Source organism: Methylobacterium sp. Leaf85 (assembly GCF_001422125.1).
Taxonomy (GTDB): Bacteria; Pseudomonadota; Alphaproteobacteria; order Rhizobiales; family Beijerinckiaceae; genus Methylobacterium; species Methylobacterium bullatum.
In genome coordinates this window covers 114,701-170,304 of record NZ_LMME01000001.1, presented here as the reverse complement: position 1 = coordinate 170,304, position 55,604 = coordinate 114,701, and the positions used below count along the sequence as shown (strand labels likewise).

At 67.9% G+C, this 55,604-nt stretch carries 53 protein-coding genes and 1 tRNA gene (2 of these 54 running past the window's edge); 28 read left to right on the top strand and 26 right to left on the bottom strand.

Annotated elements, in window-relative coordinates:
- Positions 1-665: the 3' portion of a formyltransferase family protein gene (locus ASF08_RS00760; protein WP_056140061.1), read on the top strand. It extends 202 nt beyond the left edge of the window; the window shows 665 of its 867 coding nt (coding positions 203-867); its start codon lies beyond the left edge, outside the window; its stop codon occupies positions 663-665.
- A gap of 12 nt (positions 666-677) precedes the next feature.
- Positions 678-839, top strand: a complete 162-nt coding sequence (locus tag ASF08_RS23595) for a DUF2256 domain-containing protein (RefSeq protein WP_187273466.1) — start codon at positions 678-680, stop codon at positions 837-839.
- A gap of 16 nt (positions 840-855) precedes the next feature.
- Here ASF08_RS23595 and ASF08_RS00755 read toward each other — a convergent pair whose 3' ends face one another.
- The 4 genes from ASF08_RS00755 to ASF08_RS00740 are packed head-to-tail and all read right to left on the bottom strand — an operon-like array spanning position 856 to position 3,528.
- Positions 856-1,449, bottom strand: coding sequence for a nucleotidyltransferase family protein (locus ASF08_RS00755; protein WP_056140056.1), 594 nt, complete (start codon positions 1,447-1,449; stop codon positions 856-858).
- Complete coding sequence (locus tag ASF08_RS00750) at positions 1,442-2,482, bottom strand: molybdopterin-binding protein (protein WP_056140053.1); 1,041 nt, start codon at positions 2,480-2,482, stop codon at positions 1,442-1,444. Before ASF08_RS00750 ends, ASF08_RS00755 begins: the two co-directional genes overlap by 8 nt.
- Positions 2,479-3,195 carry an XdhC family protein gene (locus ASF08_RS00745; RefSeq protein ID WP_056140050.1) on the bottom strand — a complete coding sequence of 239 codons (717 nt, stop codon included), beginning with the start codon at positions 3,193-3,195 and terminating at the stop codon, positions 2,479-2,481. The genes ASF08_RS00750 and ASF08_RS00745 overlap by 4 nt, the downstream gene beginning before the upstream one ends.
- A gap of 9 nt (positions 3,196-3,204) precedes the next feature.
- The gene (locus ASF08_RS00740) at positions 3,205-3,528 is read right to left on the bottom strand and encodes an XdhC family protein (RefSeq protein WP_056140047.1); all 324 of its coding nucleotides are present in this window, start codon (positions 3,526-3,528) and stop codon (positions 3,205-3,207) included.
- 264 nt (positions 3,529-3,792) lie between these two features.
- Here ASF08_RS00740 and ASF08_RS00735 point away from each other — a divergent pair, with 264 nt between their 5' ends.
- The 4 genes from ASF08_RS00735 to ASF08_RS00720 all read left to right on the top strand — a co-directional run bounded on the left by ASF08_RS00735 (position 3,793) and on the right by ASF08_RS00720 (position 6,767).
- Positions 3,793-4,938: a branched-chain amino acid ABC transporter substrate-binding protein gene (locus ASF08_RS00735; RefSeq protein ID WP_056140044.1), complete on the top strand. Its 1,146-nt coding sequence runs from the start codon at positions 3,793-3,795 to the stop codon at positions 4,936-4,938.
- 435 nt (positions 4,939-5,373) lie between these two features.
- Entirely contained in the window at positions 5,374-5,646 is a 273-nt protein-coding gene (gene infA, locus ASF08_RS00730) for a translation initiation factor IF-1 (protein ID WP_018045296.1), read from the top strand.
- Between the two features lie 545 nt (positions 5,647-6,191).
- Positions 6,192-6,455 (top strand): type II toxin-antitoxin system RelE/ParE family toxin, encoded by a 264-nt coding sequence (locus ASF08_RS00725; protein WP_238254030.1) that lies wholly within the window; start codon positions 6,192-6,194, stop codon positions 6,453-6,455.
- A gap of 12 nt (positions 6,456-6,467) precedes the next feature.
- Positions 6,468-6,767, top strand: coding sequence for a helix-turn-helix domain-containing protein (locus ASF08_RS00720; RefSeq protein WP_056140036.1), 300 nt, complete (start codon positions 6,468-6,470; stop codon positions 6,765-6,767).
- Positions 6,768-6,812: 45 nt separating this feature from the next.
- Here the strand turns inward: ASF08_RS00720 and parC are convergent, their stop codons facing one another.
- Positions 6,813-9,065, bottom strand: a complete 2,253-nt coding sequence (gene parC / locus ASF08_RS00715) for a DNA topoisomerase IV subunit A (protein ID WP_056140034.1) — start codon at positions 9,063-9,065, stop codon at positions 6,813-6,815.
- A 53-nt stretch (positions 9,066-9,118) separates the two neighbouring features.
- Positions 9,119-9,859: a DNA repair protein RecO gene (gene recO / locus ASF08_RS00710; protein ID WP_018045299.1), complete on the bottom strand. Its 741-nt coding sequence runs from the start codon at positions 9,857-9,859 to the stop codon at positions 9,119-9,121.
- A 142-nt stretch (positions 9,860-10,001) separates the two neighbouring features.
- Between recO and ASF08_RS00705 the strand changes: the two genes are divergently transcribed.
- From ASF08_RS00705 to putA, 4 genes are all read left to right on the top strand, one after another.
- Complete coding sequence (locus tag ASF08_RS00705; RefSeq protein ID WP_056140031.1) at positions 10,002-10,433, top strand: hypothetical protein; 432 nt, start codon at positions 10,002-10,004, stop codon at positions 10,431-10,433.
- A gap of 68 nt (positions 10,434-10,501) precedes the next feature.
- Positions 10,502-11,299: a hypothetical protein gene (locus tag ASF08_RS00700; RefSeq protein WP_056140029.1), complete on the top strand. Its 798-nt coding sequence runs from the start codon at positions 10,502-10,504 to the stop codon at positions 11,297-11,299.
- Between the two features lie 59 nt (positions 11,300-11,358).
- Positions 11,359-12,075 carry a gamma-glutamylcyclotransferase gene (locus ASF08_RS00695; RefSeq protein ID WP_056140026.1) on the top strand — a complete coding sequence of 239 codons (717 nt, stop codon included), beginning with the start codon at positions 11,359-11,361 and terminating at the stop codon, positions 12,073-12,075.
- A 167-nt stretch (positions 12,076-12,242) separates the two neighbouring features.
- Positions 12,243-15,995: a bifunctional proline dehydrogenase/L-glutamate gamma-semialdehyde dehydrogenase PutA gene (gene putA / locus ASF08_RS00690; protein ID WP_244474411.1), complete on the top strand. Its 3,753-nt coding sequence runs from the start codon at positions 12,243-12,245 to the stop codon at positions 15,993-15,995.
- Between the two features lie 158 nt (positions 15,996-16,153).
- Here the strand turns inward: putA and ASF08_RS00685 are convergent, their stop codons facing one another.
- The 3 genes from ASF08_RS00685 to ASF08_RS00675 all read right to left on the bottom strand — a co-directional run bounded on the left by ASF08_RS00685 (position 16,154) and on the right by ASF08_RS00675 (position 17,912).
- A complete protein-coding gene (locus tag ASF08_RS00685) occupies positions 16,154-16,588 on the bottom strand; it encodes an MEKHLA domain-containing protein (RefSeq protein WP_018045303.1) in 435 nt (144 codons plus the stop codon).
- 14 nt (positions 16,589-16,602) lie between these two features.
- Positions 16,603-16,962, bottom strand: a complete 360-nt coding sequence (locus ASF08_RS00680; protein WP_026176196.1) for a hypothetical protein — start codon at positions 16,960-16,962, stop codon at positions 16,603-16,605.
- A gap of 179 nt (positions 16,963-17,141) precedes the next feature.
- Positions 17,142-17,912, bottom strand: coding sequence for an SDR family oxidoreductase (locus ASF08_RS00675; protein ID WP_056140021.1), 771 nt, complete (start codon positions 17,910-17,912; stop codon positions 17,142-17,144).
- A 99-nt stretch (positions 17,913-18,011) separates the two neighbouring features.
- Between ASF08_RS00675 and ASF08_RS00670 the strand changes: the two genes are divergently transcribed.
- A complete protein-coding gene (locus ASF08_RS00670) occupies positions 18,012-18,401 on the top strand; it encodes a winged helix-turn-helix transcriptional regulator (RefSeq protein WP_056140018.1) in 390 nt (129 codons plus the stop codon).
- A 5-nt stretch (positions 18,402-18,406) separates the two neighbouring features.
- Here ASF08_RS00670 and dnaE read toward each other — a convergent pair whose 3' ends face one another.
- Positions 18,407-21,916: a DNA polymerase III subunit alpha gene (gene dnaE / locus ASF08_RS00665; protein ID WP_056140016.1), complete on the bottom strand. Its 3,510-nt coding sequence runs from the start codon at positions 21,914-21,916 to the stop codon at positions 18,407-18,409.
- A 111-nt stretch (positions 21,917-22,027) separates the two neighbouring features.
- Positions 22,028-23,875, bottom strand: coding sequence for an ABC transporter transmembrane domain-containing protein (locus tag ASF08_RS00660; protein WP_056140011.1), 1,848 nt, complete (start codon positions 23,873-23,875; stop codon positions 22,028-22,030).
- 170 nt (positions 23,876-24,045) lie between these two features.
- Here ASF08_RS00660 and rpmE point away from each other — a divergent pair, with 170 nt between their 5' ends.
- Complete coding sequence (gene rpmE / locus ASF08_RS00655; protein WP_018045309.1) at positions 24,046-24,300, top strand: 50S ribosomal protein L31; 255 nt, start codon at positions 24,046-24,048, stop codon at positions 24,298-24,300.
- 149 nt (positions 24,301-24,449) lie between these two features.
- Here rpmE and rcdA read toward each other — a convergent pair whose 3' ends face one another.
- On the bottom strand, positions 24,450-24,977 hold the full coding sequence (gene rcdA, locus ASF08_RS00650; protein WP_056140008.1) for a protease adaptor protein RcdA: 528 nt from the start codon (positions 24,975-24,977) through the stop codon (positions 24,450-24,452).
- 542 nt (positions 24,978-25,519) lie between these two features.
- Between rcdA and rpmH the strand changes: the two genes are divergently transcribed.
- The 5 genes from rpmH (at position 25,520) to ASF08_RS00625 (ending at position 29,418) form a co-directional block, all read left to right on the top strand.
- Complete coding sequence (gene rpmH, locus ASF08_RS00645; protein WP_018045311.1) at positions 25,520-25,654, top strand: 50S ribosomal protein L34; 135 nt, start codon at positions 25,520-25,522, stop codon at positions 25,652-25,654.
- A gap of 52 nt (positions 25,655-25,706) precedes the next feature.
- Entirely contained in the window at positions 25,707-26,351 is a 645-nt protein-coding gene (gene rnpA / locus ASF08_RS00640; protein WP_056140005.1) for a ribonuclease P protein component, read from the top strand.
- Positions 26,344-28,188 carry a membrane protein insertase YidC gene (gene yidC, locus ASF08_RS00635; protein WP_056140002.1) on the top strand — a complete coding sequence of 615 codons (1,845 nt, stop codon included), beginning with the start codon at positions 26,344-26,346 and terminating at the stop codon, positions 28,186-28,188. Before rnpA ends, yidC begins: the two co-directional genes overlap by 8 nt.
- A 190-nt stretch (positions 28,189-28,378) precedes the next feature.
- The gene (gene yihA, locus ASF08_RS00630; protein WP_018045314.1) at positions 28,379-29,029 is read left to right on the top strand and encodes a ribosome biogenesis GTP-binding protein YihA/YsxC; all 651 of its coding nucleotides are present in this window, start codon (positions 28,379-28,381) and stop codon (positions 29,027-29,029) included.
- A complete protein-coding gene (locus tag ASF08_RS00625) occupies positions 29,026-29,418 on the top strand; it encodes a DUF423 domain-containing protein (protein WP_056139997.1) in 393 nt (130 codons plus the stop codon). The genes yihA and ASF08_RS00625 overlap by 4 nt, the downstream gene beginning before the upstream one ends.
- Before the next feature lie 99 nt (positions 29,419-29,517).
- Here the strand turns inward: ASF08_RS00625 and ASF08_RS00620 are convergent, their stop codons facing one another.
- The gene (locus ASF08_RS00620) at positions 29,518-30,525 is read right to left on the bottom strand and encodes a calcium-binding protein (RefSeq protein WP_082472994.1); all 1,008 of its coding nucleotides are present in this window, start codon (positions 30,523-30,525) and stop codon (positions 29,518-29,520) included.
- Positions 30,526-30,950: 425 nt separating this feature from the next.
- Between ASF08_RS00620 and ASF08_RS00615 the strand changes: the two genes are divergently transcribed.
- On the top strand, positions 30,951-31,538 hold the full coding sequence (locus ASF08_RS00615) for a hypothetical protein (RefSeq protein ID WP_056139991.1): 588 nt from the start codon (positions 30,951-30,953) through the stop codon (positions 31,536-31,538).
- A 102-nt stretch (positions 31,539-31,640) separates the two neighbouring features.
- On the opposite strand, the gene ASF08_RS00610 is transcribed toward ASF08_RS00615, so the two are convergent.
- A complete protein-coding gene (locus ASF08_RS00610) occupies positions 31,641-33,122 on the bottom strand; it encodes a short-chain fatty acid transporter (RefSeq protein WP_056139988.1) in 1,482 nt (493 codons plus the stop codon).
- 188 nt (positions 33,123-33,310) lie between these two features.
- On the opposite strand from ASF08_RS00610, the gene ASF08_RS00605 reads away from it, so the two are divergent.
- Positions 33,311-33,667, top strand: coding sequence for a hypothetical protein (locus tag ASF08_RS00605; protein ID WP_056139985.1), 357 nt, complete (start codon positions 33,311-33,313; stop codon positions 33,665-33,667).
- Positions 33,668-33,790: 123 nt separating this feature from the next.
- On the opposite strand, the gene clpB is transcribed toward ASF08_RS00605, so the two are convergent.
- Complete coding sequence (clpB, locus tag ASF08_RS00600; RefSeq protein WP_056139982.1) at positions 33,791-36,421, bottom strand: ATP-dependent chaperone ClpB; 2,631 nt, start codon at positions 36,419-36,421, stop codon at positions 33,791-33,793.
- Between the two features lie 202 nt (positions 36,422-36,623).
- Here clpB and ASF08_RS00595 point away from each other — a divergent pair, with 202 nt between their 5' ends.
- Positions 36,624-37,415, top strand: coding sequence for an MOSC domain-containing protein (locus tag ASF08_RS00595; RefSeq protein WP_056140759.1), 792 nt, complete (start codon positions 36,624-36,626; stop codon positions 37,413-37,415).
- Positions 37,416-37,532: 117 nt separating this feature from the next.
- Here the strand turns inward: ASF08_RS00595 and ASF08_RS00590 are convergent, their stop codons facing one another.
- Together ASF08_RS00590 and ASF08_RS00585 are read right to left on the bottom strand one after the other, a co-directional pair.
- Complete coding sequence (locus ASF08_RS00590) at positions 37,533-37,808, bottom strand: hypothetical protein (RefSeq protein WP_018045321.1); 276 nt, start codon at positions 37,806-37,808, stop codon at positions 37,533-37,535.
- A gap of 196 nt (positions 37,809-38,004) precedes the next feature.
- Positions 38,005-38,268, bottom strand: a complete 264-nt coding sequence (locus ASF08_RS00585; RefSeq protein WP_018045322.1) for a hypothetical protein — start codon at positions 38,266-38,268, stop codon at positions 38,005-38,007.
- 227 nt (positions 38,269-38,495) lie between these two features.
- On the opposite strand from ASF08_RS00585, the gene argB reads away from it, so the two are divergent.
- A complete protein-coding gene (argB, locus tag ASF08_RS00580; RefSeq protein ID WP_018045323.1) occupies positions 38,496-39,407 on the top strand; it encodes an acetylglutamate kinase in 912 nt (303 codons plus the stop codon).
- Between the two features lie 73 nt (positions 39,408-39,480).
- Here the strand turns inward: argB and ASF08_RS00575 are convergent, their stop codons facing one another.
- The 4 genes from ASF08_RS00575 to ASF08_RS00560 all read right to left on the bottom strand — a co-directional run bounded on the left by ASF08_RS00575 (position 39,481) and on the right by ASF08_RS00560 (position 41,929).
- Positions 39,481-40,083, bottom strand: a complete 603-nt coding sequence (locus tag ASF08_RS00575; protein ID WP_244474410.1) for a hypothetical protein — start codon at positions 40,081-40,083, stop codon at positions 39,481-39,483.
- 355 nt (positions 40,084-40,438) lie between these two features.
- Positions 40,439-40,513, bottom strand: a tRNA-Thr gene (locus ASF08_RS00570).
- A 59-nt stretch (positions 40,514-40,572) separates the two neighbouring features.
- Entirely contained in the window at positions 40,573-41,061 is a 489-nt protein-coding gene (locus ASF08_RS00565; protein WP_043764370.1) for an NUDIX hydrolase, read from the bottom strand.
- A 400-nt stretch (positions 41,062-41,461) separates the two neighbouring features.
- Positions 41,462-41,929 carry a MarR family winged helix-turn-helix transcriptional regulator gene (locus ASF08_RS00560; RefSeq protein WP_018045326.1) on the bottom strand — a complete coding sequence of 156 codons (468 nt, stop codon included), beginning with the start codon at positions 41,927-41,929 and terminating at the stop codon, positions 41,462-41,464.
- Between the two features lie 378 nt (positions 41,930-42,307).
- Here ASF08_RS00560 and ASF08_RS00555 point away from each other — a divergent pair, with 378 nt between their 5' ends.
- Positions 42,308-43,453, top strand: a complete 1,146-nt coding sequence (locus ASF08_RS00555) for a type II asparaginase (protein ID WP_147831858.1) — start codon at positions 42,308-42,310, stop codon at positions 43,451-43,453.
- 22 nt (positions 43,454-43,475) lie between these two features.
- Here ASF08_RS00555 and ASF08_RS00550 read toward each other — a convergent pair whose 3' ends face one another.
- The gene (locus ASF08_RS00550; RefSeq protein WP_056139976.1) at positions 43,476-44,396 is read right to left on the bottom strand and encodes a bestrophin family protein; all 921 of its coding nucleotides are present in this window, start codon (positions 44,394-44,396) and stop codon (positions 43,476-43,478) included.
- Positions 44,397-45,009: 613 nt separating this feature from the next.
- Here ASF08_RS00550 and ASF08_RS00545 point away from each other — a divergent pair.
- On the top strand, positions 45,010-46,986 hold the full coding sequence (locus tag ASF08_RS00545) for an acyl CoA:acetate/3-ketoacid CoA transferase (RefSeq protein ID WP_056139973.1): 1,977 nt from the start codon (positions 45,010-45,012) through the stop codon (positions 46,984-46,986).
- Between the two features lie 94 nt (positions 46,987-47,080).
- Here the strand turns inward: ASF08_RS00545 and ASF08_RS00540 are convergent, their stop codons facing one another.
- On the bottom strand, positions 47,081-47,980 hold the full coding sequence (locus ASF08_RS00540; protein WP_056139970.1) for a LysR family transcriptional regulator: 900 nt from the start codon (positions 47,978-47,980) through the stop codon (positions 47,081-47,083).
- 128 nt (positions 47,981-48,108) lie between these two features.
- Between ASF08_RS00540 and ASF08_RS00535 the strand changes: the two genes are divergently transcribed.
- A complete protein-coding gene (locus ASF08_RS00535; protein ID WP_056139967.1) occupies positions 48,109-49,290 on the top strand; it encodes an MFS transporter in 1,182 nt (393 codons plus the stop codon).
- A 95-nt stretch (positions 49,291-49,385) separates the two neighbouring features.
- On the opposite strand, the gene ASF08_RS00530 is transcribed toward ASF08_RS00535, so the two are convergent.
- Positions 49,386-50,702, bottom strand: a complete 1,317-nt coding sequence (locus ASF08_RS00530) for a UDP-glucose dehydrogenase family protein (protein ID WP_056139964.1) — start codon at positions 50,700-50,702, stop codon at positions 49,386-49,388.
- A 262-nt stretch (positions 50,703-50,964) separates the two neighbouring features.
- Between ASF08_RS00530 and ASF08_RS00525 the strand changes: the two genes are divergently transcribed.
- The 4 genes from ASF08_RS00525 to ASF08_RS00510 all read left to right on the top strand — a co-directional run bounded on the left by ASF08_RS00525 (position 50,965) and on the right by ASF08_RS00510 (position 54,257).
- Entirely contained in the window at positions 50,965-52,062 is a 1,098-nt protein-coding gene (locus ASF08_RS00525; protein WP_056139961.1) for an iron ABC transporter substrate-binding protein, read from the top strand.
- A complete protein-coding gene (locus tag ASF08_RS00520) occupies positions 52,059-53,099 on the top strand; it encodes a FecCD family ABC transporter permease (RefSeq protein ID WP_056139958.1) in 1,041 nt (346 codons plus the stop codon). Before ASF08_RS00525 ends, ASF08_RS00520 begins: the two co-directional genes overlap by 4 nt.
- On the top strand, positions 53,096-53,869 hold the full coding sequence (locus tag ASF08_RS00515; RefSeq protein ID WP_056139955.1) for an ABC transporter ATP-binding protein: 774 nt from the start codon (positions 53,096-53,098) through the stop codon (positions 53,867-53,869). Before ASF08_RS00520 ends, ASF08_RS00515 begins: the two co-directional genes overlap by 4 nt.
- A gap of 67 nt (positions 53,870-53,936) precedes the next feature.
- Positions 53,937-54,257, top strand: a complete 321-nt coding sequence (locus ASF08_RS00510; RefSeq protein ID WP_056139952.1) for a hypothetical protein — start codon at positions 53,937-53,939, stop codon at positions 54,255-54,257.
- A 30-nt stretch (positions 54,258-54,287) separates the two neighbouring features.
- On the opposite strand, the gene ASF08_RS00505 is transcribed toward ASF08_RS00510, so the two are convergent.
- Positions 54,288-55,463, bottom strand: a complete 1,176-nt coding sequence (locus ASF08_RS00505) for an MFS transporter (RefSeq protein WP_056139949.1) — start codon at positions 55,461-55,463, stop codon at positions 54,288-54,290.
- Between the two features lie 103 nt (positions 55,464-55,566).
- Positions 55,567-55,604, bottom strand: partial view of an ADP-ribosylglycohydrolase family protein gene (locus ASF08_RS00500; protein WP_056139946.1) — the 3' portion only. The gene runs 883 nt beyond the window's last position; 38 of the gene's 921 nt are visible here — the last part of the coding sequence; its start codon lies beyond the right edge, outside the window; its stop codon occupies positions 55,567-55,569.

The following is a 55,604-nucleotide window of genomic DNA, read 5'->3' as shown; positions in this document are numbered from 1 at the left end:
CGCAGACCCACGGGACGGACTGGGCGCTCGTGGTGGCCGGTTACCCCTGGCTCATCCGGGGCTGGCGCAACCGGGCCGGCTACGCCCTGAACTTCCATCCCTCGCCCCTGCCGGTCGGGCGCGGCCCCTACCCCCTCTTCAAGGCGATCACCGACGCACGCGACAGCTGGGGCGTGACCGCGCATGTGCTGGCCGAGGAGGGGTTCGACACGGGTGACATCCTCGCGCAGGAGACGTTCGCCATGGCGCCGCAGGAGACTCACGAGACCCTGCTCGCCAAATGCCAGATCGCAGCCCGGCGGCTGGCCTCGGGACCGATCGCGCGCGACCTGCCGACTCGCTGGCGGGCGGCCCAGCCCCAGGGCGAAGGCTCCTACTGGCCCCGCGTGACGGATGCGGACAGGACCCTCGATTTCCGCACGGACGTGGAGGCGATTCTGCGGCGCATGCGGGCCTTCGGCACCATCGAGACCATCGTACAGTTGGGCGACAACCGTGTCTTCGTCGCGGCGGCGGAAGGCTGGCGCGAGCCGCACCGCCACTCGCCGGGAACGATCGTCCACCGCTACCGCCGCCACATCGTCGTCGCCGCCCGCGACGGCTTCATCCAGATCACCCGCTGGAGCCCGGTCGCCGTCGCAGATGCCGGGCAACTCGGGCGCTAGGACAAGCCTCCCATGCCGCGCATGCGCAAGAAGGCGGATCTGCCCACCAAGGTCTGCGCCACCTGCGGCAAGCCCTTCGCTTGGCGCAAGAAATGGGAACGGGTGTGGGACGAGGTCCGCTACTGCTCCGACCGCTGCCGGAACGAGGCGAAGCGGCCGGGCAAGGCCTCCTGATCACAAGGCCTCCTGATCAGGCGCGGGCGGCAGCGATCAGGGCGGCCTGCGTATCGATATCGAGGACGACGGCCGCATCCATCTCCAGTTCCACGACATCCGTCCGCGCCGCCAGGATCCGGCCGGCGCCCTGATCCCCGGTGAGCGACGCCAGATCGGACGCGAGGAGCGCGCGATTGAGGAGAACCGGGTTTCCGCGCGATCCGCGATGGACCGGGACGATGGCGGCCGGCGCCGGGTCGGCGGCCAGGAAGGCCTCGACCAGGGACGCGAGGTGGCTGGGCCGGATACGCGGCATGTCCCCGAGCATCACGATGATGCGGGCGGTCTCCGGCAAGGCGTCGAGCCCGCATCGCAGGGAGGTGGACAGGCCCTCGGCATGGGCCGGGTTGTCGACGATCCGCAGGTCGAGGCCCGCCAGCGCCCGCCGGACCGCAGCGCCATGCGAGCCGAGAATCACCGCCACGGGACCGAGATTCGCCGCGATCGCAGTCTCGGCCGCGTGGCGGACGAGCGGCCGGCCATCGAGGAGTGCAAGCATCTTCACGGCCTCACCGAAGCGCGTTCCCCGGCCAGCGGCGAGGAGGACGATGCCGACGGCGTCAGGCATCCTTCGACATGCTTTCTTCCGACGGACCCTGCCGCCCCGATCTCGGCTGAGGCCGGGACACGATCTCCATGAGCAGGCCACCGACGCCGAGCCCGACGATGTCGGCGCGGCTCACCACGAGGCCGGCGAGGAGGCGGTGGAGAACCCAGTCGAACCCATTCTCGGCGGGCGAGCGCGCGCAGCCGGGAGCGCCGATCACCGGAACCTCGCCGCGACGGCCGACGAGGAGCAGGTTGCCGGGATCGACGGGCATGCCGAAATGCTCCACCTCCCCGCCCGCCGCCTCGATGCCGGCGGGGATGACGTCGCGCCGGTCGGCGATGGCCGAGGCGCCGAACACCACGACGAGATCGCATCCGTCGCGGTCGATGGCCTCGCGGATGGCGGTCGCCACCGCACCGGCCTCGTGCGAGACTCGAAGGTCGGAGGCGATCCCGGCCCCGGTCGGCCCGAGCCGGCGTTCCAGGTTGCGCAGGGTCTTGGCGACGGTGGCCTCCTTGAGCCCCGGCAGCAGGGTGGAGACGACACCCACCCGGAAGCGGCGATAGGGCATGACCGTGAGGGGCGCCGGCGTCGCGATCCCGCAGGCGCGGTCGAGGGCGGAGCCGGACACGGCATAGGGAATGATCTTCACCGTCGCCACCATCTCGCCCGGACTCACCGGTCGGAACGGCGGCAGGGTCGCGAGCGTGATGGCCTCGTCCACGGCGTTCACCGCGTCGACGACAGGACGGTCGATCATCAGAATGCCCGCCACCTCCGCTTGGAGGTTGCAGCGCCCGGTGAAGGCGGGGCCGGTGGAAAGACCCGAGCCCGCCACCCGAGCGGCGAGACGGGCGGCGGCCTCGTCCTCGCCGACATCGCCCGTCTCCAGGGTCACCGCCACCACGCTGTCGAGGCCGGCCTCGGCGAGACGACGCGCGTCGTCGCCCTGGATCGGCCGCCCCTTGCGGACGATCACGTCATCGGCCCGCAGGGTATGGGCGGCGATGAGCCCCGCGGCCCGCGTGATCGCGACCGAACCGAACTTCACGCGGGGCCTCCGCCTTTGACGGCACGCGGACCGCCGCCGCGCAGGGCGGACACGATCTGCGCCAGGATGGAGACCGCGATCTCGGCCGGGCTCACGGCGCCGATGTCGAGGCCGATCGGCGCCTCGATCCGCGCGATCTGCTCGGGCGAGAGCCCGGCCTGCGACAGGCGTTCGACCCGCGCGGCGTGGGTCTTCCGCGAGCCGAGGGCGCCCACATAGAAGCACTCGGCCTTCAGGGCCGCGATCAGCGCGGGATCGTCGATCTTCGGATCGTGGGTCAGGGCCGCGACGGCGCAATAGCGGTCGAGGGGCGGAACGGGGCCGGCCAGGGCCTCGTCGGGCCAGAGGGGCAGGAGGGGAACCTCCGGAAAGCGCTCGGGCGTGGCGAAGGCCGTCCGCGGGTCGATGACGCTCACGGACAGGTCGACCGCCGTCGCCATCGGGCAGAGCGCCTGGCTAATATGCACCGCCCCGATCAGGACGAGCCGCACGGCGGGCACCTGCACGGTGAGGAAGAACTGCCGCCCCTCCACCTCGACGAGGCCGCTCTTTCCGGAGGCGAGGCGTCGCGCCAGGATGTCGGCCAGGGGGTCGGCCGGGATCTCTGCCTCGCGGACCACGCGCTGGCTGCCGTCGTCGAGGTCGGTGACGAGCATCGCGGCGCGGCGCGCGGCACGCTCGACGTTGAGGGCATGGAGGGAATCGAGCTTCATGGCGCCGCTTCAGTCGATGCGTTCGACGAAGACGCGGATGCGCCCGCCGCAGGAGAGACCGACCCGCCAGGCGGTCTCGTCGGCGACGCCGAACTCGATCACCCGGGATCGTCCGTCGGCGATGGCGTCCAGCGCTTCCGTGATGACGGCCCCCTCGACGCAGCCGCCCGAGACCGAACCGAGGAAGTTGCCGCCCTCGTCGACGACGAGGTGGCTGCCCACCGGGCGAGGCGCGGAGCCCCAGGTCTCGACCACGGTGGCAAGCGCCACGCCGCGCCCGCTAAGGCGCCACGCCTCGGCCGCGTGGAGGATGTCTGTTTCGGTGGAGAGCATGGGACACTCCGCGCGCTGCGCGTCCAGGGCATGACGGCACTCACGCAACGCCGCCTCGGGGAGATAGGCTCCGGCACCCCCGGTGCAATGCGCAGGCGAGGCCCGTGCCATGCCCGGCCCCCGAAGCGTGCCGACCGGCACACAGGCATCGCCCAATGGATCGCCCCGTGGAAGGACGGCCCATTCGATCGGGCCGCGCCAATTGCGTCAGGCTGCGCTAAGGAGGCTGGATCGGCCTCGTGCCGACCATCCGGGCCTCGCACCATGAGACGCATCTTACCCGCGGCCGCCGCACCGTTCTTCGCCGCGCTGGCCTTCGTCGCATCCGGCGTCGTCGCACAGAGTCCGGCCCAGGCACCGGTCCGGATCGGCCTCTCGCTCCCTCTCACCGGGCCGGATGCCGCCTTCGGACAGGGGCTCCGGGCGGGAGCCGAACAGGCGGTGGCGGATCTCAACCGCGCGGCCGGCCCAAAGGGGCTCAAGCTCGCCCTCGTCGTGGCCGACGATGCCGGCGACGGCAAGCAGGGGCTCGCGGTCGCGCGCAAGTTCATCGCCGATCGGGTCCCCCTCGTCGTCGGGCCGTTCAACGCCACCGTGGCGGCGTCGGTCCTGCCGATCTACGAGGACGCGGGAATCGCCGCCGTGACGCCCGGCATCGCCTGGCCTGCCTTGACCACGCGCGGGGCCTGGAACGTCTTCCGTATCGGCGGCAGTGACGCCGAGCAGGGGCCGATCGCGGCCACTTATCTCCTCGCACGTTTCCGCGGGCGGCGGATCGGCTTCGTTCACGACAAGAGCACGTTCGGGCGCGGATTGGTGGACGACGTCGCCCGCATCCTCAAGGCGAACGGGCAAGCGGAGACCGCGTTCGAGAGTCTCAACCGCGGCGACAAGGACCTGTCGTCCCTCGTCGCCCGTCTCAAACGCGCGCAGGTCGAGGTCATCTACTTCGGCGGCCTGGCGCCCGAAGCCGGCCAGTTGATCCGCTCCCTGCGCGAGGCGGGCCTCGCCATCCCTCTCGTCGGCAGCGACGGGCTGCTGGACAAAGACTTCGTCACGGGGGCCGGCCCCGGCGCCGAGGGGACGGTGATGACCCTCCTGCCGGAGCCGCGGAAGCTGCCCGAATCCAAGGGCGTGGCGGCCAGGCCGAGGACGCCGGAGGCCGACATGGTGGCGGCGCAGGGCTATGCGGCGGTGGAGATCCTCAGACAGGCCGTGGAGCAGGCGAAGTCGAGCGAGGGCCGCAAGGTCGCGGATCTCCTGCACGGCGGTGTGCCGCTCAAGACCGCCATCGGCGAGATCGCGTTCGATGCCAACGGCCAGTCCAAGGCACCCGGCTACGTGCTGCAGGTCTGGAGGAAGACGCCGGACGGCCGCATCGATTACGCCGGCAACGCCGTGACGCCCTGAGGCGAGGGGCCCGCGTATCGCCGCCGGTTCGGGAAGGCCGTACTCGCCACGGATGCGGCTCGATACCAAGCGGCGCCGATCATGACCTATGGTCGTCCTCGGCGCGTTCGGCGAACACCCGCCACCGCGCAGTCGCGCGGGCGGACGGCGATGAGGTCTCCTTGTCGTCGTCCGGCACGAGCCTGCCGAATCGGGCAGTTGAGCCCCCCGCGACACTGTCGAGGGACCAGGACAGCATGTGATTTTCTGTCGACGCGATAGCGTTCCAGGCGGTAAAAGCTTGCTTACGGGACGCGCGAACATTATGTCGTGCCGACGCTCGCCGGTGTTGCGCATCCGATGGGATCGGACCCGCCGCCCGCAGCGTTTTGCCGAACGGCTATGTTTTTGGTGTCCCGGAATGCCCCGTTCTGGCGTTCCGGCTGGAGAGTGTGGATGGCGAAAGAAGAGTTGATGCAGTTCGACGGTCTCGTGATCGAGATCCTGCCGGACGCACGCTACCGCGTGCAGCTCGACCAGGGCCACGAGATCGTGGCCTACACGGCCGGCAAGATGAAGAAGAACCGCATCAAGACTCTGGCCGGCGACCGTGTCACCGTCGAGATGTCCCCCTACGATCTCGAGAAGGGCCGCCTCGTGTTCCGTCACAAGGACGAGCGCTCCTCAGGTCCGCGCCCGCCGATCCGCGGCCAGTTCCGCCGCCGCTGAGCATGGATACCGCCAGTCTCCGTCCCGGCCCGGGATGGAACGGCATGTCTGTCATGACGCTGCCTCGGAACACCTTCGTGGAATGACCCAGCCGTCATGGACCCTGCGATTTCGCTGAACGAGCATTCCTCCGTCATTCCGGCTAGCGCGGCCAGCCGGAGAGCGAGAATGAGGCTGCGACCGAGCCTTGCGGCGGCGGCAAACCTTCTCTGCAGCCTCGACCGACACCGCATGGCGTTGCTTTGGAATCCCGGCCTGACTGCTGTTGAAGCCGTCAGGATCGTCCCCAAGCCGTCAACGCCCCTGAAGCGCTAAGTCGCTTGCCCGAGTCTGTGGAACGTTCGCCATTTCCCGTTCGTCGGCGCGCCGCTCTCTGCTTCAGATCTCACCTGACTTTCGAGAAAATTGGGTCAGCCGGACGCTCCCCATCGAACTGGCATGATGCGCCTTGACCCTCCTGCGTCAATGGCGCAGTCTTGAGTATGGCTGGACCACTTCATACGGTCATTGAGACGGAGGTGTATCTACGCTCCGCCGAAAGAGTCATGACCGAGACCGAGCGGTCCGCGGTCGTGGATTATTTCGCAGCGAATCCACATGCCGGCAACGTGATCCCCGGTGCGGGGGGGCTTCGAAAAGCTCGCATTCCCCTGGCCGGACGCGGCAAACGCGGTGGTGCGAGGGTGATTTCGTATGTGGTGGCAGCGCGCGGCGTCTACCTGCTCATGGCCTATGCGAAGAACGATCAAAGCGATCTGACCCCCGACCAGGCCCGTGCACTCGCTCGGCTGATTGAAACCTTGTTCTGAGGAGACGAACCGATGGACGACGCGACATTCGCGGAATTGACGCGGAGCCTGGAGCAGGCGGCCATGCACGCGCGTGGCGAGACAGTGCCCGATTTGCACGTCCACGTGCCTCGGGAGATCGATGTCGTGGCCATACGCAAGGCGACCGATCTTAGTCAGGACGCCTTCGCGCGCCGGATCGGTGTCGCAGTCGGCACTCTGCGAAACTGGGAACAGCGCAGACGTCGACCCGAGGGGCCAGCCCGTGTGCTTCTGGCGCTCCTTCAGCGCAATCCTCGGCTCGTCGAGGAGACGTTCGGAAAGCCGGCCTGATCCATCCGGGCCGACGTCCTGACAATGCCAAACGTCGCGGATCGCCTACTTCCCGAACCGCTCGAATTTCGGGAAGCTCCGGGTCATCAGCGTGCCGGCCTCGGCCCGGTGGCCCATCCACTTCTCCAGCAGTGCCGCGTTGGCGAGCCGCTCCTGACCGGCGCTGTCGCGCCAGGGCAGGCCCTCGGCCAGGGTGAAGACGTGGGCGTCGGTGAGCGTGCTCTGGCGGCAGCGCTGCAGGCGCACGCCCTTGCCGCGCGACAGTTCCGGCATTTCCGAGAGTGGGAAGACCAGTAGCAACCGGTCTGCGCTGCAGACGGCGACATGATCGCCGCCGCCGGCAGGCACGAGCAGCATGGCCTGGGCCGGCTCGTCGAGCCCCATGATGCCCTTGCCCTTGCGGGTATTGGCCACCAGCGCGTCGGCGGGGGCAAGGAAGCCGCGCCCATCCGAGCCTGCGATCAGGAGCTTGCCGCCCGGCTGATACGGCAGCGCGGCGACGATCTCGGCGCCGTCGTCGAAATCCACCATCAACCGGATCGGATCACCGAAGCCACGCCCGCCCGGAAGCTTCGCCGCTTCGAGGGTGAACACCTTGCCGTTGGAGGCGAGCACGAGAATCTTGGCCGTGGTCTCGCTGAGGAACGAGATCTTGAGGGCGTCGTCGCCCTTGAAGGCGATGCCCGACAGATCGGCGACATGCCCTTTGAGGGCGCGGATCCAGCCCTTGGCCGAGACGATGACGGTGATCGGCTCGCGCTCCACCATGGCGGAAGTGAAGTCGATCCCGGCGGTATCGGGCGGGTTCTCCAGGGTGGTGCGGCGGGCGCCGAGCTTGGTCTCGGGCCCGAAGGCCTTCTTCACGGCGCGGATCTGCTTGGTGATGTCCGACCATTGCATCTTCTCAGAGCCGAGGAGCTCTTCGAGCCCGTCCTTCTCCTTGGTCAGCGTATCGAGTTCGCGCTTGAGCTCCATCTCCTCCAGCTTGCGCAACGAGCGCAGGCGGGTGTCGAGGATGGCGTTCGCCTGGAGTTCGGTGAGTTCGAACCGCTTCATCAGGGACGGTTTCGGTTCGTCCTCCTCGCGGATGATGCGGATCACCTCGTCGAGATCGAGATAGACGATGAGGAGGCCGCCGAGGATTTCGAGGCGGCGCTCGATCTGCGCGAGGCGGTGGCGCGAGCGGCGCTGGAGCACGACGCGGCGATGGTCGAGCCATTCGCGCAGGGCCTCGGCCAGCCCGATCACGCGCGGGACGAGACCGCCCACCAGGACGTTCATGTTGAGGGGGATGCGGGCTTCGAGCTCGGTGAGCCGGAACACCGATTCCATCAGGATCACCGGGTCGACGCTGCGCGAGCGCGGCTCCAAGACGACACGGACGTCCTCCGCCGATTCGTCGCGCACGTCGGCCAGCAGCGGCAGCTTCTTCTCCTGCAGCAGTTCGGCCAGCTTCTCGATGAGCCGGGCCTTGGGAATGCCGTAGGGGATCTCGGTGACGACGATGTTCCAGGTACCGCGCCCGGTATCCTCCTTCGCCCAGCGCGCCCGCACGCGAAAACCGCCACGCCCGGTGCGGTAGGCTTCGGCGATCGACTCGGCACTGTCGATGAGAATGCCGCCGGTGGGGAAATCCGGCCCCTTCACGAAGGTGAGGAGCTGGGCCGAGGTCGCATCGCGATGGCCGATGAGGTAGAGCGCCGCGTCGCAGAGTTCGGCGGCGTTGTGGGGCGGGATCGAGGTGGCCATGCCCACCGCGATGCCCTGGGAGCCGTTGGCGAGCAGGTTCGGGAAGGCCGCCGGCAGGACGATGGGCTCGTCCTTCTCGCCATTGTAGGAGGGCCGGAAATCGACCGTGTCCTCGTCGATCCCGTCGAGCAGGAGGCGGGCGACCTCCGTCAGCCGCGCCTCGGTGTAGCGGTATGCGGCGGGGCCATCGCCGTCGATGTTGCCGAAATTGCCCTGGCCATCCACCAGCGGATAGCGCTGCGCGAAGTCCTGGCTGAGCCGCACCAGCGCATCGTAGATCGCCTGGTCGCCGTGAGGATGGAAATCGCCCATCACGTCGCCGACGATCTTCGCGCATTTCTTGAAGGCGGTGTTCGGGTCGAGCCGGAGCAGCCGCATGCCGTAGAGGATGCGGCGATGGACGGGCTTGAGCCCGTCGCGGGCGTCCGGCAGCGCCCGGTTCATGATGGTGGAGAGCGCATAGGCGAGGTAGCGCTCTTCCAGCGCCGACTTCAGCTCGACGCTCTCGATGCCGTCGGATCCCGATGGCGGATCGAAGGGCTGGCCCATGACGAACTCCCGGGCCGAACATGGCCCAAATCAGAACATAACGCGAACGTGACTTAGGCGCTCTGCGTCCCCAACGCAACGAATCGCGCCCGCTCCGCCGGAGGCGCGATGGCGCGCGGCCCCCAGATGTGCTGGTCGAGGAAATACCCCGTCAAGGTAAACCCATTGGCTACATCCCGCTCGTCGGGCGGCATGAAGCCGGTCCGGCCGCCCTCCCGGTCGAGAAGGAAGCCCGGCAGCGCCAGCAACCTGTCCCGGAAGGGCTCTCCGGCCGAGGCGCTGACCGCCCGCCCGGTCCTCGGCGAGACGTAGATCAGCGCGTCGTTGCCTCCCGTGGCGGCGCAGGCGCTGAGATCGAGCCCGAAGCCGAGCTCGGCCAGGATCGCGAGTTCGAACCGCACCATCAGGAGCGGCGCGATCACCCGGTCGTCGAGATGGGCGACGAGGATGCGGGCCGCCTCGTAGACGGCGGGATGGGGATCGCGCTCGGGCAGGAGGCGCAGGAGCGCGGCCATGTGGGTCACGCCGTAAAGGGCGAGGCCGGAGCCCATGAGCCGCGCGGCGGCGGATTCGAGGGGCTCCACCGCGAAGGCCCCCAGGCTCTCGTCGAGGCGCGCCCGCCAGGTCAGCCGGACGTGGTTGCCGGTCTGCAGCACCGGCTGCATCCGCCGCGAGCGCCCGCCATGGACGAGGCCGAGATGGCGGCCGTGGTCCAGGGTCATCACTTCGAGGACGACGCCGGTCTCGCCTTGCCTGCGCAGCCCCAGCACCACGCCGTCGTCGGTCCATTGCATGCCCCCTCCTTAGAGCGCGGACCGTGCGTTGGAAACGGGCCGGTCCGTCCACCCGAGGGCGTGGATTGCATCGTCACCGGAATTCCCGCAGGGCGTGTTCGACGCTATGCCTCGTGCTCCCCTGGTTCGAGATTCGACGACCATGACCGTCTTACCGCGCGCCCGCACGGACCGTGCAATCTCCCGCCGTGCTGGCGGCGCATGGCTTGGCCTCGTCGCCGTCGCGCTCACCGGGTGCGGGCGGCCCGATCCGGCGCCCGCGCCCGGCGCGACCTTCACCATGCGCGAGCGGGTGGCCGCCCTGGCCCTGCGCCAGAGCGGTTTCGGCTCGATCTCGGTGATCCCGGTCCGGTTCGAGCACAGCCGCATCGCCGGACCGTTCGAGGATGACGGCCGCACCCTCTATTGCGTGTCCGCCCGGATGATGGGCCGCCGCTTCCTCAAGGGCGAGAAGGCCAAGGCCGTCATCCGCGAGGAGGCCGGCAAGCTCAGCATCCTCGAAGATGCCGAGGAGGTCTGCGAGGGCCACAAGACGGAGCCGTTCAAGGAGCTGGAGGCGCTGGGGAACAGATAAGGATGTATGTTTCCGGCAATGGCTGACGCCGTAACACGCGAGAAAATACCTGAAAGAACGATCTAGACATGAAAGCCAAGCCCGGCCTCCGGTTTCTAATCCTGCTGCTACTCTCCGTACCCCCGCTAACGGCGGGAAACGTCGTCGCCGTGGCGCATACCCCTTACATGACGCAGACGGAGCGATTGACCCTGCCCGACGGCGAGCAGGGGGAAATCCGGCTCCTTCACGGAGATGGAATCCTCTTTTCTGATTCTGTTCGTCTCCTCGTTCTCGATGGCCGGGGGCGACCGTTAGCGCGCAGCGGTAAGTACTCCCTGATCTCCCTGATTTGCGACGGCACACCAAGATCTTGCCGAGGCTACGTTCACGATACAGCACAGGTTCTGACGATTGATCCGTCTTCGTTCAGGTCGGTAGACGCGACATTGCCGAGCGCGAGCGTCGAAGGCGACGACTTCATGTGGAGCACGGAATCGGGGAACGAGAGTTGGGGATTCGCGGCACGCATGGCGTCGCCAAACGAGATCGTGGTTCGCGAGTCTGCATTCATCATGGAGCATCCGTATCTCCATGGCTTAGTGATGGGCTTTGGATGCCTCACGGCAGTCCTGGCATTCGTGGCCACCGGGCGTCCGACACATCGCAGCCGCTGGCTACGCACTCTCTGGGCCTTCAGTATCCTGTTGCGCGCTATGACTGCCGCACTGGTTGTCTATCTGATATTCGCTCTTCTGGTTGTCATTCCACTCAGCCTTGTGTCGACGCTGCTAAGCTTCACCGTAGGCATTGCTATCGTCCTGGGAATACGAAAACATTGGGGCCGATCAGCCTTGATCGTACCCGCTCGCAGCGTCCCGCCCTGAACGCATGCGATCAAGGTCGCAGCTTGCCCGGACCGACCCGTGATGCTCCGATACGGTCCATGCCGCATCGTCCGCTCTCGCTCACCCTCGATCTCATCGCCCGCGCCCATCCGATTCCCGTCGCCGACGATGCGAGCGCCCTGCATCTCCTCACCGATCGCGATCTCGCGCCCGGCCTCGACCGGATGCTCCATGGCAGGCCGGCGCAGGGAAACGGGCTCTGGGTGTTCGGCTACGGCTCGCTGATCTGGCAGCCGGAATTCGCCGTGGCCGAGCGGCGCACCGGCACGGTGCGGGGCTATCACCGGCGCTTCTGCCTGTTGCAGCGGCGCTTTCGCGGGAGCCGCGACCGGCCGGGCCTCGTCCTCGCCCTCGACCGGGGCGGCATCTGCCGGGGAATCGCGTTCAGACTGGAGGGCATCGACCCGGCCGCGACCCTGATGCCGGTGTGGCGCCGCGAGATGCGCGGCGGCGGCTATGAGGGACGCTGGGTCACGGTGGAGACGGGCACAGGCCCGGTCACCGCCCTGACCTTCGTCGTCAACCGCGCCAGCGACCGCTACACCGGCCGCCTCACCGAGGAAGAGATCGCCGACCGGATCGCCACCGGCGCGGGGCATCTCGGCCCGAGCGCGGAATACCTCTTTCGCACGGCGCAGGCCTGCGCCGAGGCCGGCATTCTCGACGACCATCTCTGGCGGCTGCAGCGGCTCGTCGCCGAGCGCCTGGAAGCGGACCACCGGCAGGAGCAGGAGCCCCGCCTTGCGGCGCGTTGACGGAACCGCCCCGCTGAGCATCGCTTTTGCCTGCAGGCGCGGGATAGTCCCGATTCCACCGGGTGCAACGGGGCCGATGCGGCGGCGACGTCCGAAGCATCCATCCCCGCAAGATCGCCGCCCGGAACCGGCGGCCGCACGGCGCAGCGGCGGGAGGGTCTCGACCCGTGAGCAATGGCCTCTCCCTCCCCTCCGCAGCGCCGATCCCGCCTGGTCCAAGGGCGCCCTTCGCCGACCTCGCGGGGTTTTCGGCACCGAGTGGCACGCTCCGGGCCGCCATCCGGTCCGCCCATCGTCTTTCCGAATCCGAGTGCCTCGCCCCCCTGATGGCCGCGGCGCGCCGGAACCCGGGCGAGAACGCGGCCGCGATGCATCTGGCGAGACACCTCGTCACCACCCTTCGCGCCAAGGGCTCGCGCGCCCCCGTCGAGCAGCTGATGCGCGAGTTCAGCCTGTCGAGCGCGGAGGGTGTCGCCCTGATGTGTCTCGCCGAAGCGCTTCTGCGCATTCCGGATGCGGCGAGCCGGGACGCGTTGATCCGCGACAAGATCGGGCATGGCGATTGGTGGTCGCATCTCGGCCATGCCACCTCCCTCTTTGCCGGCGCGGCCACATGGGGACTGGTCCTGACGGGACGGGTCGTGGGCGCGCCGGACGAGCCCGGCCTCGCGGCGGCACTGACACGGGTGGTGCGGCGCGCGGGCGAACCCGCCATCCGAAAAGGCGTCGATCTCGCCATGCGCATGCTCGGCGGCCAGTTCGTCACCGGCCGCAGCATCGCCGAGGCGTTGCGCAACGGCCGGCGCAGGGAGGCCATGGGCTTTACCTATTCCTACGACATGCTCGGCGAGGCGGCGATGAATGCCGGGGATGCCGCCCGGTACGCCGAGGATTATGCCGGCGCCATCGCGGCGATCGGCGCGGCATCGGGTGGGCGCGGACCGCTCGCCGGGCCGGGCATATCCGTCAAGCTCTCGGCCCTGCATCCACGCTATGAGCGAGTTCAGCGCGGGCGGGTGATGGCCGAGTTGCTGCCGCGATTGGCGGGCCTCGCCCTCGCGGCGAGCCGTCAGGACATCGGCTTCAACATCGACGCCGAGGAGGCCGACCGCCTCGATCTCTCCCTCGACCTCCTCGAAGCCCTGGCGATGGACGAGCGCCTGGCCGGCTGGGACGGGCTCGGCTTCGTCGTCCAGGCCTACCAGAAGCGCGCGCTCCCGGTGGTGGATTGGGTCGTCGACCTCGCGCGGCGGAGCGGGCACCGCCTCATGGTGCGCCTGGTCAAGGGCGCGTATTGGGATTCGGAGATCAAGCGCGCCCAGGTCGACGGCCTCGACGGCTTCCCGGTCTTCACCCGGAAGGTGCATACGGACGTGTCGTATCTCGCCTGCGCGCGCAGGCTGCTGATGGCCGGTGACGCGGTGTTCCCGCAATTCGCCACCCACAACGCCCGCACGCTGGCCGACATCGTCGCCATGGCGGGGCCGGACTTCCGGCCGGGCGACTACGAGTTCCAGTGCCTGCACGGCATGGGCGAGACGCTCTACGAGGAGGTGGTCGGCGGATCGATCCTGAACCGTCCGTGCCGGATCTACGCCCCGGTGGGCACGCACGAGACCCTGCTCGCCTATCTCGTCCGGCGCTTGCTCGAGAACGGCGCGAATTCCTCCTTCGTCAACCGGATCGCCGACCCCGCCGTCTCAATGGACGACCTCGTCGCCGACCCGGTGGAGCGGGCGCGCCGGGTCTCGCCACCCGGCTCGGGGCATCCGGGAATCCCCCTGCCGCGCGACCTGTTCGCCGGGAGCCGGCCCAATTCGCGCGGCCTCGATCTCGCCGACGAGGACGTGCTCGCGTCCCTCGGCGAGGCCCTGCCACGCGGCGCGGCGACGCCCTTCCTCTGTCGACCCGTTCCGTCGGAGGGGACAGAAGGCGCGAGGCGGGCCGTGCTCAACCCGGCGGACAGAGACGATGTCGTCGGATACGTGGTGGAGGCGGATGACGGATGCGTCGATGCCGCCATCGCGCGGGCGGGCTCGGTGGCTGTTGGCTGGGCGGCGACGGCGCCGTCGCGGCGGGCCGAGATCCTGGCCGATGCGGCCGGCCTGATCGAGGCGCGGCGCGACGCGTTCCTCGGGCTGCTGGTGCGGGAGGCGGGCAAGTCCCTCGCCAACGCCGCGGCCGAGATCCGCGAAGCGGTGGATTTCCTCCACTATTACGGTGTGCAGGCGGCGGGCTTCAAAGCCGCGCCCCCTGTCCCCCTGGGCGTGGTCGCCTGTATCAGCCCGTGGAACTTCCCCCTCGCCATCTTCATCGGGCAGGTCGCGGCGGCCCTCGCGGCGGGCAACGCCGTCCTCGCCAAGCCCGCCGGCGAAACGCCCCTGGTGGCCGGGCTCGCGGTGGAGATCCTGATCGAGGCCGGGATTCCGGAGGGCGTGCTCGGCCTGCTGCCGGGAGAGGGGCGGGTCGGCGCCCGCCTCGTGGCCGATCCGCGCATCGACGGCGTCCTATTCACCGGATCGACCGACGTCGCCAAAGGGATACAGACCGAATTGGCCGGACGCCTCGGCCCTCTGGGGCGACCGATCCCGTTCGTCGCGGAAACCGGCGGCCAGAACGCCCTCGTGGTGGATTCCTCCGCCCTGCCGGAGCAGGTGGTGGCCGATGTGCTGGTGTCGGCCTTCGATTCGGCCGGCCAGCGCTGCTCGGCGCTCCGCGTGCTCTGCCTGCAGGACGAGATCGCCGAGCGCATCCTCACGATGCTGAAGGGGGCGATGGCCGAGCTCACCATCGGCAATCCCGACCAGCTCGCCACCGATATCGGGCCGGTCATCAGCGAGGCAGCGCAACAAAGGATCGAGGCGCATGTGGCGCGGATGCGGGAGCTCGGCCATGCCGTAGACCGGCTCCCGCTGTCCGCCTCCTGCGCGGCGGGCCATTTCGTCCCGCCGAGCCTGATCGCCATCGACAAGCTGGACGACCTCACCGGCGAGGTCTTCGGGCCGATCCTCCACATCCTGCGCTACCGGCGCGGCGGTCTCGACGGGCTCGCCGCCGCCATCGACGAGACCGGCTACGGCCTGACCTTCGGCGTGCACAGCCGGATCGACGCCACCGTCGCGCGCCTCCCGGACCGTGTCCGCGCCGGTAACCTCTACGTCAACCGCAACCTCATCGGGGCCGTGGTCGGCATGCAGCCCTTCGGCGGCGAGGGCCTGTCGGGGACCGGACCGAAGGCCGGCGGCCCGCTCTACCTCCGCCGCCTCCTGGCCTCGGCGCCCGCGGAGACCGGCCTCGCCCGGCGCCCCGCCGCGATGCCCGAGGCGCTGGCGTCCCTGCGCGACGCCCTGTCCGCGGCGGGCAGGAAGAGGGAGGCGGCGCGCTGCGACGCCTATGCCGAACGGAGCCTCCTCGGGCTCGACATCGCCCTGCCCGGCCCGGTGGGCGAGAGCAACCGCTACAGCCTGCATCCGCGCGGCACGGTCCTGTGCCTGCCGGCCAGCGAGACCGGGCTGTTCGCACAGATCGCGGCATGCCTCGCCACCGGCAACACGATCCGCCTCGTCCCGCCCGCCGGCCTGCGACCCTTGCTCAACCTCCTGCCCCGTGCGGTTCGGGGTACGATCGACATCGCCGATGGGCCGGACGCCATGGGCTGCGCGGCGATCCTGGTGGAGGGCGGAGCGGAGGCGACCCTCGCGGCGACGCGGAGAGCCGCCGCGCTGCCGGGCGCCATCATCCCGGTCCTCGCCGTGTCGCCGGACGGATTGGAGAAAGGAGCCGACGATTACGCGTTGGAATGGCTTCTGCGCGAGCGCAGCGTCAGCACCAACACCGCAGCGGCAGGCGGCAATGCCGCCCTGATGACACTCGGCGAGGATAGCGATGCGATCGCGATCCCACCCACCACCTCACCCTGAGGTGCCGAAGCGCAGCGAAGGCCTCAAAGGAGCCCTCCAGTTCGCACAGCGGGTTCTGAAGCCCTCCTTCGAGGCCGCTACGCGGCGCCTCAGGATGAGGTCGTCGGGTGGAGGAGGAAAGTCGTCACGCCTTCCCGCGTCGACAGCGGCGACCCCGCTCAGACGGAAAAGGTCGCGGCCTGACCGTGGAACAGGCCGGCCTCGTCCACGAGCTGCCAGACGATGGCGTCTCGGATCGGGAAGCGGGTTCCGTCCTTGCGGATGCGGATGCCGGCATAGTTGTCGACGAACCCGTGGCGGGTGACCGCGTCGAGGAGGCGCTGCCGCTCGGCCCGCTCCGGGGCCTCGGCCGAGAAGCGGGAGGGCAGGCCGATGAGCTCGGTCTTCTCGTAGCCGAAGACGCGCAGGGCGGTCAGGTTCGCATAGATGAAACGCGGGTCGTCCCCTCCGTCATGGGCGAGGACCGCGAAGGGGGCGTCGGCATCGAGCCAGGCCGCGTCGCGCCCCGGCTCCGGCACCAGCGGCCGGCCGACGGCACGGTGGAAACTCCCGGTCAGGAGCGCGTAAAAACCGGGATCGTCGGAGATATCCACGTCAGGCACCTGTGTCAGCGCGAGGCCGAAGGCCGCTCGAACCGGGCATAGGCGGCCAGGGCGAGGTAAGCGACGAGGCTGCCGAACGCCGCGGCGACCGCCTTGACCAGGAAATCGGACATCCGGGCATGGCGGGTCGGCGACAATTCCTGGCCAAATTCGAGGATGCCGGCCACCGCCATTCCGGTCACGAGCCCGAGATACCAGCGCTTGGGATAGGCCAGGATCAACAGGAAGCCGAACAGGGCGTAGGCGCTCATCCGCTCGACATTCGCCGAGGCGACGACCGGCCGGAGCCCGATCGGCGACAGCGTCACGAAGACCAGGATCGCGAGGATGACGAAGACCGACAGGCGCAAGAGAGTTCTCGTCATCGAAGCGTGCCACCGAACCGCGACGCCAGTTCGCGTCATGCCGGGACTTGTCGGGCAAGCACCGGGTCCAGCCTGATCTCGACCATGCTGAAGGTCTAATTAAGACGCGGTTACGCGACAGATGTTTCCCGCCGCGTCTGTCCGACCGGCAAGCCGGCGCGCATGGCCGCTGCGGAGCGTCAGTGCTGGTCCGCGCGGGCCTTGTCGGCGACGTCGTTCACGGTGGCCAGGGTCTGGTCGAACCGCTTCTCGCTGTCCGCGAAGCGCAGGAAGCCCACGCGTTTCACCAGGATTTCCGGCGGAGTCGGCTGCGTCGCGAAGAGCGTCATCACCTCGTCCATGAAGTCGCCGAGGGGCATGTATCCCTCCCGCGTCGACTGGCCGGGCGTGAGTTCCGTCTGCACGGCGGGCGGCACGAGCTCGATGACCTCGACCTTGCCCTTCAGGGCGTCCCGCAGGCTGACCGTGTAGGAATGGATCGCCGCCTTCGTCGCCGAATAGGTCGGGGTCGAGACGAGCGGCACGAAGGCGAGGCCCGACGAGACGTTGATGACCGCCCCGTCCGGCCGGGTCGCGAGATGGTCGATCAGCGCGTTGGTGAGCCGGATCGGCCCCAGCAGGTTGGTGGTCACCATCGCCTCGGCATCCGACAGATCGCGGGAGCGGGTGAGATCCTCGAACTGCATGATCCCGGCATTGTTGATCAGGACGTTCAGGTCGGGATGGGCGGCGATCACCATCGCGGCGAAGGCGCCGATCCCGGCCTTGTCCTCGACATCGAGCACATAGCCGACCATGCCGGGATTGGAATCCGTCACCGCATCGAGCCGGTCCCGGCGGCGGCCGGCGATGATCACCGTGTTGCCCTGGGCCTGGAACCGCTCCGCCAGTTCTCGGCCGATCCCCGATGCGCCGCCGGTGATGAGAATGGTGTTGCCGCTCGTCTTCATGGGACATCCCTCCTGGTTGTCCCAAACAGATGCCGCGCCTACTCTCCAAAGGGTAGAAGGCACCAAAAAGATTTGTACTCACCAAAAGGAGAGCGTGAGATGCCGGCTCCGCACCCACCCGCCGACGCGGATCCGCGCGTCGAGGCTCTGGTCCACGACCTCATCGGCCGCGTCGCCGACAAATGGACGATGCTGATCCTCGAAATCCTGGAGGAAAAGGGCGAGCTTCGCTTCACCGAACTGAGCCGAGCGATCGGCACGATCAGCCAGAAGATGCTGACCCAGACGCTGCGCCACATGGAGCGGGACGGGTTGGTGATCCGCACCGTGCATCCGGTGGTGCCGCCCAAGGTCGAGTACCGGCTGACGGAACTCGGCCAGAGCCTCGGCGCCGCCTTCTGCGGCGTGTGGATCTGGGCCGAGCAGAACCTCGCGACGGTGGAGACGGCGCGCGAGACGTTCGACGGTCCCCTCCCCTCGGGAGGCTGAACCCGTCAGTTCACTTCGACCTGCACCACACCGGGCACAGCGCGGAGGGCACCCGCGATCTGCGGCGTCGCCTGATAGCGGCCGGGGAGCTTGACCTCGACCTCCCGGTCACCACCGTCGAGGAGGAGGATCAGCGAGACCTCGCCCTCGCCGCGCACCTGCAGGCGCTGCTGGACGCTGACGATGGGGCGCTCGTCGCGGAGATAGACGCGCATGCCCTTCTGGTACCGGGCCACCGCCTCGTCGAGGGGCTCGGCGGTGACGATGCGCGCGCGCACGTCCTCGCCTTCGAGATTGGCCTGGATCTGCAGCACGAGGGGACGGCCGGGTTCCAGGATCTCGCGGTACTGGCCGAGGCCCTCCTGGAAGATGATCGCCTCGAAATGCCCGGTCTGGTCCGAGAGGGTGACGATGCCCAGCTTGTTGCCGGACTTGGTGCGGCGCTCCGAGCGGTCGAGGACGGAGGCGGCGACCTTGCCGACGCTGGACGTGCCGGCGCGGACCGAGCGGCAGAACTCGGCCCAGCTCTGGACGCGGAGTTTCTCCAGCAGGCCGGCATATTCGTCGAGGGGATGGCCGGAGAGGAAGAAGCCGATGGCCTCGTATTCCTTCTTCAGCTTCTCGGCCATGGGCCAGGGCTCGTAGGCGGGCACGCGCAGGGTCACGTCGGCCGACGCGATGCCACCGAACATGTCGACGATGCCGGTACTGGCCGCCTCCGCCGCCCCTTGGGCCAGCTTCATCATCGGCTCGACGGCGGCGCAGGCCCGCGCCCGGTCGATCTCGATGCAATCCATGGCGCCGGCCGCGACGAGGTTCTCAAGGGTCCGCTTGTTGATGAGGCGCGGGTTGAGCCGGCGTGCGAGGCAGGCGAGGTCCTTGAACGGCGTGTCGCCGCGCGCCTCCACCACGGCCTCGACGGCGGCCCTGCCCACGCCCTTGATCGCGGCGAGCGCATAGCCGATCCGCCCGTCATGGACCTCGAAATTGACGCCCGATGTGTTGATCGAGGGCGGGTCCACCGGGATGCCGAGGCGCTGGGCGTCCTGGCGGAACTCGGCGAGCTTGTCGGTGACGTCGATGTCGAGCTGCATCGCGGCGGCCAGGAACTCCACCGGGTAGTTCGCCTTGAGATAAGCGGTCTGGTAGGTCAGCAGGGCGTAGGCGGCGGCGTGCGACTTGTTGAAGCCGTAATCGGCGAACTTGGCGAGCAAGTCGAAGATCTCGTTGGCCTTCGCCTCGGTGAGGCCACCCGCGACGGAGCCCTTCACGAAACGGTCGCGCTGGGCGTCCATCTCGGCCTTGATCTTCTTGCCCATGGCGCGGCGGAGCATGTCGGCGTCGCCGAGCGAGTAGCCGGCCAGAAGCTTGGCCACCTCCATCACCTGCTCCTGGTAGACGATGATGCCGAAGGTCTCCTTGAGGATCGGCTCCAGCTTCTCGTGCGGGTACCAGCTCGCCTCGTTGCCGGCATCGCGGCCGAGCTTGCGCTCGCAATAGACCGGGATGTTGGCCATGGGGCCGGGGCGGTAGAGCGCCACGAGGGCGATGATGTCCTCGAACCGGTCGGCCTGCATCTCGACCAGCGCCTTGCGCATGCCGGCGGATTCCACCTGGAACACGCCCACCGTCTCGCCGCGCTTCATCGGCGCGTAGGTCTTGGGATCGTCCAGCGGCAGCGAGGCGAGATCGACGATGATGCCGCGCTGCGCCAGGAGGTCGGTGCAGCAGCGCAGCATGGTCAGGGTCTTGAGGCCGAGGAAGTCGAACTTCACGAGGCCCGCCGCCTCGACCCATTTCATGTTGAACTGGGTCACCCGCATCCCGGTCTTCGGGTCGCGGTAGAGCGGTACGAGCTGTTCCAACGGCCGGTCGCCGATGACCACGCCCGCCGCGTGGGTCGAGGCGTGGCGGTGCAGACCCTCGAGCTTCTTGGCGATCTGCATGAGGCGCGCGACGACGGGCTCCTCCTCCATCGCCGCCTGGAGCTTGGGCTCGCCCTCGATGGCCTGGACCAGGGTGACGGGGTTGGCCGGGTTCTGCGGCACCAGCTTCGTCAGCTTGTCGACCTGCCCGTAGGGCATCTCCAGCACGCGGCCGACGTCGCGCAGCACACCGCGCGCCTGCAGCGTACCGAAGGTGATGATCTGCGCCACCTGCTCGTGGCCGTAGCGTTCCTGCACGTACTGGATCACGCGCTCACGGCCGTCGACGCAGAAGTCGATGTCGAAATCCGGCATCGAGACGCGTTCGGGGTTGAGGAAGCGCTCGAACAGCAGGCCGAACCGCAGCGGATCGAGATCGGTGATGAGGAGCGCATAGGCCACCAGCGAGCCGGCACCCGAACCACGGCCCGGCCCCACCGGGATGTCGTGGTCCTTGGCCCATTTGATGAAGTCCGACACGATGAGGAAGTAGCCGGGGAACTTCATCTTCACGATGACGTCGAGCTCGAAGGCGAGACGATCGCGATAGACCTGTTCGGTCATGCCCTCGCAGGGGCCGTGCTGGGCCAGACGCAGTTCGAGACCGGCCTCGGCCTGACGGCGCAGCTCGGACGGCTCGTCGAGGGCGATCTCCGCCGCGACATCCGGCGAGACCGTCTCCACGGGGAGCGCATCGAGGGCGGCGACGACGCCGAAATTGGGCAGGATCGGCTTGCGGGTGCGCACGCGATAGGCGCAGCGCATGGCGATCTCCACGGTGGCGGACAGGGCGTCCGGCAGGTCGTGGAACAGCTTGGCCATCTCGGCCCGGGTCTTGAAGCCGTGGCGCGGAGTGAGCTTGCGCCTCCGCTCGTCCGAGACGAGGCGTCCCTCGGCGATGGCGAGCAGCGCGTCGTGGGCGTCGTAATCGTCGGGCTTGGCGAAGAACGGCTCGTTGGTGGCCACGATCGAGAGGCCGCTGGAATCGGCGAGCCTCAGCAATTCGCGCTCGACCATGCGCTCGTCGTCGAGTCCGTGGCGCAGGATCTCCACGTAGAGCCGGTCCTCGCCGAACGCTCCCTTCAGCTGCTCGAGGCGGGCGGCGGCGAGTTCGACGCGTCCGCCGCGCAGGGCTGTGTCGAGGGGGCCGGTGGTGCCGCCGGTGAGCGCGATGAGGCCGCCCGCATTCTCCGCCAGGGCCTCCACGGTGAGCCGGGGCGCATCGCCCAGGGGGCCGTCGAAATAGGCGCGGCTCGCGAGACGCAGGAGGTTGCCGTAGCCGGCCTCGCTCTGGGCCAGCACCACGACGTTGGAGGTGACGATCTGCGACAGCCGCGCCATCGGGTCCGGCGCCTCGAAGGCCACGGAGAGCTGCATGCCGGCGATGGGCTGGATGCCCGTTCCGGCGGCCTTCTCGGAGAATTCCAGCGCCCCGAACAGGTTGTTGGTGTCGGTGAGCGCCAGGGCCGGTTGCCGGTCGGCGGCGGCCGCCTTGACGATGTCGGCGACCTTCAGTGCCCCTTCGAGGAGCGAGAAGGACGAGTGGACGTGGAGGTGGACGAAACCGGGATCTTTGAGGATGCGCGCCATGACTCAACCCATCCCGAGTCGCGGTTCACGGTCCATTACCATTACCACGTCCGGCGCAATTGCCTGTGGAAGAGGGCCTTTCGGGTCACAGGCCCCCTCCCCCGCCTTTGCCTATTCGGCCGGCAGCGCCAGGCGCTTCGGCCTCGGCTCCTTGCCGCGGGCGGTTTCGTCCAGCGCGTCGGTGAACTGGAGCGCGGCGAGCTGAGCGTAGAGCGCCCCCTGCGCCAGCAGGCTCTCATGCGTGCCGGTCTCGACGATCCTGCCGCCATCGAGGACGAGGATGCGGTCGGCGGCCCGAATGGTGGCCAGACGGTGGGCGATGACCAGGGTGGTGCGCCCGCGCATGAGGGTATCCAACGCGGTCTGCACCGCGCGCTCGCTCTCGGCGTCCAGCGCCGAGGTCGCCTCGTCGAGGAGCAGGATCGGCGCGTCCTTGAGGATGGCGCGGGCGATGGCGACGCGCTGGCGCTGACCGCCGGACAAGGTGACGCCGCGCTCGCCGACCTGGGTGTGGTAGCCCTGCGGCAGGGCGCGGATGAACCCGTCCGCATGGGCGAGTTCGGCGGCGCGATGGATCTCGGCCTCGCTGGCGAGGGGCCGGCCGTAGCGGATGTTGTCCATCACCGAGCCGGAGAACACGGTGGGGTCCTGCGGGACCAGGGACATGCGCTCGCGCAGCGAATCCGGATCGACGGCGGTGATGTCGACCCCGTCGACGCGGACCACCCCCGATTGCGGATCGTAGAAGCGCAGCAGCGCCTGCAGCACCGTGGTCTTGCCGGCGCCCGAGGGACCGACGAGAGCGACGCGCTCGCCATGGGCCACCTGGAAGCTGATCCCGTCCAGCGAAGGGTGCTCGGGCCGGGTCGGATAGGTGAGGCGCACCTGCTCGAACGCCACCTCGCCGCGTGGCGGCACCGGCAGCGGCACCGGATCGGCGGGCGCCTGGATCGCCGGCTCGGCGGCCAGGATCTCGCCGAGGCGCTCGGCGGCGCCGGCCGCCTGGGCGAGCTCGCCGTAGACCTCGGAGAGCTGGCCCAGCGCGCTGGCGCCGAACACCGCGTAGAGCACGAATTGCGAGAGCTGGCCCGCCGTCATCGTGCCGGCCAGCACCCCTTGCGCGCCGTACCACATCACCCCGACGACGCTGGCCGAGATCAGGAAGATCGCCACCCCGGTGAGGAGGGCGCGGGCCTGCACCGAATTGCGCGCGGCGGAATACGCATTCTCGGAGGCCTGCCCGAAATGCTCCGCCGTGGCGCGTCCCATGCCGAAGGCCTGCATGGTGCGAATCGCCCCGATGGCTTCGGCCGCATAGGCCGAGGCATCGGCCAGCCGGTCCTGCGCCGCGCGGGAACGCCGCCGCACGCCGCGCCCGGACAGGATGAGCGGGAACACGATGAGGGGAATCGCCACCAGCACCAGGATCGACAGCTTCGGGCTGGTGATGACCATCATCGCCACCGCGCCGACGAACAGGAAGGCGTTGCGCAGGAGAATGGAGATCGAGACGCCGAAGACCGCCTTCACCTGCGTCGCATCGGCGGTGAGCCGCGAGACGATCTCGCCCGATTGCGAGCGGTCGAAGAAGGCCGGATCGAGGATGGTGAGGCGGGCGAAGACCGCGCTGCGCAGGTCCGCGACCACGCGCTCGCCCAGGGTCACCACGGTGTAGTACCGCGCCGCGCTCGAGAGGGCGAGGACCGACACCACGCCGATCAGCGCCATGAAATAGGCGTCGATGACGCTGTGGCCCTCCGGCGAGAAGCCGTGATCGATCACCCGCCGGAGCGCGATGGGCACGACCAGAGTCGCCCCGGAAGCCGCCAGCAGCGACAGGAACGCCGCCAGGATGCGACCGCGATAGACCAGTGCGAACGGAATCAGCGGCTTCAGCGACCCGAGGGGTGCCTTGCCACGGCCATCGCCGCCGGAAATTTTGTTACGCCCGCGAGCCATCTTGCCTCGTCATCGTCTCAAGAAAATACGCGCCCGGGCGATCTCCCGCGCCCGGGCGCTTGTTCGGAGGAAGCACGTGGGGTATAGGCCCGCCTTCATCCGATTGCGCGTGATCTAAGGCCGCGGGCCGCCAGGCGGGCCGGTCGGCGTGGCTATTCAAGGATTTCGTCATGGCAAAGAGTGCGGCCGACAAGGCCAAGGGTACCGAGCATCCCGACTACCATTTCATCAAGGTCGTGATGACCGATGGGTCCGACTACATGACCCGGTCGACCTACGGCAAGGAGGGCGACACCCTCAACCTCGACATCGATCCGAACACGCACCCGGCCTGGACCGGTGGCGAGCAGAAGATGCTCGATCGCGGCGGTCGCGTCTCGCGGTTCAATTCGCGTTTCGGCGCCCTCTCCTTCGGCAAGAAGTGATCTCTGCGGACTGACCGACGCGACCGGCTGGTGGCGGCGGAGGGTTTTCGAAACGCGAAAGGGCGGCGCCGACGAGGCGCCGCCCTTTCGCGTTTCCAGGCATCGAGGCCACGCCGGGCCTCGACGCGCCACATCTCAATGCGCCGGTCTCAATGCGCCACGCCGAAGGCGCTGCGCAGCAGGCCCTGCTGGGCGGCGACTGGGCTCTCGCGGACGATCGGGGTCGGGTGGTCGTCGGAGATGAGCCCGTCGAGATGCAGGATGCGGGCATGGAGCCGGCGCGAGCGGATGATGAGGTCCTGAAGACGGGCCGGGAGCGCGCCGAACGTCTCGGCGCGGAAGGCCTCCGGCGTCGCGAGGCGGACGCGGGTCTTCTCCTGAAGCGCTTGGGCGGGGGTGATCTCACCCTCCGACACGGCGCGCTGCACCAGCAGCCAGGAGGCGATCTGCATCAGCCGCGTGGTCAGACGCATGCTCTCGCTGGCATAGGACAGGGTACTGTCGCGCGACAGGAGGCGGGATTCCTCGCGCCCATCTCCATCGAGATAGGCCGCCGCCTCCTCGACCATGGTCATGCCCTCGCGGAACAGAACCCGGAAGGCCTCCGAGTTCACGTAGGTGTCACCGAAGCTGACCCAGTCGCGCTCGTCGCGAAAGGTGACGTTGAACTCGTTCATCCTGCCTCCTGTGCCGCTATCGGACCGTTGTGTCCCGACCTGGGACACGATCAGTGCGTTCGCGACCAGAGGCGCAACACTAGCGCCGAACGCGCCGCCCCGCGCCGTTGACCGGGGGTTAACGTTAACAAGCGGACATCGTGCCAAACGAGCGGAGTCGCACGGCGCCGGGCATGCGCATGAGCGAGGACGAAAAAAAAAGCCGCCCGGGAGGGGCGGCTTTGGTGAAGTCGACAGAGGCATCAAAACAACGGCAGATCGAAATCTGCCCCACATCCGGAGAACCGGACATGATTCTTTCATAAGCTGAAAAGGTTAATGCGCGGCTAACGCCGACCCCGCTCGGACGGCGGCGGGCGCGATGGGAAATGCCCGCGCCAGAATTGACTTCGCCCCCCCTCTCCGTCATAAGCCGCGCCATCGCGTCGCCGCGCCCCACGTGGGCGCTCTTCGCGCTTGCAGACACATTTCAGGGCGAGTGAAGATGTCGGTGGGGCTCCTGCAGCCAGCCGGATCGATCCTCGGCCATCGGAGATCGCGCCATGAAGAGAACTTATCAGCCCAGCAAGCTCGTGCGTAAGCGCCGCCACGGTTTCCGCGCCCGTATGGCCACGGCCGGCGGTCGCAAGGTCATCGCAGCCCGTCGCTCGCACGGCCGCAAGAAGCTCTCGGCCTAAGGCATCCGTGCCTTCGGCGGCACGGAACGCCGAGGCCAGCCCCGCTCAGACCATGACCTCGCCCCTAGGCCGCAGGATCGAACCGGCAGTGTCGACGATCGGACGGCTCAAGCGGCGACCGGACTTCCTCGCTGCCGCGGGGGGGCGACGGTTCCATACTGAGCTCATGAGCGCCCAGGGGCGGCTGCGTGAGGCAGCGTCAGGGACGCCACTTGCCGATGCTCCGCCGATCGGGGGGCTGCGAATCGGCTTCACGATCACGAAGCGCGTCGGTCATGCCACCGAGCGCAACCGGATTCGCCGCCGGCTGCGCGATGCCGTGGCCCGTGCCTCGGCGGATCTTCCCGATACCTCTGCGGACATCGTTCTCATCGCGAGACGTCCGGCGCTCCACGCCCCGTTCGAGACGCTGATCGCCGACCTGCGCCGCTCCGTCGGTGCGGTGATCAAGCCCGGCGGGACCAAGGGTCGCGAATCGGCGCCCTCCTCGCGGGGCCGGCGCAGGTCCGGAAAGCCCGATGCGAGCAAGCCCGGCTCGGGCTCCGATGGAATTGCATCCTCCAAAACAGCATCACTCGCCCTGACGTCGGCGCGTTCGCCCGCGCGAAACGAGGCGGGGACGATGCCCCCTGCCTCGGGCGACGCTTGCCTTCCCTCCCCTCCTCCGAACACACGCGACGGATCTCTCGATGGGTAATGACAAGACGAACATGATCGTCGCGATCGCCTTGTCGCTGGCGGTGCTGCTCGGTTGGAACTATTTCATCGCCGCCCCGCGCGTGGAGGAGCAGCGTCAGGCGGCGCTCCAGAGCAAGGCGGCGCAGCAGGCGGCCAATCCCAACGGCGCGCCCTCGGCGAGCCCGGCGGAAGGCGGCCCCTCGGCCCCCGTGCCGGGCACCCTGCCGAATGCGCAGACGCCGGCGGAAAGCCGCGAGGCGGCGCTCGCCCGCTCGCCGCGCGTGACCATCGATACCCCGGCGCTCGCCGGTTCGATCGCCCTCAAGGGCGGCCGCGTCGACGACGTCTCCCTCAAAGGCTACCACGAGACCGTGGACGACAAGAGCCCGCGCATCGTGCTGCTCTCGCCCACCGGCAGCGCCAATCCCTATTACGCCGAGTTCGGCTGGGTCGGGCAGAATACCGGCCCCCTCCCCACCGGTGACACGGTGTGGACCGCCGACGAGACCGTGCTGACGCCGACCAAGCCCCTGACGCTGACCTACGACAACGGCGCCGGCCTCGTGTTCCGCCGCGTCATCGCGGTGGACGACAAGTTCATGTTCACGATCCGCGACGAAGTCGAGAACAAGGGCGCGAACGCCGTCACCTTGTATCCCTACGGGCTGGTCTCGCGCTGGGGCAAGCCGACGACGCAGGGCTATTACGTGCTGCACGAGGGCATGATCGGCGTGGTCGGCGCCGACGGCCTGCAGGAATACACCTACGATCACGTCGCCAAGGAGCCGGTGCTCGGCAATGCCAGCACCAAGGGCAAGGCCTGGGCGAACGTGACCGGCGGCTTCGTCGGCATCACCGACAAGTACTGGGCGGCGGCCACCATCCCCGACCAGGCCACGCCCTATACCGGCAGCTTCACCGAGCGCACCGACGGCGCCACCAAGGTCTATCAGGCCAGCGTGCGCGGCGACGGCCGCAACGTCGCGCCGGGCACCACCGTGACGGCGACCCAGCAGCTCTTCGCCGGCGCCAAGGAAGTCAACACGATCAACAACTACCAGAAGGATCTCGGCATCAAGCAGTTCGATCTGATGATCGACTGGGGCTGGTTCCACTTCATCACCAAGCCGATGTTCCGGGCGCTGGACTTCTTCTTCCACCTGTTCGGCAATTTCGGCGTGTCGATCCTGGTGGTGACCTTCTGCCTGAAGCTTCTGTTCCTGCCGATCGCCAACAAGTCGTACCAGTCCATGGCCAAGATGAAGGCCGTGCAGCCGGAGATGGCCTCGATCCGCGAGCGCTACGGCGACGACAAGATGAAGCAGCAGCAGGCGATGATGGAGCTGTACAAGAAGGAGAAGATCAACCCGGTCGCCGGCTGCTGGCCGGTGCTGATTCAGATCCCCGTCTTCTTTGCGCTCTACAAGGTCCTGTTCATCACCATCGAGATGCGGCACGCGCCGTTCTTCGGCTGGATCCAGGATCTCGCCGCTCCCGATCCGACGAACATCCTGAATCTGTTCGGGCTCCTGCCCTTCGCCGCCCCGGACTTCATCCATCTCGGCATCTGGCCGATCGTGATGGGCATCACGATGTTCATCCAGATGAAGATGAACCCCGCGCCGCCGGACCCGGTCCAGGCGCAGATCTTCACCTTCATGCCCATCGTATTCACCTTCATGCTCGGCTCGTTCCCGGCCGGTCTGGTGATCTACTGGGCCTGGAACAACACCCTTTCGGTGATCCAGCAATACGTCATCATGCGCCGCAACGGCGTGAAGGTGGAGTTGTGGGACAACCTCGGCGGGATGTTCAAGAAGAAGCCCGCCGACAAGGGTGCGACGGCCAAGAGCTGAGCCGTCAACTCTCGGACGACTTCCGACCGATGCCCTCGTCCTGAGGTGCCGCGCAGCGGCCTCGAAGGAGGTTCCAGAGCCCGCAAAGGGCCATGGAGCCCTCCTTCGAGGCCTTCGTTTCACGAAGGCACCTCAGGATGAGGTGATGAGGTGGGACGCCCCGACCAGAGCCCGCCGCCGGAGCCGTACCATGTCCCAAGCCGAAGCCGATGCGGCCCTCCTCGAATCCGGCCGCCTGCTGTTCGCGGGCGTGGCCGACTTCCTGTCCTCCGCGCCCACCGTCGCCGCCCTGCCGCCGATGAAGGGCGTCGAGATCGCCTTCGCCGGCCGCTCGAACGTCGGCAAATCGAGCCTCGTCAACGCACTGACCGGCCGCAACACCCTGGCGCGGACGTCGCACACACCCGGGCGGACGCAGCAGCTCAACTTCTTCGATATCGGCGGGCGCCTGACCCTGGTGGACATGCCGGGCTATGGCTACGCCGCCGTGGAGAAGACCAAGGTCGAGGCCTGGACCGACTTGATCCACGATTACCTGAAGGGCCGCGCCAACCTCGCCCGCGTCTTCATGCTGATCGATTCCCGCCACGGGCTGAAGAGCATCGATACCGACGTGCTCGACGGGCTCGACAAGGCCGCCGTGAGCTACCAGATCGTCCTGACCAAGGGGGATGCCCTGAAGAAGGCCGAGATCGAGGCGCGCATCGCAGGCATCCGCTCGGCCATCGCCAAACGCCCGGCGGCCTACCCCGAAATCCTGCTCACATCGAGCCGCGACGATCGTGGCGTGCCGGAACTGCGCGCCAGCGTTGCCCGGCTCCTGTCCGAGCGCGGCGCATGACCGGCTTCGACCGCGCCCTTCTCGCACTCGGCGCTCTCGCCGGCCTGCTGGGCGTCGCCGCGAGCGCGGCGGCAGCCCATATTCCTGGCACCGACAGCCTGAAGACGGCGGCGCAATTCCTGCTGTTCCACGCGCCCGCCATCATCGTTCTGGTGGCCCTGACCGCAACCGGGATCACTCATCGCCTCACGACCCGAGTCGCCGCCGCCGCCCTGGTGATGGGGCTCGCTCTGTTCTCCGGCGATCTGTCCTTACGGGCGATGCACGGCATTCCGCTCTTTCCCATGGCCGCCCCGGCCGGCGGACTCTTGCTGATGGCCGGCTGGCTGCTGGCCGCACTCGCCGCCTTCGTTCCGACGGGAGCCCGACAGGCGGCACCCGGCCGGTAAGCTCCTGCCGCCCGGTCCCTGACGCGCACCAAAAAGCTCCTCCTCGTGCGAGGCCCTGGTTTCGAGCCCCATGACGCAAGGGAGCCGGTGGGGAGAGGCTCAGACGAACAGGAAGTCGGTCGCGTGCAGATCCGCGACCTGCAGGCCCGCAAGGCGGATGCTGCCCGCGTCGTAGTGGATGACGACCCCGGCGCTGGTGTCCTCGGCGTGAGAGACCAATGCGGCGAAGGAGCCCAGCACATCCTTCTCCAGGCGAATGACGTCGGGCGAGCCCGATCCGGGGCTGAAGTCGGTGATGACGTCCTTGCCCGTGAGGCGGTCGAAAACGAAAGTGTCGCGGCCCACGCCGCCGGTCAGTCTGTCGTTGCCGGCCCCGCCGACCAGCGTGTCATTGCCGTCATCGCCACGGAGCGAGTCGTTGCCGGCGTCGCCGAACAGCGTGTCGTCGCTGGTCCCGCCGTTCAGCACGTCCTTCCCCTCGCCACCGAACAGCTTGTCCGATGAGCCATCCCCCGAGAGGACATCGTCGCCGCTGGCGCCCACGACCCGGTCCACCCCGTCCCCTCCCTGAAGCGTGTCGTTGCCGGCACCGCCATTGAGCTGGTCGTCGCCGAGCTTGCCGATCAGGAGGTTGTCAGCGGCATCGCCCGCAATCTTGTCGTTCTGGTCGGTCCCGCTCACGTTCTCGACACCGGAGACGGTGTGCTTGCCTTCCTCACCGCCGACGATGAAATAAGACTTCTGGCTCAGATTGACGTTGGCGGCTCGATCGAAAGCGAAGAACGCGAGAGTATCGGTACCCGACTGGCCGTAAACGTCGTCGACGAACAAGTCGTAGCGCATGACGAACCGGTCATCGCCAGATCCGCCGTAGAGCGTATCGACACCATTGTCTCCAACCAGCAGATCGTTGCCACCGCCGCCATAGAGGGTGTCGCTGCCGATATAATTCGTCGTCGAATCGGAGTCGCCAAAAATGGTATCATCCCCGCCTCGACCGTAGATCACGTCGTCGCCACCGTAGCCGAGAATATAGTCGTCGCCGTCGGTCACACCCTTGCCGTAATCGATGACATCGGCCTGACCAGTACCCATTACATACGCCATGACGTTCCTTTCCGTCACACCCTCCAAAGAGGATAGGATTGCGGCGTTAGCCTAGCTTTGCGCCGGACACCAGGCAATATGAAATTTTTCACTTGAATTATATGACCATCTCTCAAGATAAACGCCAGTATCTGCGGCCTGCAGCGCCCGCATCGCCTTATCCATCAAGGTGTCCCCCCACGGCTCGAGGTGTTCGACCGATGCGGGAACGGCGCGGAATCACTCCTCGGGAGGGCCTGTTTGCCGCCAGTGGGACATGAAAACTCGGCGTGCCGGCGCGAGGATCTGTGATCGGTGATGGCTCGATGCCGACATTGTCGAGTGCTGCCCCCATCGACAGGGCATCCGGCCGGACCGGGACGGCCCTACGCCCATCGAGACGATGGTATACGCTTCGCCCGGCCACGCACCGAAGGGAGGATCGTTTGCGCAAACCCTGGATTCTGCTCGCCGCCTGCCTCGCGGCCTTGCCCGCCAGCGCCGCGCCGATCGAGGAGAACGAGCCGCTGGTGATGCGGATCATCTTCGAGGATTGCCTCGGCTACATCCGCCACGGCCGCACGCCGTTCCAGGGGCTCGCGACGCGGCCCGCCTCGCGGGAGGCGATCGACACCATCCCGCGCCGTGCGCCGGACCGGGAGAAGGCCGTGGAGCTTTTGTCGCCGCGCTACGTGGCATCCTGGGGCCAGGACGGGAACGGCCGGCATTGCCTCATCCGTACGATCTGGCAGGCCGAGCCTGACACCCGGCCGGTGCGCCTTGGCGTACCGAGCGATGGCTTCCTGCAACGCGTCGATGCACGCGCCCGCGCCGAGGGTCTGACGAGCAGCGGTATGGCAGATGCGTTCACGCCGATATCCGTCAGTTCCTGGTCCGAGGGCGAAACCGGCCACGACAGCGGTCCGCTGCGGCCCATCAGCTTCTCGCTCGTGGCCTCTGGCGCCGACGAGGCCCGGGGCCTCGCCGATGCCGGCGTGATCGCCATGGGCGGCCCACCGCAGGGACGCCCCTGAAACCCCGACCCTTGTCCCATGCGGCGGATCGGAATGTCTGATCAGAACGATCGGCGGGCTCGCGTCACGTAGTCGGGTCAGGCCCGGGAAACAGGCCGCCCCCTAAGGCATGACCGGTGGGTGGTAGGTCAGCGTGAAGGCCAGCGCCCAGAGCAGGAACAGCACCACCGGCAGGTGGATGATGAGCTGCAGGAAGCTGAACCCGACGATGTCGCGGGCCTTGAGGCCGAGGATGCCGAGAAGCGGCAGCATCCAGAACGGGTTGATCAGGTTCGGCAACGCCTCGGCGGCGTTGTAGATCATCACCGCCCAGCCGAGATGGACCTGTAGCTCGTTGGCCGCCTGCATGACGTAGGGCGCTTCCAGCAGCCACTTGCCGCCGCCGGACGGCACGAAGAAGCCGAGCACCGCCGAATAGACACCCATGGAGATCGGGAAGCTGCCCGTGGTGTTCAGGGCCACGAAGGCGTGGGTGATCACGTCCGAGACCGAGGTGCCGCCGGCATTCTTGGCGTTGGTCAGCATGGCGCTGATCGCCGCGTAGAGCGGGAACTGGATCAGCACGCCGGCGGTGGCCGGCACCGCCTTCGCCACGGAGGCGAGGAAGTTCCGCGGCCGCCAATGCAGCAGCAGGCCGAGGGTGAGGAAGAGCAGGTTGTAGGTGTTGAGGTTGGAGATCGCGGTGATCCAGGATTGGCGCGCGAATTCCTGGTAGAGCCAGCCGCCGGCGATGATGACGAGGAGCAGGGTCAGGATCGGCGAATGCTCCAGCCATTCCGAAGGCTGCTGCGGCCGGGACTCGTCCGGCTTGTCGCGCGAGACGTCGAGGCCGAGGTCGTCGGCCGTCACGGCGGTGGCGGGCTGGGGCGCCGACACGTAGGCGATGACGATCGAGATCACGAAGAGGATCAGGGCGATCAGCATCGACTGCCAGAGGAAGATCGTCTCGCTGAACGGAATCACGCCGGTGATCGGCAGGAGGCTCGGCGGCAGGCTTTTGGGATTGGCCTGCAACTGCGCGGCCGATGAGCTGAGGCCCATGGCCCAGGTGGCGCCGAGGCCGAGATAGGCGGCCGCCCCCGCGGCCCGGTAGTCCATGCGGAGTTCGGTGCGGCGGGCGAGCGCGCGGGCGAGAAGGCCGCCGAAGATCAGGCTGAGGCCCCAGCTCAGGAACGACGACAGCATCGTCGCCGCCGCCACGAAGCCGACCGCACCCCGGCCCGTCTTGGGCACGAGGGCGAGCCGGTCGATCAGCCGCTGAACCGGCGGCGCCGTCGCCACCACGTAGCCGCCGATGGTGACGAAGGCCATCTGCATGGTGAAGGGGATCAGGCTCCAGAATCCGTCGCCGAAGCTCTTGGCCACCGTCATCGCGGGAGCGCCATTGGCCAGCGCCCCGAGGGCCACGATGACCACCGCGATGGCCACGAAGATGAACGCGTCGGGAAACCAGCGCTCGGCCCAAACGGTGAAGCGGATGCCGAGGCGGGACAGGGCACCGTCGGTGGCGGCTTCGCCAGCGGGGCGGCCGGTTCCCGGTTTGGACGGAACAGGATTGCGGGTTTCTGGATTGCGTGCCGACATCTGAAATCCCGCCGTGATCCGGCCTGGTCCACCAAGCCGACGCCGTGCATGTTGCCCAAACATGGAGCAGGCTCAAGCCCGGCGTTTTGGCTTGTCACCAAGCAAAGGCGACAGGCACGCCTCCCCTTCAATCTTCCTTCAACACTGCACGCTTAGATCGCATCGGCAATTCTTGGGGAAGACGAGGCGTGACGAAGCCGGCGAGCCAATCCACCGTGGAGATCATCCGCGACCGCCGCCCCCGGGCGGATGCGATGTCCCGCGATTTGACCGACGGGACCGGGTCCGACCGTGATGACGGTGGGAGGAAAGCCTACGGCTCGCAATTGGCGTGGCTGTTCGGCATCCTGGCCAGCGTGGCGGCGATTGCCGGCGCCGTCCTCGTCGTCCTGGCTCTGCCGCCCGTGCTCGATTGCCGAAACCGGGCAGCGCAGGGCTTCTTCGTGGGCCAGACCTATGGGGGCTGCGTGGCGAGCGGGTTCTCAGCGCGGTGGAACCTGCTCGAACAGCGGGTGACAATGACGCTGCGCGGCTCGGGTCGCTGATCGACGCCTCGCTCCGCGCCCGGGATGCGCGCATTCCTTCGGGAGATGACACGGGAGATGGCGGCCATCGCCTGACCTGCCCCGGCGGAACGAGCCCGCCGGGGCCGTGAGACAGGCCGCGCCTCAGTTCAGCGTGACGCTCGCCGGGCGCCGCTCCGGCAGGGCCGGATCGTCGCCGATCATCAGGCCGGACGGGCCGAGCCGGACCGGCACCGCCTCGCCGTCATGGATACGGCCCGCGAGCAGCTGCTCGGCCAGCCGATCCTGCACCGCCTTCTGGATCACACGCTTGAGCGGACGCGCCCCGTAGGCCGGGTCGTAGCCCTTGTCGGCGAGCCAGTCGCGGGCATCGGGCTCCACGTCGAGGGCGATCTTGCGCTCGTCGAGGAGGGTCTGCAGCCGCTTGAGCTGGATATCGACGATCGCCCCCATCTCCGACCTTCGAAGACGGTGGAACAGGATGATCTCGTCGATCCGGTTGAGGAATTCCGGCCGGAAATGATGGCGGACCACGCCCATCACCTCCTCGCGGACCTCGTCCGTCTCCTGCCCCTCCATCTGCGCCACCAGATATTCGGAGCCGAGATTCGAGGTCATGATCAGGAGCGTATTGCGGAAATCCACCGTCCGCCCCTGCCCGTCCGTGAGTCGCCCGTCATCGAGAACCTGCAGCAGGACGTTGAACACGTCCGGATGCGCCTTCTCGATCTCGTCGAACAGCACGACCTGATAGGGCCGGCGCCGCACGGCTTCCGTGAGCGCTCCGCCCTCCTCGTAGCCGACATAGCCCGGAGGCGCGCCGATGAGCCGGGCCACGGAGTGCTTCTCCATGTATTCCGACATGTCGATCCGCACGAGGGCGGTGTCGTCGTCGAACAGGAACCCGGCCAGCGCCTTGGTCAGCTCGGTCTTGCCGACGCCCGTCGGCCCGAGGAACATGAACGAGCCGATCGGCCGGTTCGGGTCCTGCAGGCCGGCACGGGCACGCCGCACGGCGGTGGCCACGGCTTCCACGGCTTCGCGCTGGCCGACGACACGCTGCCCGAGCGCCGCTTCCATGGCGAGCAGCTTCTCGCGCTCGCCCTCCAGCATCTTGTCCACGGGCACGCCGGTCCAGCGCGAGACGACACCGGCGATATGGGCCGGCGTCACCGCCTCCTCGACCATACCGTCGCGGGCGACGGCGGTTTCGGCAGCGGCCTCGTTCTCGGCGAGCTCCCGCTCCAACCCAGGGATCACGCCGTAGGCGAGTTCGCCCGCGCGCTGATACTGGCCCTGGCGCTGGGCCGAGGCGAGTTCGTTGCGCGCCTCGTCGAGCTTCTTCTTGAGTTCGGCTGCGGCACCCAACTTGTCCTTCTCGGCCTTCCAGCGGGAGGTGATCGCGGCCGACTGCTCTTCGAGATCGGCCAGTTCCTTCTCCAGCCGCACCAGACGGTCGCGGGAGGCGGAATCGGTCTCCTTCTTCAGGGCCTCGCCCTCGATCTTGAGGCGCACCACCTCGCGGTCGATGTTGTCGAGCTCCTCCGGCTTAGAATCGACCTGCATGCGCAGGCGCGAGCCGGCCTCGTCCATCAGGTCGATGGCCTTGTCCGGCAGGAAGCGGTCGGTGATGTAGCGGTTCGACAGGGTCGCGGCCGCCACGAGGGCCGCGTCCTGAATACGGACGCCGTGGTGCTGCTCGTACTTCTCCTTGATGCCGCGCAGGATCGAGACCGTGTCCTCGACGGTGGGCTCGGACACGAAGACGGGCTGGAAGCGGCGGGCGAGGGCCGCGTCCTTCTCCACATGCTTGCGGTATTCGTCGAGGGTGGTCGCGCCGACGCAATGCAGCTCGCCGCGCGCCAGAGCTGGCTTGAGCAGGTTGGAGGCGTCCATCGCCCCGTCCGCCTTGCCGGCTCCCACCAGCGTGTGCATCTCGTCGATGAACAGGATGATGCCCCCGGCGGCCGAAGTGACTTCCGACAGCACGCCCTTCAGCCGCTCCTCGAACTCGCCGCGATACTTCGCGCCGGCGATCAGCGCGCCCATGTCGAGGGCCAGCAGACTCTTGTCCTTCAGGCTCTCCGGCACGTCGCCATCGACGATGCGCAGGGCCAGCCCCTCGACGATGGCAGTCTTGCCAACGCCGGGTTCGCCGATCAGCACCGGGTTGTTCTTGGTGCGCCGGGACAGGACCTGGATGGTGCGGCGGATCTCCTCGTCACGGCCGATCACCGGGTCGAGCTTGCCCTCCCGGGCGGCCTCGGTGAGGTCGCGGGCGTATTTCTTCAGGGCGTCGTAGGCGTTCTCGGCCGTGGCGTTGTCGGCCGTACGGCCCTTGCGGAGCGCGTTGATGGCGGCGTTCAGCGACGCGGCGGTGACGCCGGCGGCGGCGAGCGCACGGCCGGACTCGGTGTCCTTCTCCACGGCGAGGGCGAGCAGCAGGCGCTCCACGGTGACGTAGGAATCGCCCGCCTTCTGGGCGGCCTTCTCGGCGGTGTCGAACAGGCGCACGAGTTCGCGCGTCGCCTGGGGCTGCGCCGAGTTGCCGGAGACCTTGGGCTGCTTGGCCAGCCATTGCTCGACCTGGGCGAGGGCCACGCGGGACTGCCCGCCGGCGCGGTCGATCAGACCGGCGCAGAGCCCCTCTGGATCGTCCAGGAGCACCTTGAGCAGGTGGCCGGGCTGCAATTGCGGATGGCCTTCGCGAAGGGCCAGGGATTGCGCGGCCTGGACGAAGCCGCGGGCGCGTTCGGTATAGATCTCGAAATTCATGTCTGTCCTCTCCCCCGTGCCGACGATCCACCGCCCGCCAAGCGGCGCGGCCCCGTCGAGACGTCGCTTCCCGACCGGATGGTCCGGGAAGCCTCGGCGCCGCGAGGGCCGCCGATTGCTCACGATGTAGTGTTGCAAATGAGCACCACAAGACCCGATCACGGACTTGCGTGCGAGTATGGCTTCGGGCGAGGCTGACGGCATGACCGCGACGCCGACCAGCCTTCCCGAACTGTGCCTCGAAGCGCTCCACCGCTACCCCGTGAAGGGGCTCTCGCCCGAGGAGCTGGAGCAAGTGACGCTGGAAGCGGGACGCTATTTTCCGGGCGACCGGCTGTTCGCCATCGAGAACGGGCCGTCCGGCTTCGATCCGGCCGCGCCGAAGCATCAGCCCAAGATCAAGTTCCTGATGCTGATGCGCAACGAGGCCCTGGCCCGCCTCATCACGCGCTACGACGACGAAACGTCGGTGCTGACGATCCGCCAGGGCGACGGCCTCGTGGTCGAGGCCGACCTCTCGACGCCGGAAGGGCGCGAGGCGGTGGAAGCGTTCTTCCGTGCCGAATTCGCGGACTCCCTGCGCGGGCCGCCGAGGCTGCTCGCCGCACCGGACGGCTTCCGCTTCACCGATTCAGCACGCGGCTTCGTCTCGCTCCTCAACCTCGCCAGCGTCGCGGCGACGCAGGACATGGTGGGCGCGCCCGTCGATCCGTTGCGCTTCCGCGCGAACCTTCACCTCACCGGCCTTCCCCCCTTCGCCGAACTCGACCTCGTCGGGCGCATTCTCGCCACGGCGGGAGGCGTGCGCCTGCGGATCTCGAAGCGGACGGAGCGCTGTGCGGCGACGAATGTCGATCCGGCGACCGGCATCCGTGACCTCGCGATCCCCCGGACGCTCTCCACGCGTCTCGGCCATGCCGATTGCGGGGTCTACGCGGAGGTGCTCCATGGGGGCCGCCTCGAACGGGGCGAGACGCTCCGGATCGAGGCGTGAGGCGCTAAACAGGTTTGTATCGCAGAAGCGCGGCGGCCACGTCTGCGAAACCTGCCTCGGAGACTCGCGAGGCCTGCGGGTCCTGATCGTCCGTCGCGTTCCCCGATGCGGGATCGCTCAGATCGCGTGACGCGGGACGAGGACGATAGCTGCGGCGTAGCCCGCCCGGCGCAGGCCGCGAAGATCGGCATGGCGGCGCTCGCAGGTCACCCTCACGTAGCGCTTCTCACCATCATCGCTCCAAGTGGAAGCAGCCATGGTCTGGCCATGGATCATGCATTCCATCGGCGTGTGCGCGGGAGACACGATGACGTCGAGGGCGGTGGTGCGGGAGCAATCCTGCACCGCGATCATGCTGGAGCAAACGAGGGCGACGGCTAACAATTCGGACATGACGGACCCCTTTTTCGGTTCGGCGAATAAGGTCCGCGGTGTTGCTCAGGCGTCGAGCGGCCGCGTGATTGTTGCCTGAGCGTTCCTCGTCGTTTTTCATTGGACTTGGTCTAGCATGACAGATGCCAAACCTGTCGTAAGGTAGCCTCGATCCGGGCCGGACATGGCTCTCATGCGCGGCGCGAAGACTTCGGATTCACGCGCGAAGCGACACCTTGCCGGCCCGCGATCGGCCGGTGACGAGGCGATCCTCGTTACGGGGCACGAGCCAGGTCGGCTCGGGCTCGGCGCGGGGCAGGATGCTGGCGACGGCATCGAGATCGACGACGTAGCTGTCGGTCAGTCTGCGCCAGACTTCTGCGGGAGAGGCGGTGTCCTTCCCGATCTGGGCGAGGGCGGCAGTCAGATTCCGAAGGCCGGTGAGGGTCGGACGGGCGAGGGTGGGATCCGCGGCGAGCATCGGAGGAAGCGTCCTGTGCAATCGTCCAAAGGATCACAGGACATGGTTAACGCATGGTTATACCCTCCCCCTTGGTGCCGGCTGTTCTCACCACCGATCCGCCTTTCACAACGGGACCATTTTTCCGAGCTTTGGCGGCTATGGCGCTTCGCAGTGCGACATCGCTGCGCTAGAAGCGCGTCGTCGCGCATCCCGATCCGGCGCCGTAGCGAGGACAGTGCCTCACGATGAAAGAATCTCTGGCAAAAGACGCCCTCCCGAACGTGCATGTCCGCGCGGAAGTCCTGGTCCAGGCGCTCCCACACATGCAGCGCTACGACCAGGAAATCGTCGTCATCAAGTATGGCGGCCACGCCATGGGCGACCGCGCGGCGGCGGAGGATTTCGCCGAGGACATCGTCCTCCTCGAGCAATCCGGCCTGAAGCCCATCGTCGTCCATGGCGGCGGCCCGCAGATCGGACGGATGCTCGGCCGGCTCGGGATCGAATCCGAATTCCGGGGCGGCCTGCGCGTCACCGACGAGGCCACCGTAGAGGTGGTCGAGATGGTGCTCGCCGGCTCGATCAACAAACAGATCGTCGGCTGGATCTCGGCCGAGGGCGGCCGCGCCATCGGTCTCTGCGGCAAGGACGGCAACATGGTCCGCGCCCGCAAGGCGACGCGTACCGTCCTCGACCCGGAGAGCCAGACCGAGCAGGAGATCGATCTCGGCCTCGTGGGCGAGCCCGAGCACGTGGAACGCGGCGTCCTCGATGCGGTGCTGAAAGCCGAGTTGATTCCGGTCCTCGCCCCGGTCGCGTTCGGGGCGGACGGCCAGACCTACAACGTCAATGCCGATACGTTCGCCGGAGCGATCGCCGGGGCGCTGCGGGCCAAGCGCCTGTTGCTGCTCACCGACGTGCCGGGCGTACTCGACAAGGACAAGAAGCTGATCACCGACCTGACCCTCGAGGATTGCCGCCGCCTCATCGCCGACGGCACCATCACGGGCGGGATGATCCCGAAGATCGAGACCTGCATCTACGCGCTGGAACAGGGCGTCGAGGCCGTGGTCATCCTCGACGGCAAGGTCAGCCACGCGGTGTTGCTCGAGCTCTTCACCGACCACGGCGCGGGTACCCTGATCCGCCGTACGTAGCCACGAAGCCCCGGGACGTCTCGTCTGCGTCCCGGGGCACGGCACATTCGAAGCCGGCCGGGGCCGGAGACCGTCACGCGTCTTCGGCCTTGCCGGGCTCGGGCACACCGGCCTTGGCCCAGAACAACGCCGTCGCCTTGCGATAGGCTTTGAGCAGGGCGGGCCCTTCCGGGCCCGCGGGGCCGATCTCGTCCCATATCTGCTGACACAGGCCGGCCTGGACCGTGAAGCGGCCTGGATCCTCGGTCTTCGCGGCGGCCGTCAACGCACCCACGATCTTGCGCATGCGGTCGGCATTCTGCGCGAACACCTCCTCGCGCTCGGCCACGCGACGGCGGGCCGCCTCGACCTTCGCGGCGCGGCGCTCGTCGGCGGAGACCGCATCCTCGGTCACATCCGCCCCGTCGGGCCGGTACGCAGCCTCAACCTTCTTGAGGGCGGCGCGGCCGCGCAGGATCATCGGCCTGGCGTCGGGTCGCCCCCGACAGGCTACCCGCAGCTCGACGACGAGACGCTTGGCCATATCCACCATCTTGAGCGACGGTGGGGACTCGGAGGCTGAAACGGCCGCCTTCTCCAGGGCTGCGATGATGGACTCCGCGTCCGCCGAAGGTCGCTCGTCGGAAACGTCGGGGCCGGGAATCGCCAATGCCTTGTGGTCCGGCTCAAAGCTCACGATGAAACCCTCTCGATCGATCTGGGGCGCCGCGCCGCGGATCGCTTCCCCGACCGTTCGCGCTGCCGCTCCCATGTCGGAAGCCGCCATGCCGAGAAACCGGCGACACCGCCGCACACATGTGCCCCGCGCTCGAGCCTTGGTTTCGCAGGCCGGCTGCCGAGACGGGGCGTAGCCCTATCGCCTCGGCCGCGACAGCGTCAAGGCAATCGCCACCACATCCGCATCATGGCGATACGGGTGAATTAAAAATGGGAAGGAAAGGAAGGTGCCCAGCCATGTCTGAGCACTCGACCGACACGTCCCGTGACCATCGGGACACCATCAGATAAATCAATGATGTGATCAGAGAAAATGGTGCTGCTGGACAGGATTGAACTGTCGACCTCCTCATTACCAATGAGGTGCTCTACCACTGAGCTACAGCAGCCGATCGTCGCGACGTGTCGGGACGAGCGGGGAGTTAGCGGATCAAACGCGGCTTGGCAATCACTTCTCGCCACCTTTGAGCAATCCGTTTGAAACGAGCAGCCCGGTTTCCCTCTTGCAGGCGGCTCGTATGATGCCCGCCAAGCCGGATTCGGCCACGGCTTCCGCCGCGTCGGAGGGAGAGAACCAGCGGTCCTCGCGCTCGTTCCGCTCCGGCCAGTGCTTGAGCTGCTTGCGCACTTCCAGGGGGAACACCTTGACCTGGCAGAGGACGAAATCGCGGCTCTTCAGGCGTTTCTCGTAAAGATAGAAGCCGAGCGGCCTCTTGCCGATCTCGCCCAGGAGACCGGCCTCCTCATAGGCTTCCCGGGCGGCGGCCTCGAATGGCTTGCGGCCCTTCATCGGCCAGCCTTTCGGGATCACCCACCGGCGGCTCTCGCGCGAGGTGATGAGGAGGATCTTGAACCCGCCATCCGGAAGGCGCCGGAACGGCAAGGCACCGACTTGGCGTCGAGGCTCCGCCTCACTCTCCAATTGGATTGAACTCATGGCAGGTGAACGCCCAGTCGCCGTCCGGGTTCGACGGGCCGAGGCCGACAGCGAGGTTCGAGACGGGGCATTGTACGCATTCGCGACGAGACGGGCGTTTTCACAGCATGAGCGATCGGTACGAGGACCATCGAACTCCGGATCATCGGACGCCCCTTGTCTGTCACGCGAGGACGAGCCCGCAGGTATGGAACAGCCGAGGCTGGCTTGGATGTGTCGGACACGGGTTGGCTCTACCGGAAAAAGAAGATTGCCCTCAAGGCAAAATTTATCCGGCAAACTAAAACGGCTTCCCGTGCTTCCAGCGTAGAGAACCCGCGTTCCTACGACACGCGTGTGACACCGCGAACTCAGCCGGCACCGGCGGAATGACCCTCGGCACGGCGATGCAAGGCGGTGTTCAGCCGGCGGCGCTGAGGTTCTCGATCAGGGCATTGAGGTCGGCGCGCATGGCCTGGACCTCCGGCTCCGACATGTTGAGCTGGCACATCACGGATTCCCGCACGAGGCGGGCTTCGGCGCGAAGGTCACGGCCATGCTCGGTCAGTTGGATCTCGACCTCGCGCTCGTCACTCCGCCGTCGGTTGCGGATCAGGAAACCGGCCGTCTCGAGCCGTTTCAGAACCGGCGTCAGCGTGCCGGAATCGAGCCTCAGACGGCGACCGATATCCGACACCGTCACGCCATCGGTCTCCCACAGGACGAGGAGAACCAGATATTGCGGATAGGTCAGCCCCATCCGCTCCAGCATGGGCCGGTACGACCGGGTGATCCGATGCGCGGCGGCGTAGAGCGCGTAGCAGAGCTGATTGTCGAGGAGCAGCGGGTCCGTGGTGGAGCTCACCTGCTGCTCTGGAGCATCGACCATATACACCACGCGATCGATCCCCAGATCCAGACGAGACGACGCACGACCGGCGACCTCGGTTCCTCGCGTCCGGCTCCGTGCCCGGGGCATCGGACGCGGAGCCGGACGAGGGGCTGCCAACGTCCGAAAGTCTCGTCATTTCGTTCCGATTGCAAGCATTTACCGGACCACAGGCCGCATCCATACCCGATGGCGGCCATGGACGGGATGCCACGCGATCGCGCGAGCCGCGCGACGCAGACGGCCCAAGCGCACCCTCCCTGTTACGAACGGGGCGGATTGATGCACGAACAGCCTGTGACCGCCCCCTTTTTGGCCTGTGCCTCGGCGGAGGGAGCGGCCACAATGCGGGGATCAAGCCCGTGACAGGATACCACGATGCAGCTCGCCCCTTCAGCCTCCCGCTCCCGCGCTCTTCCGATGGCCATCGCCCTGGCCTTCGGCCTCGGCCTGCCCCTGGCACCGGTCTCGGGTTCGGCGCTCGAAGGGCCGGCTCCCGCCAAACCGGGTGAGGCCACGGCGCCGGCGGCGGCAGCCAAGCCCCGTGTCGTCATCGTGGCCACCGGCGGCACCATCGCCGGCGCCGGTGCGGATGCCGCCAACAGCGCCACCTACCAGGCGGCCAAGGTCCCGGTGGACAAGCTCATCGCCGCCGTGCCCGCCATCGCCCAGATCGCCGAGGTGCGCGGAGAGCAGGCCTTCCAGATCGCGTCGGAGAGCTTCACCAACGCCCAGTTGATCCAGCTCGCCAAGCAGGTCTCGGCCCTGGTCAAACGCGACGACGTCGATGGGGTGGTCATCACCCATGGCACCGACACCGTGGAGGAGACCGCCTATTTCCTCGACCTCGTCGTGAAGACCGACAAGCCCATCGTCATGGTCGCTTCCATGCGCCCCTCCACCGCGATCTCGGCGGACGGCGCCCTCAATCTCCTCGACGCCGTGGTGGTCGCCGGCGCGAAGGATTCCCGCGCCAAGGGCGTGCTCCTCACCATGAACGACGAGATCCAGGCCGGACGCGACAGCACCAAGCGCGTGAACATCAAGCCCTCCGCCTTTTTCAGCCAGTGGGGGCCGCTCGGCATGGTGGTGGAGGGCAAGACCTACTGGTTCCGCGCGCCGGTGAAGCGCCACGGCACGACCTCCGAGTTCGACATCGAGACGATCGACTCCCTGCCGGACGTCGCCATCGTCTACGGCTCGGGCAACATGCACCCGGAACCCTACACCTCGGCCGTGGCCGGCGGCGCGAAGGCCATCATCCATGCCGGCACCGGCAACGGCTCGGTGGCCGGCTATCTCGTCGACACCCTGAAGGACATCCGCTCCAAGGGGGTGCAGATCATCCGTTCGTCCCGCGTCGGCGACGGCTTCGTCCTGCGCAATGCCGAGCAGCCGGACGACAAGTACGATTGGGTCGTCGCCCACGACCTCAACCCGCAGAAGGCCAAGATCCTCGCTGCCGTCGCCCTGACGAAGACGCAGGACACCAAGGAGCTGCAGCGGATCTTCTGGGAATACTGAGCGGATCGCCCCGACCATCGCCTCAGCGCAGGAGGAAACCCTCCGGCGCGAGGGGCGGCGGCGCGGGCTCACCGAGGGCGTCGCGGACGATCCCCTCCACCACGCGGACGAGGGCATCGAGAGGCAAATCGTTGGGTTCGGTGCCGAAGGGATCCTCCAGCTCGTCCCCCAGGGCATCGAGGCCGAAGAAGGTATACGCGACGAGCGCCGTCACGAGCGGCGTCACCCAGCCCAGGGTGCCCGCGAGCCCGAAGGGCAGGAGCAGACAGTAGATCCAGGCCGTGCGGTACAGGAGCAGGGTGTAGGCGAAGGGGAGCGGTGTGCTCTGGATGCGCTCGCAGACGATCTGAACCTGGCCAAGGGCGGCGATCTTCTGCTCCACGAGGCCGAACAGGATGTCGGAGACGGCGCCCTCGCTCCGGGCCCGCCCGAGATCGGCCAATTGGTGGACGAGCACCGCCTCGGCCGGACTGGGCCGGGCGTGCAGATCCGCCGCCTCCGCCTCGGGGAGCCACGGGATGGCGGCCGCCGCCTCGTCGCCACGGCGCATTTGCGCGTGCAGGGCGAGGGCGAAGGCCATGACGCGCCTCAGCGTCCGCGCGCGGAGGGCGCGATGCTGCTCCTCGGGCAGGAGCGCGGCCAGGAGGCGGGCAAAGGAGCGCGCTTCGAGGATCAGCGTTCCCCAGGCTTTGCGCGCCTCCCACCAACGGTCGTAGCAGGCCCCGTTGCGGAAACTCAGGAAGATCGAGAGCGCCAACCCGACTAGGGTGAAGGGGCCGATGCCGGCACTCATCGGAAAGGGATGGGGCCATGCCCGCTCCACCGCGACGACTGCAATGGCAGCCGCGGTGATGAAGCTCACCTTCAGCGCCACCCTCGGCAGGATCGAGCCCTGAAGCGTGAACAGCACCGCCATCAGGTTTGGACGCGAACGGACGATCATGATGGGTTCGAGGTTCCGTTGATGGGACCGAGGGCCGCGCGAAAGGACAACCCGGACGAGCCCGCGTCACCGGTCGCTCCACGACACGCCAACCCGAGCAGGCTCGCACCGGCAAGCCGACGCGTCCCTCGCTCAGTCCTTTCGAGCGTCGCAGGTTCCAGGATGCAAGACCGATGGACGACTTTCACGAGGTCTGCCCGCCATGAACACCATCGATCCACGGCGCACCGCGCCCGATCTCGCCGCGTGGTCGGAACACCGGGAATGGAGATCGGCACAGGGCGCTCGGCAGCGATGGAACGCAGAATGTTGAATATTGTCGACGTTCCCGCACCGCAAAAGTCTTCGTGCCGCTCAACCAAGAGCGAACAATTGCGCAGAATCCTCGCGAACCGCCGGAAAGGCCGGATATCGGGGAGCGAGAACCAACCAATCCGCTGCAGTGCAACAAGACATTCGCACCGCTACTACCCCTAGACCGGCCCCTTGCGGAAACTGGACCGTATCTTTACGCTATGGGCGCCAAACAAGACTTCCGCACTCCCGACACTATGCAAGATATCACTTGTGTTAGGGACGGGACGGGGGAGGCGCTCCGAGGATAGACCGGTCGATGAAGAAAAATAAGGTGATCACGGCCGAGGAGGCGATCGCCCTCATCCGGCACGACGACGTCGTCACCACCACGGGGTTCGTCCAAAGCTGCATCCCGGAGGCGCTTCATGCCGCCCTGGAGAAGCGCTTCGTCGACACGGGCGCCCCGCGCGGCCTCACCCTGATCATGACCGCCGGCGCCGGCGACAGCAAAGGCCTCGGCACCGGCCGCCTCCACCATGAGGGCCTGCTGAAGCGCGTCATCGCCGCCAATTTCGGTCGCATGCCGAAGGTGGCCAAGGCCGCCCAGGACAACAAGATCGTCGGCTACAACCTGCCCCAGGGCGTGATCTCGCAGCTCTACCGCGCCTGCGCCGCCGGCCAGCCCGGCCTCTTTTCCAAAGTGGGCCTGCACACCTATGTCGATCCGCGCCATGGCGGCGCCCGCGTCAACCAGGTGACGACGGACGAGATCGTCAAGCTCGTGGAGGTCGATGGCGAGGAGTGGCTGTTCTACACCGCCACCAAGATCGACGTCGCCTTCATCCGCGGCACCTCGGCGGACCCGGCCGGCAACATCTCCTTCGAGAAGGAAGCGCTCACCCTCGACTGCCTGGCCCAGGCCATGGCGGCGCGCAACAATGGCGGCATCGTCATCGCGCAGGTGGAGCGCATCGTCGATGACGGCTTCCTGCTGCCCAAGGACGTGCGGGTGCCGGGCATCCTGGTGGATTGCGTGGTGCTGGCCGAGCCCGAGATGCACCGCATGAATTACGGCGTGCAGCACGATGCGGCGCTCGCCGGCCAGATCCGCGTGCCGGTGAGCGGCATGAAGAAGATGAAGCTCGACGCCCGCAAGATCATCGCCCGCCGCGCGGCCTTCGAATTGCCGCCGAACGGCGTGGTCAATCTCGGCGTCGGCGCACCCGAGGGCATTTCGGCGGTGGCCAACGAGGAGAAGGTGACGCCCTACATCACCCTCACCACGGAAGCCGGCGCCGTGGGCGGCGTGCTCGCGTCCGGGTCGAGCTTCGGCGCGGCGACGAATGCCGATTGCGTCATCGACCAGAACCAGATGTTCGATTTCTACGATGGCGGCGGCCTCGACATGACCTGCCTCGGCATGGCCGAGTGCGACCAGCACGGCAACGTCAACACCAGCGCGTTCGGCGGCAAGCTCAACGGTTGCGGCGGCTTCATCAACATCAGCCAGAACGCGCGGAGCGTTGTCTTCGCCGGCACCTTCACCGTGGGCGGCCTGGAGACCACGATCGAGGACGGCAAGCTCAAGATCGTCACCGAGGGGCGCTCGCAGAAGTTCCTGCCGCAGGTGGAGCAGATCACCTTCAGCGGCCCCTACGCACAGAAGCGCTCGCAGCCGGTGATCTACGTCACCGAGCGTTGCGTCTTCCAGCTCACCGACGAAGGGCTCGAACTCATCGAGGTGGCGCCCGGCATCGATATCGAGCGCGATATCCTGCCCCATATGGGCTTTACGCCGATCATCAAGCACCCGGCGCAGATGGATGCCCGACTGTTCCGGGACGAGCCGATGGAGCTCCTCTCGGATCTCCTCAACCTCAACCTGCCGGAACGGGTCAGCTACGACGCCGAGCGCAACATCCTCTTCCTCAACCTCGAAGGCTGGCACGCCCGCATCAAGAGCGACATCGACGACCTGCGCAAGGTTCTGGTCGATGCCTGCAAGAAGGCCGGCCGGCGGGTCAACTCGGTGGTCAACCATGACGGGTTCCGCATCAACGAGAACCTGTACGACGATTACGCCAGCATGATCCAATACCTGTCGGCGAACTATTACCTCACGACCACGCGCTACGCGACGAGCGCCTTCCTGCGTCTCAAGATGGAAGAAGCGCTCAACAAGCGCGGCCTCGCCCCGCATGTCTTCGAGCGCAAGGAAGACGCCCACGCCTTCCTCGACGGCATGGACCGCAAGGTGCGCCGGGCCTCCACCGCCATCGACGCGGCGGCGTGAGATCACGGCGGGATGGAGATCGGGTTCGACGGCCGGTCTCCATCCCTCGTGCTGCCAGCATGCACGAGGATGCGGCCGGTCGCATGACGCTTGATCAGGCAGTGCGCTCCGACACCGTGAGATCGGTAGCCAGGAAATCGACGAAGGCGCGAACCTTCGGGCTCACCTGACGGCTCGAGGGCCAGACGATTCTGAGCTTGCCGGTGCTCTTAATGTAGGGTGTCAGAACCGGCAGAAGCAGACTGGCTTCGATCTGCGGCCGGATGGTGAAGAGAGGGACGCAGGTGACGCCCTGTCCCCGCTCCGCCAGATAGATCAGCGGCTCGAGCGTGCTCGCCGTCAACGCGACCGGCACATCGCCTCCGACGAAGATATCGCCCCGGTAGAGAGGCCATCGCTCCAGCTTGCCGTTCGAGGGATAACGGTGCTGCAGGCAGGCATGCCCGGCGAGATCCTCCGGTATGTTCGGGTATCCCATCCTATCGAAGTATTCCGGCGCCCCCACGACCCTGTGCTCGAATTGCCCGAGCATGCGCGTCATCAGCCGGGAATCGGAGACCTCGCCAGTCCGCACGACCGCGTCGAACCCCTCCTCCACTACATCGACGACGCGATCGGTGAAATCGAGGTCGAGCTCGACATCCGGATATGCGCGCATGAAGGCGGACAGGGACGGCATCAACAGCATCCCCACCAGCGGAAGGCTGATCCGCAGCCGTCCCCGCGGCCTCTCCTGTGACAAGGACATCTCGCGGGTCGCGGCATCGACCTCGGCAAAGATGCGGCGGCTGCGCTCCAAGAGCAGGCTGCCTTCCGCCGTCAGGGCGATGCTGCGGGTGCTGCGGTGAAACAGACGGGTGCCCAACCGCAGCTCCAGCCGCGCGATGGCCTTGCCCACCGCCGAGGGAGAAACTCCGAGCCGCCGGGCGGCCTCGACGAAGCTTCCAGCCTCAGCGGCTTGTAGGAAAACGTTGAGGGCGGACAGAGTGTCCACGGTATCGTCCCACGATTGCGGACACCAACGTCCGGATAAACCGGAACGATAGAGTATTTTTCGCGCCATTGCAGAGGGGTATCGCCGATGACGCGGTCGCTCGGACCGCCTATCGACGGACCGATCCAATGGCTGAAACGATCACCCCGCCCGTTGCGCCGGGCGCAACCCGCTTGCCGGTCGTCGGCCTTTCGGCCCTGGCGATGGCGGGCTTCCTCACCATCCTGACCGAAGCCCTGCCCGCCGGACTGCTCCCGCTCATGAGCGCGGATCTCGGCGTGTCCGAGGCCATGGTCGGACAACTCGTCACCGCCTACGCGATCGGCTCTCTCGTCGCGGCCATTCCGCTCACGGCGGCAACCCGGACATGGCGACGGCGACCGCTCCTCATGCTGGCCATGGGCGGCTTCCTCGTGGTCAATGCCGTGACGGCGTCGTCGACCGATTACAGGCTGATGCTGGCCGCCCGCTTCATCGCCGGGCTCTTCGCGGGGCTCGTCTGGTCCCTGCTCGCCGGCTATGCCGGCCGCATGGCCCCTGAACATCTGAGGGGCCGCGCCATCTCCATCGCCATGGTCGGCGCGCCCTTGGCCCTGTCGATCGGCATTCCGGCCGGGACATTGCTCGGTGGTCTCGTCGGATGGCGCCCGGTCTTCATGATCCTGAGCGGTCTCAGCGTCGTGCTGGTCGGCTGGATCGCCTGGAAGGTCCCTGACTTCGAGGGCGAAGCCCATGACCGCAGACTCCCCCTCGCCGAGGTCATCGCCCTGCCGGGCCTGAAGACGGTGCTGGCGGTGACGCTGGGCTTCGTGCTGGCTCACAACATCCTCTACACCTATGTCGCGCCCTTCCTCGCCCGCTCCGGCCTGGCCTCCCGCACCGATGCCGTGCTGCTCCTGTTCGGCCTCGCGGCGATGGTGGGAATCTGGATCGTCGGATCCCGGATCGACCAGAGCCTGCGGGCGCTCACACAGATCAGCATCGCCGCTTTCTGCGGCGCGGGACTGGTTCTCGCCATCCTCGGTGACACCCGATGGGCCGTGCTGGTGGCCGTATCGGTATGGGGTGTCGCCTTCGGCGGTGCGGCGTCCCTTTTCCAGACGGCCTCGGCACGGATTTCGGGAAAGACCGCCGACGTGGCCCAATCGATGGTCGTCACCGCCTGGAACCTCGCGATCGCCGGCGGCGGCGTGCTCGGAGGCCTCTTGCTTCAATCCGGCGGTGCCGCCGCCCTGCCCTGGAGCCTCGTGGGGCTGCTGGCCTTCGTCGGTCTCTTGGTCCTGGCAGACCGCAAAACCGGGTTCGCTTGAGAACCCTCCTTCGACGAGATCGATATCGGCTCATTGAACGAGCGCGGGTCGGAAACGAGGCCTCGGGACGCGAAAAGGCGTCCTCTCCCCTTAGCTCACGCCTCCGGCGTCGGAACGCCGATGCCGACATAGTGGAAGCCGTGGCGAGCCACGTCCTCGCCCCGGTAGACGTTGCGCAGGTCCACCACTACCCGGGCGGCCATGCTCTCGGCGAGCAACGCCCAGTCGAGGGCGCGGAAGGCGTTCCACTCGGTGACGATGACGAGGGCGTCCGCCCCTTCGGCGCAGGAATAGGGGTCGTCGGCATAGGCGATGTCCGGCATCAGGTGCTTCGCGCCCTCCATCCCCTCCGGATCATGGGCGCGGATGCGCGCGCCGGCATCCTGCAGGCCGGCGACGATGGAGAGGGACGGCGCATCGCGCATGTCGTCGGTGTTCGGCTTGAAGGTGAGGCCCAGCAGCGCGATGGTCTTGCCGCGCACCGAGCCGCCGCAGGCGGTGACGATCTTGCGGGCCATGGCCCGCTTGCGCTGGTCGTTGACGGCGACCACCGCCTCCACCAGCCGGATCGGCGTGCCGCAATCCTGCGCGGTCTTCACCAGGGCGAGCGTGTCCTTGGGAAAGCAGGAGCCGCCATAGCCCGGCCCGGCATGCAGGAATTTCGAGCCGATGCGGTTGTCGAGGCCGATGCCACGGGCGACCTCCTGCACATTGGCGCCGACCTGCTCGCAGAGATCGGCGATCTCGTTGATGAAGGTGATCTTGGTGGCGAGGAACGCGTTGGCGGCGTATTTCGTCAGTTCGGCCGTGCGCCGGCCGGTGACGAGGATCGGCGCCTGGTTGAGGTAGAGCGGGCGGTAGACCTCGTTCATCACGTTGGCAGCGCGGGCATCATCGGCCCCGATGACGATGCGGTCGGGCCGCTTGAAATCGCCGATCGCCGCGCCTTCGCGCAGGAATTCGGGATTCGACACCACGGCGAAATCCGCATCGGGCCGCGCCTCGCGGATGATGCGCTCGACCTCGTCGCCGGTGCCGACGGGAACCGTGGATTTGGTTACCACCACCGTATAGCCGGTGAGCGCGGCGGCGATGTCGCGCGCCGCCGCATAGACGTAGGAGAGATCGGCAAAGCCGTCGCCCCGCCGGGACGGCGTGCCCACCGCGATGAACACCGTGTCGGCGGCGGCCACCGCGCTCGTCAGGTCGGTGGTGAAGGTCAGGCGGTTCTGGCGGACATTGTCGGCCACCAGCGTGTTGAGGCCCGGCTCGAAGATCGGGATGCGCCCCTGCTCGAGCGCTTCGATCTTTGCCGGATCGTTGTCGACGCAACAGACCGTGTGGCCGAAATCGGCGAAGCACGCACCGGAGACCAGGCCGACATACCCCGCGCCGATCATCGCGATCTTCATCAGGCTCTCTCCTCGGCCGCCTCGATCAGGCGTCTCGACCAACCGTCTCTCGCCGCCGGCGGTGACAGATCCATGACGGACCGGGAGGATGGCCGACTATCACGTCGGCAGGTCCCGAAGCCTCCACCTCCGCCTGGCGGATCGGTAGGCCGGGGCTGTATAGCAGCCCCCTGCGGATGACAAACGAGAGGGTACGGCGGCCTCGGTTCCGGGCGCGTGCGTCACGGAGCGCCGCGCCCGTCGCCATGATACGATCCAGGCCATGATCCTTCGCTTCATCCCGCCGGCCACCGCCCGGAACCACGTTCCGTCCCGTGCTTTGCAGGCGCTCGTGGCGGTCGCGATAACTCTGGCGGGCCTCGCCCTCTCCGTGGAGGCGGCTTTTGCCCGCCCCTTCGTCGATGCGGCCGGGCGAACGGTGGAGGTGCCGGAGCGTGCGCGCCGCATCCTCGCCGCCGGTCCGCCGGCCTCGGTCCTGCTCTACACCCTGGCCCCAGAGACCATGATCGGCTGGGTCCGCGCCCCCTCCCCCGACGAGGCCGCCTTCCTGACGCCGGAGACGCGTGACCTGCCCGCCTACGGCCGGCTGACGGGCAAGGGCAACACCGCCAATGTCGAGGCCGTGCTGACCCTGAAGCCGGATCTCATCATCGACGTGGGCAGCACGGCGCCGACCTATGTCTCCCTCGCCGACCGGGTTCAGGCCCAGACGGGCATTCCGTACATTCTCCTCGACGGCGCCATCGACCGCACGTCCGAGACCTACGCCAAGCTCGGGGAACTCATCGGCGTCCCGGAGCGCGCCGGCGATCTCGCTACCCATGCGGAGGCGATGATCGCCGAGGTGAAGGGCCGGATCGCCTCGGTCCCCGCCGACAGGCGGCCGCGCGTCTACTACGCCCGCGGGCCTCGCGGATTGGAGACGGGGGTTTCGAGCTCGATCAATACCGAGATCCTCGACCTGGCCGGCGCTCGCAATGTCGCGGAGGGCGGGGGTGCTGCGGGACTCACCACGATCTCGCCGGAACAGGTCCTGGCCTGGGATCCCGACGCCATCGTCACCCTCGACCCCGCCTTCTACCGGGCCATAGCCACCGATCCGCTCTGGAGCACGCTGCGGGCCGTGCGGGCCGGCCGAGTCTACCAGACACCGCGCCTGCCCTTCGGCTGGTTCGACTCCCCACCGGGGATCAACCGCCTGATCGGCCTGCGCTGGCTCGCGGCCCGACTGTATCCGGACCTGTTCCCCGAGCCGATGGAGAGCATCACGCGCGATTTCTACAGGCGCTTCTACCATGTGGACCTCGACGCGGCGCAGTTGGAAACCCTGCTGAAGGATGCAGGGGCCGCACGCCCGTGACAGCCTCCTCCCTCGCCGCCCGGCCTGCCTTGCGCCTCGCCGTGGCGGGCGTGCTCCCGCTTCTCGCGCTGCTGCTCCTCGTTCTCGTCTCCCTGGCAACGGGCAAGTACTCCGTACCCGTGACCGACGTCGCCCACATCCTCTGGGCGAAGCTGCTTGGGCTCTCCTCCTCCATCGATCCGACCGCGCAGATCGTCGTGCTGCAGGTGCGCCTGCCGCGCGTGGCGGCGAGCCTCGTCGTCGGCGCGGCCCTGGCCGCGGCAGGCTCGACCTACCAGGGCCTGTTCCGCAATCCCCTGGTCTCGCCCGACATCCTCGGGGTCTCGGCCGGCGCGAGCCTCGGCGCCGTGCTCGGCATCTTTCTCTCGCTCCCCGTGGGTGCGATCCAGCTCCTCGCTTTTGCCGGGGGATTGCTCGCCGTGGGCGCGGTCTACGCGGTGGGCCTCGCGGTGCGACGGCACGATCCGGTACTGACCCTGGTGCTCGCCGGCGTCGCCATCGGGGCCGTCCTCGGCTCAGCGATCTCACTGCTGAAGGTGCTGGCCGACCCCTACAACCAGCTGCCCGCCATCACCTATTGGCTGCTCGGCAGCCTCGCTTCCGTCACTCTCGGCGATGTCGGCGCGATCCTGCCGGCGATGGTGCTCGGCCTGCTGCCCCTCGTCCTGTTCGCCTGGCGGATGAACCTGATGAGTCTCGGTGAGGAGGAGGCCAGGGCGCTGGGCGTCGAGACGCGCCTGCTGCGCCCGCTCTTCATCGCCGCCGCGACCCTGGTGACCGCGGCCGCCGTCTCCGTCACCGGCGTGATCGGCTGGATCGGCCTCATCATCCCGCATGTGGCCCGGCTGATGGTCGGGCCGGACTTCCGCCGCCTGCTGCCGGCCTCCCTCCTGATGGGGGCGGGCTACCTCCTGGCGGTGGATCTCGTCGCCCGCACCGTCGCGCCGATCGAGGTGCCGCTGGGCATCCTCACCGCGCTCATCGGCGCACCGTTCTTCCTCTGGCTCCTGGCCACCGCGAAGGGGGGCTGGGCTTGAGCCTGGAAGTCCAGAACCTCGCCTTCGGCTACGGCACGAAGCCCCTCGGCGTGGGCATCGGCTTCACCTTGAAGGCGGGCGAGGTGCTCGGCCTTCTGGGTCCGAATGGCGGCGGCAAGACCACCCTGTTCAAGACCCTCCTCGGCCTGCTCCCCGCGAAAGCCGGGCGGATCACCCTCGACGGCCAGGATGTGACCACCTGGTCGCGGGCGCGGTTCGCGCGCAGCGTCGCCTACGTGCCCCAGGCCCATGCCGCCTTCTTTCCTTTCCGCGTGCAGGACGTGGTGCTGATGGGCCGGGCGAGCCGCCTCGGTGCCTTCGCCGCTCCCGGCAGGGCGGACGAGGCGATAGCCCTCGAGGCGCTCGCCACCCTCGGCATCCGGCATCTGTCCGAGCGGCGTTACACGGAGATCAGCGGGGGCGAGCGCCAGCTCGTCCTCATCGCCCGGGCGCTGGCGGGAGAACCCCGCTTCCTCGTCATGGACGAGCCCACCGCCAGCCTCGATTTCGGCAATCAGGCCCGCGTCCTCGACCAGGTGCGGCGCCTCAAGGAACGCGGCATGGGCATCGTTCTCTCGACCCACGACCCGGATCACGCCTTCCTCTGCGACACGGTCGCACTCCTGCACGAGGGCCGGCTCCTGGCACTCGGCAGACCGGAGGAGGCCGTCACGCCCGAGACCCTGCGCCTCATCTACGGCATCGACGTCGCCATCGTCCCCCTGCCGGGCAGCGGACGCTTCGTCTGCACGCCGATCCTGCCCCGCTGACGCGGCACGCCGGCACCCGCCCGCGCGTTGCCGTGCCGATGAGCGTCGATGAGGGAACGGAGACCGGATGCCAGCGCTGGAGACCCCCGACGGCCGCTACATCGTCGTCAAGGGACGGCTCTGGCGGCGCACCGATCCGAACCTGAGCGAAGAGAAGCGGGAGCACCTCGTCAAGGCATTGATGGATGCGCGGCGGGCGGTGAAGGAGGCCAAGCGCTCGGGCGACGAGGTCGCCATGAAGCGCGCCCGCGCGGCGGTCGACGCTGCCAAGCACGGTCTGGGCGAACGCGGCCCCGTCTGGTGGACGGACGGCGCCCCCGACCAGAACCGCCGCATGGTCGCGAACACGACCTATGCCGAGTGGTATGCGGGGCTCCCGGAGACGTAGGCGGCCTCCCCCGACGATGGGCGCGTGATCCTACCGCGAGAGCAGCTTCCCGGTGAGAGTGCCGACACCCAGGATCACGAGGGCGCAGAGTGCGAGCGCGGTGAACTGGCCGAGGCCTTGAAGCGCCGCACCGAGGATCGCCACGCCCAGAGCCTGTCCGCAGAAGAACGAGAAGGCGTGGAGGGAGACGGCCGAGGCGCGGGCCGTGGGCGCGACCTCGGTCACCTGCACCTGGAAGGTGTTGTGGAGCATGTAGAAGCCGAGGCCCAACGCCACGAGGGCCGCGCAATCCACCTGCCAGCTTCCCGCGCTGCCGATGACGAGGAGGGCGCCGGCGCAGATGGCGCCTCCGCCGACCAGCATCCGGCGCATCCCGAGGAACCGCAGGAGGAGGGCGACGAAGGCCGAGTAGAGCAAACCGCCGGCGGCGAAGCCCGCCAGGGCCAGCCCGGCCTCGCGGGGGCCGCCCTCCCCGCGCGCTTCGATCAACGGCGCGAGATGGGGAAAGATGCCGAACACCGCGATCGCCTCGATGAACACGGCGGCGAACAGTACCCGCGCACGGGGAATGGCGACGATGGTGCGGTAGCGCGCCACCGCCTCGCCCAACGCGAAGCGCTTGGGTGCCGCGCCGGCCGCCCATTCGAAGCCGAGGATCGCCGCCGCGCAGCCGAGCGCGGCGATGGCCGCCGTGATGGCGAAGACGCCTTTCCAGCCGACATCGGCCTCGATCAGACCGGCGAAGGTCGAGCCGGACAATTGCCCGAGGATGACGGCGACGAGGAAGCGGCCGATGGCGACCTGTCGGCGCTCCAGCGGGATACGGTCCCCCATGAGAGCGAGCGCCAGCGGGATGACGCCGCCCGCCGCCGCGCCCGCGAGCACGCGCAGCCCGAACAGCACAGTGAGATCCGCCGAGAGCGCACATCCGGCGAGCGCCAAAGTGAGGAAGCCGAGACAGACGGCGATGACCCGTTCCTTGCCCAGCGAATCCCCCACCGGCCCGAGGATCGGCTGGATCAGGGCGTAGGGCAGCGCGAAGGCCGTCGACAGCAAAGCGACCGTATGTGGATCGCTGCGCAGATCGCGGGCGAGGACGCCGACGAGGGGCTCGATGGCGCGCCCGGCGAAGGTACTGGCGAAGCCGGCCACGGCCAGGATCACGATGAGCCGCGTGGTCGAGAAGGCCGTTGGCGCTGCGGTCATTCACACCCTCGAAACGGGGACGATCCGGTCGGCCCTCGCGCGAGCGTCCACAGGGGTGTGTTTCATACGCGGATCATGACGGCAACGCGCGATGCGCCCGGGATCAGGCTTTCGCCACCAGGGCGTCGGCGAGATCGACGA

Excerpts from the sequence above, each read along its gene's own strand:
- ASF08_RS00675 (WP_056140021.1), bottom strand. The coding sequence starts at position 17,912 with ATGAAGACGAGCGGCAACACCATTCTCATCACCGGCGGCGCATCGGGG.
- ASF08_RS23595 (WP_187273466.1), top strand. The coding sequence starts at position 678 with ATGCCGCGCATGCGCAAGAAGGCGGATCTGCCCACCAAGGTCTGCGCC.
- ASF08_RS00680 (WP_026176196.1), bottom strand. The coding sequence starts at position 16,962 with ATGACGAGAACTCTCTTGCGCCTGTCGGTCTTCGTCATCCTCGCGATC.
- ASF08_RS00735 (WP_056140044.1), top strand. The coding sequence starts at position 3,793 with ATGAGACGCATCTTACCCGCGGCCGCCGCACCGTTCTTCGCCGCGCTG.
- ASF08_RS00660 (WP_056140011.1), bottom strand. The coding sequence starts at position 23,875 with ATGGCTCGCGGGCGTAACAAAATTTCCGGCGGCGATGGCCGTGGCAAG.
- infA (WP_018045296.1), top strand. The coding sequence starts at position 5,374 with ATGGCGAAAGAAGAGTTGATGCAGTTCGACGGTCTCGTGATCGAGATC.
- rpmE (WP_018045309.1), top strand. The coding sequence starts at position 24,046 with ATGGCAAAGAGTGCGGCCGACAAGGCCAAGGGTACCGAGCATCCCGAC.
- ASF08_RS00740 (WP_056140047.1), bottom strand. The coding sequence starts at position 3,528 with ATGCTCTCCACCGAAACAGACATCCTCCACGCGGCCGAGGCGTGGCGC.
- ASF08_RS00620 (WP_082472994.1), bottom strand. The coding sequence starts at position 30,525 with ATGGCGTATGTAATGGGTACTGGTCAGGCCGATGTCATCGATTACGGC.
- rcdA (WP_056140008.1), bottom strand. The coding sequence starts at position 24,977 with ATGAACGAGTTCAACGTCACCTTTCGCGACGAGCGCGACTGGGTCAGC.
- ASF08_RS00670 (WP_056140018.1), top strand. The coding sequence starts at position 18,012 with ATGCCGGCTCCGCACCCACCCGCCGACGCGGATCCGCGCGTCGAGGCT.
- clpB (WP_056139982.1), bottom strand. The coding sequence starts at position 36,421 with ATGAATTTCGAGATCTATACCGAACGCGCCCGCGGCTTCGTCCAGGCC.
- rpmH (WP_018045311.1), top strand. The coding sequence starts at position 25,520 with ATGAAGAGAACTTATCAGCCCAGCAAGCTCGTGCGTAAGCGCCGCCAC.
- ASF08_RS00610 (WP_056139988.1), bottom strand. The coding sequence starts at position 33,122 with ATGTCGGCACGCAATCCAGAAACCCGCAATCCTGTTCCGTCCAAACCG.
- ASF08_RS00505 (WP_056139949.1), bottom strand. The coding sequence starts at position 55,463 with ATGACCGCAGCGCCAACGGCCTTCTCGACCACGCGGCTCATCGTGATC.
- dnaE (WP_056140016.1), bottom strand. The coding sequence starts at position 21,916 with ATGGCGCGCATCCTCAAAGATCCCGGTTTCGTCCACCTCCACGTCCAC.
- ASF08_RS00705 (WP_056140031.1), top strand. The coding sequence starts at position 10,002 with ATGACCGTCTTACCGCGCGCCCGCACGGACCGTGCAATCTCCCGCCGT.
- ASF08_RS00530 (WP_056139964.1), bottom strand. The coding sequence starts at position 50,702 with ATGAAGATCGCGATGATCGGCGCGGGGTATGTCGGCCTGGTCTCCGGT.
- ASF08_RS00545 (WP_056139973.1), top strand. The coding sequence starts at position 45,010 with ATGAAGAAAAATAAGGTGATCACGGCCGAGGAGGCGATCGCCCTCATC.
- ASF08_RS00525 (WP_056139961.1), top strand. The coding sequence starts at position 50,965 with ATGATCCTTCGCTTCATCCCGCCGGCCACCGCCCGGAACCACGTTCCG.
- ASF08_RS00745 (WP_056140050.1), bottom strand. The coding sequence starts at position 3,195 with ATGAAGCTCGATTCCCTCCATGCCCTCAACGTCGAGCGTGCCGCGCGC.
- ASF08_RS00550 (WP_056139976.1), bottom strand. The coding sequence starts at position 44,396 with ATGATCGTCCGTTCGCGTCCAAACCTGATGGCGGTGCTGTTCACGCTT.
- ASF08_RS00585 (WP_018045322.1), bottom strand. The coding sequence starts at position 38,268 with ATGCTCGCCGCGGATCCCACCCTCGCCCGTCCGACCCTCACCGGCCTT.
- ASF08_RS00755 (WP_056140056.1), bottom strand. The coding sequence starts at position 1,449 with ATGCCTGACGCCGTCGGCATCGTCCTCCTCGCCGCTGGCCGGGGAACG.
- ASF08_RS00535 (WP_056139967.1), top strand. The coding sequence starts at position 48,109 with ATGGCTGAAACGATCACCCCGCCCGTTGCGCCGGGCGCAACCCGCTTG.
- parC (WP_056140034.1), bottom strand. The coding sequence starts at position 9,065 with ATGGGCCAGCCCTTCGATCCGCCATCGGGATCCGACGGCATCGAGAGC.
- ASF08_RS00720 (WP_056140036.1), top strand. The coding sequence starts at position 6,468 with ATGGACGACGCGACATTCGCGGAATTGACGCGGAGCCTGGAGCAGGCG.
- yihA (WP_018045314.1), top strand. The coding sequence starts at position 28,379 with ATGTCCCAAGCCGAAGCCGATGCGGCCCTCCTCGAATCCGGCCGCCTG.
- ASF08_RS00595 (WP_056140759.1), top strand. The coding sequence starts at position 36,624 with ATGACCGCGACGCCGACCAGCCTTCCCGAACTGTGCCTCGAAGCGCTC.
- ASF08_RS00695 (WP_056140026.1), top strand. The coding sequence starts at position 11,359 with ATGCCGCATCGTCCGCTCTCGCTCACCCTCGATCTCATCGCCCGCGCC.
- yidC (WP_056140002.1), top strand. The coding sequence starts at position 26,344 with ATGGGTAATGACAAGACGAACATGATCGTCGCGATCGCCTTGTCGCTG.
- ASF08_RS00510 (WP_056139952.1), top strand. The coding sequence starts at position 53,937 with ATGCCAGCGCTGGAGACCCCCGACGGCCGCTACATCGTCGTCAAGGGA.
- argB (WP_018045323.1), top strand. The coding sequence starts at position 38,496 with ATGAAAGAATCTCTGGCAAAAGACGCCCTCCCGAACGTGCATGTCCGC.
- ASF08_RS00555 (WP_147831858.1), top strand. The coding sequence starts at position 42,308 with ATGCAGCTCGCCCCTTCAGCCTCCCGCTCCCGCGCTCTTCCGATGGCC.
- ASF08_RS00565 (WP_043764370.1), bottom strand. The coding sequence starts at position 41,061 with ATGAGTTCAATCCAATTGGAGAGTGAGGCGGAGCCTCGACGCCAAGTC.
- ASF08_RS00725 (WP_238254030.1), top strand. The coding sequence starts at position 6,192 with ATGACCGAGACCGAGCGGTCCGCGGTCGTGGATTATTTCGCAGCGAAT.
- ASF08_RS00560 (WP_018045326.1), bottom strand. The coding sequence starts at position 41,929 with ATGGTCGATGCTCCAGAGCAGCAGGTGAGCTCCACCACGGACCCGCTG.
- recO (WP_018045299.1), bottom strand. The coding sequence starts at position 9,859 with ATGCAATGGACCGACGACGGCGTGGTGCTGGGGCTGCGCAGGCAAGGC.
- rnpA (WP_056140005.1), top strand. The coding sequence starts at position 25,707 with ATGACCTCGCCCCTAGGCCGCAGGATCGAACCGGCAGTGTCGACGATC.
- ASF08_RS00590 (WP_018045321.1), bottom strand. The coding sequence starts at position 37,808 with ATGTCCGAATTGTTAGCCGTCGCCCTCGTTTGCTCCAGCATGATCGCG.
- ASF08_RS00700 (WP_056140029.1), top strand. The coding sequence starts at position 10,502 with ATGAAAGCCAAGCCCGGCCTCCGGTTTCTAATCCTGCTGCTACTCTCC.
- ASF08_RS00625 (WP_056139997.1), top strand. The coding sequence starts at position 29,026 with ATGACCGGCTTCGACCGCGCCCTTCTCGCACTCGGCGCTCTCGCCGGC.